The organism is Xanthomonas sp. AM6, assembly GCF_025665335.1.
Classification (GTDB): Bacteria; Pseudomonadota; Gammaproteobacteria; order Xanthomonadales; family Xanthomonadaceae; genus Xanthomonas_A.
Map to the genome: position 1 here is coordinate 2,854,044 of NZ_CP106869.1, position 57,075 is coordinate 2,911,118.

Annotated in this window: 46 protein-coding genes and 3 tRNA genes (2 of these 49 running past the window's edge); 16 read left to right on the forward strand and 33 right to left on the reverse strand. The window is 70.1% G+C overall.

Annotated elements, in window-relative coordinates:
* Both hemN and OCJ37_RS12000 read right to left on the reverse strand, forming a co-directional pair.
* Positions 1-635, reverse strand: the 5' portion of a protein-coding gene (gene hemN / locus OCJ37_RS11995; protein ID WP_263109668.1) for an oxygen-independent coproporphyrinogen III oxidase. 772 nt of this gene lie to the left of the window's left edge; the window shows 635 of its 1,407 coding nt (coding positions 1-635); its start codon is at positions 633-635; the stop codon falls past the left edge of the window.
* Positions 636-680: 45 nt separating this feature from the next.
* Positions 681-1,115, reverse strand: a complete 435-nt coding sequence (locus tag OCJ37_RS12000) for a group III truncated hemoglobin (RefSeq protein ID WP_263109669.1) — start codon at positions 1,113-1,115, stop codon at positions 681-683.
* A 226-nt stretch (positions 1,116-1,341) separates the two neighbouring features.
* Between OCJ37_RS12000 and OCJ37_RS12005 the strand changes: the two genes are divergently transcribed.
* From OCJ37_RS12005 to OCJ37_RS12025, 5 genes are all read left to right on the forward strand, one after another.
* Positions 1,342-1,665, forward strand: coding sequence for a hypothetical protein (locus tag OCJ37_RS12005; protein ID WP_263109670.1), 324 nt, complete (start codon positions 1,342-1,344; stop codon positions 1,663-1,665).
* Positions 1,662-2,801: a 4Fe-4S dicluster domain-containing protein gene (locus tag OCJ37_RS12010; RefSeq protein WP_263109671.1), complete on the forward strand. Its 1,140-nt coding sequence runs from the start codon at positions 1,662-1,664 to the stop codon at positions 2,799-2,801. The genes OCJ37_RS12005 and OCJ37_RS12010 overlap by 4 nt, the downstream gene beginning before the upstream one ends.
* A gap of 223 nt (positions 2,802-3,024) precedes the next feature.
* Positions 3,025-3,100, forward strand: a tRNA-Gly gene (locus tag OCJ37_RS12015).
* An 80-nt stretch (positions 3,101-3,180) separates the two neighbouring features.
* Positions 3,181-3,254: transfer RNA gene (locus OCJ37_RS12020), tRNA-Cys, on the forward strand.
* Between the two features lie 250 nt (positions 3,255-3,504).
* Positions 3,505-4,755 (forward strand): hypothetical protein, encoded by a 1,251-nt coding sequence (locus OCJ37_RS12025; RefSeq protein WP_263109672.1) that lies wholly within the window; start codon positions 3,505-3,507, stop codon positions 4,753-4,755.
* Positions 4,756-4,872: 117 nt separating this feature from the next.
* Here OCJ37_RS12025 and OCJ37_RS12030 read toward each other — a convergent pair whose 3' ends face one another.
* The 3 genes from OCJ37_RS12030 to OCJ37_RS12040 all read right to left on the reverse strand — a co-directional run bounded on the left by OCJ37_RS12030 (position 4,873) and on the right by OCJ37_RS12040 (position 8,206).
* Complete coding sequence (locus OCJ37_RS12030) at positions 4,873-5,706, reverse strand: glycoside hydrolase family 18 protein (RefSeq protein ID WP_263109674.1); 834 nt, start codon at positions 5,704-5,706, stop codon at positions 4,873-4,875.
* A gap of 431 nt (positions 5,707-6,137) precedes the next feature.
* The gene (locus OCJ37_RS12035) at positions 6,138-6,605 is read right to left on the reverse strand and encodes an STY0301 family protein (RefSeq protein ID WP_263109676.1); all 468 of its coding nucleotides are present in this window, start codon (positions 6,603-6,605) and stop codon (positions 6,138-6,140) included.
* Positions 6,606-6,742: 137 nt separating this feature from the next.
* Positions 6,743-8,206, reverse strand: a complete 1,464-nt coding sequence (locus OCJ37_RS12040; RefSeq protein WP_263113669.1) for an efflux transporter outer membrane subunit — start codon at positions 8,204-8,206, stop codon at positions 6,743-6,745.
* Positions 8,207-8,292: 86 nt separating this feature from the next.
* Here OCJ37_RS12040 and OCJ37_RS12045 point away from each other — a divergent pair, with 86 nt between their 5' ends.
* From OCJ37_RS12045 to OCJ37_RS12055, 3 genes are all read left to right on the forward strand, one after another.
* Entirely contained in the window at positions 8,293-8,910 is a 618-nt protein-coding gene (locus tag OCJ37_RS12045; protein WP_263109677.1) for a TetR/AcrR family transcriptional regulator, read from the forward strand.
* A 74-nt stretch (positions 8,911-8,984) separates the two neighbouring features.
* Complete coding sequence (locus OCJ37_RS12050) at positions 8,985-10,091, forward strand: efflux RND transporter periplasmic adaptor subunit (RefSeq protein ID WP_263109678.1); 1,107 nt, start codon at positions 8,985-8,987, stop codon at positions 10,089-10,091.
* Complete coding sequence (locus tag OCJ37_RS12055; RefSeq protein WP_263113670.1) at positions 10,088-13,153, forward strand: efflux RND transporter permease subunit; 3,066 nt, start codon at positions 10,088-10,090, stop codon at positions 13,151-13,153. Before OCJ37_RS12050 ends, OCJ37_RS12055 begins: the two co-directional genes overlap by 4 nt.
* 467 nt (positions 13,154-13,620) lie before the next feature.
* Here the strand turns inward: OCJ37_RS12055 and OCJ37_RS12060 are convergent.
* From OCJ37_RS12060 to kdsB, 6 genes are all read right to left on the reverse strand, one after another.
* Positions 13,621-13,696, reverse strand: a tRNA-Gly gene (locus OCJ37_RS12060).
* A 36-nt stretch (positions 13,697-13,732) separates the two neighbouring features.
* Entirely contained in the window at positions 13,733-14,368 is a 636-nt protein-coding gene (gene pgsA, locus OCJ37_RS12065; RefSeq protein ID WP_263109679.1) for a CDP-diacylglycerol--glycerol-3-phosphate 3-phosphatidyltransferase, read from the reverse strand.
* Positions 14,369-14,377: 9 nt separating this feature from the next.
* Positions 14,378-16,234 carry an excinuclease ABC subunit UvrC gene (gene uvrC / locus OCJ37_RS12070; protein WP_263109680.1) on the reverse strand — a complete coding sequence of 619 codons (1,857 nt, stop codon included), beginning with the start codon at positions 16,232-16,234 and terminating at the stop codon, positions 14,378-14,380.
* Positions 16,231-17,652, reverse strand: a complete 1,422-nt coding sequence (locus OCJ37_RS12075) for a hypothetical protein (protein ID WP_263109681.1) — start codon at positions 17,650-17,652, stop codon at positions 16,231-16,233. Before OCJ37_RS12075 ends, uvrC begins: the two co-directional genes overlap by 4 nt.
* Positions 17,649-18,137 (reverse strand): low molecular weight protein-tyrosine-phosphatase, encoded by a 489-nt coding sequence (locus OCJ37_RS12080; protein ID WP_263109682.1) that lies wholly within the window; start codon positions 18,135-18,137, stop codon positions 17,649-17,651. The genes OCJ37_RS12075 and OCJ37_RS12080 overlap by 4 nt, the downstream gene beginning before the upstream one ends.
* Entirely contained in the window at positions 18,134-18,919 is a 786-nt protein-coding gene (gene kdsB / locus OCJ37_RS12085; protein WP_263109683.1) for a 3-deoxy-manno-octulosonate cytidylyltransferase, read from the reverse strand. The genes OCJ37_RS12080 and kdsB overlap by 4 nt, the downstream gene beginning before the upstream one ends.
* 267 nt (positions 18,920-19,186) lie before the next feature.
* Between kdsB and OCJ37_RS12090 the strand changes: the two genes are divergently transcribed.
* Positions 19,187-21,301, forward strand: coding sequence for a TonB-dependent siderophore receptor (locus OCJ37_RS12090; RefSeq protein ID WP_263109685.1), 2,115 nt, complete (start codon positions 19,187-19,189; stop codon positions 21,299-21,301).
* 438 nt (positions 21,302-21,739) lie between these two features.
* Here OCJ37_RS12090 and lpxK read toward each other — a convergent pair whose 3' ends face one another.
* The 5 genes from lpxK to OCJ37_RS12115 are packed head-to-tail and all read right to left on the reverse strand — an operon-like array spanning position 21,740 to position 28,024.
* Complete coding sequence (gene lpxK, locus OCJ37_RS12095; RefSeq protein WP_263109687.1) at positions 21,740-22,774, reverse strand: tetraacyldisaccharide 4'-kinase; 1,035 nt, start codon at positions 22,772-22,774, stop codon at positions 21,740-21,742.
* Positions 22,774-24,510 (reverse strand): lipid A export permease/ATP-binding protein MsbA, encoded by a 1,737-nt coding sequence (gene msbA, locus OCJ37_RS12100; protein ID WP_263113671.1) that lies wholly within the window; start codon positions 24,508-24,510, stop codon positions 22,774-22,776. Before msbA ends, lpxK begins: the two co-directional genes overlap by 1 nt.
* Positions 24,511-24,518: 8 nt before the next feature.
* Complete coding sequence (locus tag OCJ37_RS12105; protein ID WP_263109688.1) at positions 24,519-24,941, reverse strand: ExbD/TolR family protein; 423 nt, start codon at positions 24,939-24,941, stop codon at positions 24,519-24,521.
* Between the two features lie 4 nt (positions 24,942-24,945).
* Complete coding sequence (locus OCJ37_RS12110) at positions 24,946-25,623, reverse strand: MotA/TolQ/ExbB proton channel family protein (RefSeq protein ID WP_263113672.1); 678 nt, start codon at positions 25,621-25,623, stop codon at positions 24,946-24,948.
* Complete coding sequence (locus tag OCJ37_RS12115; RefSeq protein ID WP_263109690.1) at positions 25,517-28,024, reverse strand: DNA internalization-related competence protein ComEC/Rec2; 2,508 nt, start codon at positions 28,022-28,024, stop codon at positions 25,517-25,519. Before OCJ37_RS12115 ends, OCJ37_RS12110 begins: the two co-directional genes overlap by 107 nt.
* A 470-nt stretch (positions 28,025-28,494) precedes the next feature.
* On the opposite strand from OCJ37_RS12115, the gene OCJ37_RS12120 reads away from it, so the two are divergent.
* The gene (locus OCJ37_RS12120; RefSeq protein WP_263109692.1) at positions 28,495-29,559 is read left to right on the forward strand and encodes an SDR family oxidoreductase; all 1,065 of its coding nucleotides are present in this window, start codon (positions 28,495-28,497) and stop codon (positions 29,557-29,559) included.
* Between the two features lie 673 nt (positions 29,560-30,232).
* On the opposite strand, the gene lolD is transcribed toward OCJ37_RS12120, so the two are convergent.
* The 9 genes from lolD to OCJ37_RS12165 all read right to left on the reverse strand — a co-directional run bounded on the left by lolD (position 30,233) and on the right by OCJ37_RS12165 (position 36,731).
* On the reverse strand, positions 30,233-30,967 hold the full coding sequence (lolD, locus tag OCJ37_RS12125; RefSeq protein ID WP_263109693.1) for a lipoprotein-releasing ABC transporter ATP-binding protein LolD: 735 nt from the start codon (positions 30,965-30,967) through the stop codon (positions 30,233-30,235).
* Positions 30,960-32,204 (reverse strand): lipoprotein-releasing ABC transporter permease subunit, encoded by a 1,245-nt coding sequence (locus OCJ37_RS12130; RefSeq protein ID WP_263109695.1) that lies wholly within the window; start codon positions 32,202-32,204, stop codon positions 30,960-30,962. The genes lolD and OCJ37_RS12130 overlap by 8 nt, the downstream gene beginning before the upstream one ends.
* 23 nt (positions 32,205-32,227) lie before the next feature.
* Positions 32,228-32,683: a hypothetical protein gene (locus OCJ37_RS12135; protein ID WP_263109696.1), complete on the reverse strand. Its 456-nt coding sequence runs from the start codon at positions 32,681-32,683 to the stop codon at positions 32,228-32,230.
* Positions 32,634-32,882 carry an FAD assembly factor SdhE gene (locus tag OCJ37_RS12140; RefSeq protein ID WP_263109698.1) on the reverse strand — a complete coding sequence of 83 codons (249 nt, stop codon included), beginning with the start codon at positions 32,880-32,882 and terminating at the stop codon, positions 32,634-32,636. The genes OCJ37_RS12135 and OCJ37_RS12140 overlap by 50 nt, the downstream gene beginning before the upstream one ends.
* Before the next feature lie 131 nt (positions 32,883-33,013).
* On the reverse strand, positions 33,014-33,796 hold the full coding sequence (locus OCJ37_RS12145; RefSeq protein WP_263109699.1) for a succinate dehydrogenase iron-sulfur subunit: 783 nt from the start codon (positions 33,794-33,796) through the stop codon (positions 33,014-33,016).
* Positions 33,797-33,899: 103 nt separating this feature from the next.
* Complete coding sequence (sdhA, locus tag OCJ37_RS12150) at positions 33,900-35,690, reverse strand: succinate dehydrogenase flavoprotein subunit (protein WP_263109701.1); 1,791 nt, start codon at positions 35,688-35,690, stop codon at positions 33,900-33,902.
* Between the two features lie 34 nt (positions 35,691-35,724).
* Positions 35,725-36,111: a succinate dehydrogenase, hydrophobic membrane anchor protein gene (sdhD, locus tag OCJ37_RS12155; RefSeq protein WP_184411015.1), complete on the reverse strand. Its 387-nt coding sequence runs from the start codon at positions 36,109-36,111 to the stop codon at positions 35,725-35,727.
* Positions 36,108-36,500, reverse strand: coding sequence for a succinate dehydrogenase, cytochrome b556 subunit (gene sdhC / locus OCJ37_RS12160; RefSeq protein ID WP_263109704.1), 393 nt, complete (start codon positions 36,498-36,500; stop codon positions 36,108-36,110). Before sdhC ends, sdhD begins: the two co-directional genes overlap by 4 nt.
* Positions 36,501-36,560: 60 nt before the next feature.
* The gene (locus OCJ37_RS12165) at positions 36,561-36,731 is read right to left on the reverse strand and encodes a DUF1674 domain-containing protein (RefSeq protein ID WP_263109705.1); all 171 of its coding nucleotides are present in this window, start codon (positions 36,729-36,731) and stop codon (positions 36,561-36,563) included.
* A 38-nt stretch (positions 36,732-36,769) separates the two neighbouring features.
* On the opposite strand from OCJ37_RS12165, the gene OCJ37_RS12170 reads away from it, so the two are divergent.
* The gene (locus tag OCJ37_RS12170; RefSeq protein ID WP_263109706.1) at positions 36,770-37,633 is read left to right on the forward strand and encodes a CAF17-like 4Fe-4S cluster assembly/insertion protein YgfZ; all 864 of its coding nucleotides are present in this window, start codon (positions 36,770-36,772) and stop codon (positions 37,631-37,633) included.
* Between the two features lie 29 nt (positions 37,634-37,662).
* Here the strand turns inward: OCJ37_RS12170 and ugpC are convergent, their stop codons facing one another.
* On the reverse strand, positions 37,663-38,787 hold the full coding sequence (ugpC, locus tag OCJ37_RS12175; RefSeq protein WP_263109707.1) for an ABC transporter ATP-binding protein: 1,125 nt from the start codon (positions 38,785-38,787) through the stop codon (positions 37,663-37,665).
* 437 nt (positions 38,788-39,224) lie between these two features.
* Between ugpC and zwf the strand changes: the two genes are divergently transcribed.
* The 5 genes from zwf (at position 39,225) to OCJ37_RS12200 (ending at position 45,174) form a co-directional block, all read left to right on the forward strand.
* Positions 39,225-40,661, forward strand: coding sequence for a glucose-6-phosphate dehydrogenase (zwf, locus tag OCJ37_RS12180; protein WP_317633190.1), 1,437 nt, complete (start codon positions 39,225-39,227; stop codon positions 40,659-40,661).
* A complete protein-coding gene (glk, locus tag OCJ37_RS12185; RefSeq protein ID WP_263109709.1) occupies positions 40,658-41,665 on the forward strand; it encodes a glucokinase in 1,008 nt (335 codons plus the stop codon). The genes zwf and glk overlap by 4 nt, the downstream gene beginning before the upstream one ends.
* Complete coding sequence (pgl, locus tag OCJ37_RS12190; protein ID WP_263109710.1) at positions 41,662-42,381, forward strand: 6-phosphogluconolactonase; 720 nt, start codon at positions 41,662-41,664, stop codon at positions 42,379-42,381. The genes glk and pgl overlap by 4 nt, the downstream gene beginning before the upstream one ends.
* Positions 42,382-42,505: 124 nt before the next feature.
* Positions 42,506-44,422 (forward strand): phosphogluconate dehydratase, encoded by a 1,917-nt coding sequence (edd, locus tag OCJ37_RS12195; RefSeq protein ID WP_263109711.1) that lies wholly within the window; start codon positions 42,506-42,508, stop codon positions 44,420-44,422.
* Between the two features lie 95 nt (positions 44,423-44,517).
* The gene (locus OCJ37_RS12200; RefSeq protein ID WP_263109712.1) at positions 44,518-45,174 is read left to right on the forward strand and encodes a bifunctional 4-hydroxy-2-oxoglutarate aldolase/2-dehydro-3-deoxy-phosphogluconate aldolase; all 657 of its coding nucleotides are present in this window, start codon (positions 44,518-44,520) and stop codon (positions 45,172-45,174) included.
* 212 nt (positions 45,175-45,386) lie between these two features.
* Here the strand turns inward: OCJ37_RS12200 and OCJ37_RS12205 are convergent, their stop codons facing one another.
* From OCJ37_RS12205 to OCJ37_RS12235, 7 genes are all read right to left on the reverse strand, one after another.
* Entirely contained in the window at positions 45,387-48,503 is a 3,117-nt protein-coding gene (locus tag OCJ37_RS12205) for a discoidin domain-containing protein (protein ID WP_263113673.1), read from the reverse strand.
* Positions 48,504-48,710: 207 nt separating this feature from the next.
* A complete protein-coding gene (locus tag OCJ37_RS12210; RefSeq protein WP_263109713.1) occupies positions 48,711-49,547 on the reverse strand; it encodes a carbohydrate ABC transporter permease in 837 nt (278 codons plus the stop codon).
* Positions 49,544-50,425 (reverse strand): carbohydrate ABC transporter permease, encoded by an 882-nt coding sequence (locus OCJ37_RS12215; protein ID WP_263109714.1) that lies wholly within the window; start codon positions 50,423-50,425, stop codon positions 49,544-49,546. Before OCJ37_RS12215 ends, OCJ37_RS12210 begins: the two co-directional genes overlap by 4 nt.
* On the reverse strand, positions 50,422-51,723 hold the full coding sequence (locus tag OCJ37_RS12220; protein ID WP_263113674.1) for a sugar ABC transporter substrate-binding protein: 1,302 nt from the start codon (positions 51,721-51,723) through the stop codon (positions 50,422-50,424). The genes OCJ37_RS12215 and OCJ37_RS12220 overlap by 4 nt, the downstream gene beginning before the upstream one ends.
* Before the next feature lie 11 nt (positions 51,724-51,734).
* Positions 51,735-53,363: a glucoamylase family protein gene (locus OCJ37_RS12225; protein WP_263109715.1), complete on the reverse strand. Its 1,629-nt coding sequence runs from the start codon at positions 53,361-53,363 to the stop codon at positions 51,735-51,737.
* A 101-nt stretch (positions 53,364-53,464) separates the two neighbouring features.
* Positions 53,465-56,428, reverse strand: coding sequence for a TonB-dependent receptor (locus OCJ37_RS12230; RefSeq protein WP_263109716.1), 2,964 nt, complete (start codon positions 56,426-56,428; stop codon positions 53,465-53,467).
* A 117-nt stretch (positions 56,429-56,545) separates the two neighbouring features.
* Positions 56,546-57,075 carry the 3' portion of a LacI family DNA-binding transcriptional regulator gene (locus OCJ37_RS12235; RefSeq protein WP_263109717.1) on the reverse strand. It continues 490 nt past the right edge of the window, so 530 of the gene's 1,020 nt are visible here — the last part of the coding sequence; its start codon lies off the right edge, out of view — the gene reads right to left on this strand; the stop codon is at positions 56,546-56,548.

Here is a 57,075-nt window from a genome sequence, read left to right on the forward strand (position 1 = left end):
TGCACGCGGCAGGCGCGCAGGATGTCCAGCGTCTCGGCCACGCCCTGGCGGCGATTGATCGCCTGCTGCACCAGCGGGTCGAAATCCTGGATGCCCAGGCTGGCGCGGTTGAAGCCCAGCGCGGCCAGCGCGGCGATGTCCTGCGGCGTCACCGTGCGCGGATCCAGCTCGATGGAGATGTCGCGGTCCGGCGCCTCGCTGAAGCGGAACAGCCCGCGCAGGCCCTGCAGCAGCTCGCCGAGCAGGTCCGGCGCCAGGAAATTCGGCGTGCCGCCGCCCAGGTGCAGCTGCACCACCTCGCGCTCGGCCTCGAAGCAGGCGGCCATCATCGCCGCCTCGCGCAGCACGCGCTGCACGTAGGCGCGGCCCTTGCCGACGTCGCGGGTGATGACCCGGTTGCAGCCGCAGTAGAAACACGGATTGCGGCAGAACGGCACGTGCACGTACAGCGACAGCGGCCGCGTCGGATCGCTGGCCTGCACCGCCGCGAACAGCTGCGCCGGGCCGAACCCGGCCTGGAAATGCGGCGCGGTCGGATACGAGGTGTAGCGCGGGCCGGGACGGTCGTAGCGGCGCAGCAGGTCGGCGTCGAAGGTCCAGGCGGCGGCGAGATCGGGGGCGGTGAGGATGTCCATGGGTAGGAGCATGCGCGGCGCGGCGGCGGCCCGCCTTGACCTGGATCAATCGGCGGGCGGCAACGGCAGCGCCGGCTCGAACGGCCGCCAGCTCATCTGGTGGCGGCGCCAGAAGGTATCGGCGATGCGCGCGGCGATGTCGTCGGCCAGCGCGCGCATCGGCGCATTGTCCAGTTCGGCGGTGGTGGCGCGGAACAGGCCCAGCCAGCGCTGGAACAGCGCAGCGTCGAGTTCGCGCATGGCCATGTGCTTGGGCATCGGCGCACCGCGGAAGCGCCGCGTGCCGCGCAGCATCGCCGACCAGAAGTCGCTCAGCTGCAGCAGGTGCGCGTCCCAGTCTTCGATGTGCGCGGCGAACACCGCGGCCAGCGCGGGGTCGGCGCGCACGCGGCGGTAGAACGCGTCCACCAGCGCGGTCACTTCGTCTTCGCTGCACAGCTGCGGTCCGGGCAACGGCAAGGCGGCGGTGGAGTCATGCATGACGGTGCTCCTGTTCGACGCGCCCAGTATCCGCATCGGCTCCGGCCCGGCCTTGATCAGGATCAATGCCGCGGCGTACCGCGCTGCCTACGCTGCGTTGGCGGCATGCGCCTGCGCCGCCGCCGATGGGGGATCGGCGGCGCGGCCGCGCGCGGCGGCGCCGGCCCGCGCGCGGCACCACCCCGGCGCATGCCGCACCTTCCTTCCGCGATGGAGTCCGCCCGCCATGCCGCCCAGCGACGATCCCCTGCTCGACCCGCTGCTCGATCCCGCCGCGCCGCGCCCGCTGGTGCAGCGGCTGGGCGTGGTGCTGTGGCCCAGCTTCCTGGTCGCCGGCGCGATGAGCGTGCTGTTCTTCGCCGTGGTCGATCCGCTGGCGCTGCGCGACATCAGCTTCCCCGGCCGCACGCTGAGCCGCGAACTCGGCTACACGCTGGGCTTCTTCATGTTCTGGCTGGCGACGCTGGCATCCAGCGGGCTGACCGGGTTCCTGCTGCGGCCGGCGCCGCGCGCCGGCGGCGACGACGATGCCGGCGAGCCGTCGCCATGACCGCAACGCCCCAGCCCCGCAGCATTCCGTCGCGCATGCTCGCCGCGCCTGGCCCGGCCGCCCACACCACCGTGGCGCCGCCGCGCAGCCGCTACGCACGCGTGCGCCGCGGCGTCCTGTGGCTGCTGTTCGCCGCGTTCTACCTGCTGCCATGGCTGCGCTGGGACGGCCGCCAGGCGCTGCTGGTCGACCTGACCGCGCGGCGCGTGGACCTGTTCGGCTGGACCCTGTGGCCGCACGACGCCGGCTGGCTGCTGCTGGTGCCGTGCGCCGCGATCGCCGCGCTGGCGGTGACGACCACGCTGGCGGGCCGGGTCTGGTGCGGCTTCGCCTGCCCGCAGACGGTCTGGAGCCACGCCTTTGCCTGGCTGGAACGGCGCTTCGCGGCCTGGCCGGCCGCCGCGCGCCACGTCGCCTGGGCGGCGCTGGCGCTGTGGACCGGGATCAGCTTCGTCGGCTACTTCGTGCCGGTCGCCGGCCTGGTCGCGCGGTTGCGGCCGTTCGCCTGGAGCGGCTGGGAAACGTTCTGGGTGCTGTTCTATGCCCTGGCCACCTGGGGCAATGCGGGTTTCCTGCGCAGCCAGGCGTGCCGCTACCTGTGCCCCTACGCGCGGCTGCAGCCGCTGCTGTGCGACCGCGACACGCCGCTGATCGGCTACGACGCGATGCGCGGCGAGCCGCGCGGCGCGCGCGCCTGCGGCCAGGGCGGCGTGGCCCAACGCGGACGGCGCCTGCTCGATGCCGGCACCGCGCGCGACTACGCGCTACGCGCGGGCATCGCCCGGCTCGCCGGACAGGACCACCGGCGCGGCGCGGCACTGGCCGCCTACGCCGGCACCCTGCCCAAGTTCAGCGACCAGCAACTCGGCGACTGCGTGGACTGCGGCGCCTGCATCGACGCCTGCCCGGCGCGGATCGACCTGCGCAACGGCCCGCACTACGCCTGCACCGCCTGCGGCGCCTGCGTGGACGCCTGCGACCGCAGCATGGACCGTCACGGTTTCGCCCACGGCCTGCTGCGCCGGGCCGGCGCCAACGCGATCGAGCGCCAGCCGCGGCGCCGACTGCGGCCGCGGCTGCTGGCCGGCGCCGCGCTGCTGCTGGCGGCGCTGGCGGCGCTGCTCGCGGCCGGCTGAGCCGCACTTGCGAAAACGGACCACGCAGACCACGAACGCCGGCGTTCCGTGCGCGCGGCGGGGACGTCATCGCTGCTTGCCCGAACGCACGGCGCCCACTCGCGCGCCCACGCGCACCAAGCCCTCGCCATGCGCTCGCAGTCCCACGCCCGGCGCCGTCGGAATTTTTTGGCCGGGAGGCTGGCGCAACGCACGCGAGGACTGTAGAATGCCGGGCTCCCAAGCGGGAATAGCTCAGTTGGTAGAGCGCAACCTTGCCAAGGTTGAGGTCGCGAGTTCGAGTCTCGTTTCCCGCTCCAGATTCAGACCGAGCCCCGTCAGCGGGGCTTTGTTTTGTCGGCCACCGTTCGCGGCGGTTTCGGCTAGAATTCAGTCCACCGGCCTGGTGGCAGAGTGGTTATGCAGCGGACTGCAAATCCGCGTACGCCGGTTCAATTCCGACCCAGGCCTCCATCTGCGATTCCGACGCCCGGCAGATCCACGATCTGCCGGGCGTTTGCATTTGCGCCGAGCCGTTGCCGCGCCTCCACCGCTCCGCTCCGCCGGCGCGGCGCGCGAACGGACTGGAATCCCGACCACAGCGCCGCGCCCGTCCAGGTAGACAAGTGCGCGCCGGCGCCGTTGCGGCGGCCTCTCCACGCCCGCTGCGCCACGCCGCGGAATTAGCATCGCAGCGACCTGCTCATTCGCATGAGGGATCGCCATGAACCGATGGACACGCTGGAGCGGCGCAGCGCTCTGCCTGGCGGCCGCCAGCGCTGCGCACGCGCAATCGTGCCGGCTGCAGACGCAGACCCTGCCCTTGCCGCTGGTCTCCCGGGACATGCCGAAATACGCCTACCAGGTGCGGGTGCAGGTGGGCACGGTCCCGACCTCGGCGAGCGCCGCTGCCGCCGCCAGCCATGTGCTGGAGGTGGACACCGGCTCCACCGGCGTGGTGGTGCCGCTCAGCGCGGCGATCCAGCAGGCGTGGGACGCCTCGACCACGCTCGGCTACATCTTCTATTCCAGCGACAGCCAATACCACCCCGGCAAGTACGTGCAGGTGCCGATGCGGCTCGGCGTGTCGGCCGACGGCCAGAGCGCCGCGGCGAGCATCGACACGATCGAGGTGCTGGCCGCGCAATGCACCTGCGGCGTCGCCACGATCCCGCCGGGGAAAACCGGCACGGCGAAGACGCTGAGCCAGGCGCCGGCCACCTGCGCCGGCTACGACGGCACGCTCGCGCTGGGCAGCGGCGGCACCCAGACGCTGAAGGACTGCAAGACCATCTCGCCCGCGTTCGGCATGATGGGCGTGGGCTACGACCGCGGCGTGGCGGCGGCGCGCAATCCGTTCCTCAACCTCGCGCAGATGCGCGCCGGCAGCATGAGCCCGGGCTACATCGTCAGCGCGTCGGGCATCACCCTGGGGGTCAGCGAACGGGCATTGCGCGGCTTTTCGCTGATCCCGCTGCAGCGCGCCGCGGCGAACGCCGCCGGCGGCGGCGACTGGCAGGCGCCGAACGCGTGCGCACGCTTCCCGGCCAGCGGCAGCGACTACCGGGTCTGCGGCAAGCTGCTGCCCGATACCGGCATCAGCTACATGATGCTGACCCCGACCGAACAACCGCCCGCTCCCGCACAACTGCAGCAGACGGTCGGCATCCCCGCACAGCCGGCGCCCGCAGGCTCCGGCACCGCCTCCGGCGCCAAGGCGACCACCGCGCTGGTGGTACCTGCGGACACGCAGATGGCGCTGGACATCGGCCCCGCCGACCATCCGGTCTTCCGCTATGGCTTCGCGGTCGGCGACGCCAAGCCGGCGACGCCGGATAGCGTGCAATGGCGCGGACCGCTCAAGACCCCGCCGGCGCACATCAACAGCGGCCGCCACCTGCTCGCCGCAGCGGACTATGCCTACGATGCGGCCTGCGGACGGGCCGGCTTCCGCGGCGTCACGACGACGCCCTGACGCGGCGGCCGCGGATGCCGCGGGAGGCGCCGCGCCTCCGCGGCGACGGGCCTTGCCGACGAGAGCCCGGCGCTGTCGAGGGCGCCCCGCACACGGCAGGCGCCGAAGGAAAGAGTCCTAGCGCAGCGGCGGCGGCGGCGGCGCGGCGCCGGCCTGCGCCTGGACCGTGTCGTAGATCGTCCTGGCGCCGGTGAAGGTCGGGTCCACATCCTCTTCCTGGCCGTCCTGCCCGTGGTCGTTGTCGAGCCTCCAGCTGAACATGCCGCGCAAGCCGTTCTGCAGCGCGTAGCGGGTCCAGGCGGCGGTGTCTTCGAGCGAGGTCTGCACGTTGCCGTTCTCGGTGGCCACTCCGCCCATCAGGATGTCGGCGCGCACCCCGGCCTGGACCCACACCTGCGCATCCTGCGGCGTGCCGGAGGACGAATAGTCCTGCAACTCGGCGGCGTCGACGTACTGGTTGAACGCCGCCACCGCGCCGTCGCCGTAGAGCGCGACCGGCCCGCCCGCAGGCCACGGCACCGACACCGCGATGCCGAGCCCGGCCGCCTTGAAGCTCGGGCCGAGCTGCGTCACCAGTTCCACGACCGAGGGCATGCCGTCGCCTTCGGCGTCGATGCTGATGCCGTTGAGGCCTTGCTGCTGCAGGTAGGCCACGATGTTGGCGGTGGAACGGTTGGCGTTGTCGCGATTGTCCGCCACCGTCGCCGCCAGGCCGGTGTCGCCGACCCCGGCATAGACCAGCGCGCCGGGCGCCTGCGCCTTGATCTGGGCGAGGTTCTGCGCGGCGAACTGCGCATTGAGATCCAGCGTGTAGCCGTTGCCGGTCTGGACGAATTCGCCGAAGGCCAGGTTGTAGCGGCTGGCGTAACCGAGCGGCACCTTGCCTTGCGCAAGATTGTCGGCGCCCGTGCCGTTCCACGTGTCGTACCAGGTCGCGATCTCGAAGTTCATGGCTGCTCCTGCAGTGGCGAGGTGAGAGTGCGTGGTGCGGCGGGGCGCCCGGCATCCGCGCATGCGCTCGGCGCCGCGACCACGTCGGCCGACGCATCCGCCGCTCCTGCCCGCCCGGCGGCTGCCGCTGCTGCGGCTGCCACCCGCCTGCCCTGCCGCCGGTCTGCGCGCGATGCGATCCGGCGAACCTACAGCAGCTCGCCACGCACGCGGTCGACACTGCGCGGTTTCAGAACAGGCATCCCAGTCCGCACCGGCGCCCGCGTGCGCCGCTGCCGCCGGCGCCAGTGGCCCTCGGTCACCAAGGTTCTGCAGGCCGCAGTGTTCGCCGGCACGGAGCTGCAGCGACACCGCCAAGCCACGCTCGCCGGCGCCGGCCCACAGCAGCGGCCGGGCAACGCCGCGCGGCCGACCGACCCGGCCGGCGCGCGTCATTCGCATTCGACGGCAGCCTCCACCACGACGTGGCCGACGCGGTCCTTGCGTACCGTGGCCGTGCAGGCGCTTGCCGCGTCGCTGATGCGCTTGTAGATCTGCACCTTGCCGGCGGCGCCGTACCCGCAGACCACGTAGGTTCCGTACGGGTCCGGGCGCTCGAATCTCCAGACGGACCGCACGATCCCGGACGCCGGCTCCTCGCTGTCGCTGTCCGGCACCAGCGAGGCCAGTTCGCGTGGATGTCCCGAGAACACTCCCATGGAGAAAAACGGCAGCGGCTGCCCGCCCTCGAAGGCCATCCCGGCTCCTTCCGGCAGATCCGGACTCTGCAGGACGGCGCCGGAGACGCGCAGCGTCTGCGGACACTGCAACGCCTCCTTGGCCGAGGCGGGCATGCCGAAGGACACCCAGGCCAGGAAAAACACCCACGGCGCGGCTGCTGGAACGCGCTTCGGACGCATGCGGATCCCCCTCGATGCAATGGCTCAGTGGGCAGGAAAAGAGCGTGGCGACAGGCGCCCGCGCCGATACCGCGCAAGGATACCGGCCTGGCACTCCGCCCGGCCGACGCACGCCCCGTTGCCTGGCCGCATCCGGATCAACGGGTCGCCATCGCTTCGGGCGACTTCGGCTCCCAGCCGCCGCCCAGTGCCTTGAAGGCCGCGACGGCCGCGCGCGCCGATTCGGTCTGTGCTTGCGCCCTCGCATCCGCCGCCTGCAGAAGAGAATCGTCGGCCTGCAGCACGTCGATCAGGCTGGCGGCGCCACGTTGGTAGGCTGCGAACGAAGACGCCCTGGCGCGGGACAGCGCCGCCTCCCCCTGCGTCAAGGTGGCGGCCTGCTGTCCGCGGTTGACCAACGCCGAGAAGGCGGTTTCGACCTCCTCGGTCGCACGCAGCACGGCCTGGCGGTATGCCGCCAATGCCTCGGCGTCCTGCCCCTTCGCGAGCTCGATCTGCGCATTGATGCGGCCGAAGTCGAAAAGGCGCCACCGCAATCCAAGAATGCCTGCCGACTGGCTGGCGCCCCCGGTGAACAGATTGCCACTGGAGACCGCGGTGGCGCTTCCCAGCATCCCGCTCAGCGAGAACTTGGGGTAGTACTCGGCGACCGCCTCGCCGATCCTGGCGTTGGTCGCCACCAGCCGCCGTTCCGCAACGACGAGGTCCGGGCGTCGCTGCAGCAGTTCGGCCGGGGACCCCATCGCCGCGATCCGCGGCGTCGCCGGAATCGGCGCGACGGCTTCGAGGTCGGCCCGATGCGTCCCCGGCGGGACCCCCAGCACCACGTCGAGCGCGTTCATGGCGGACTCCAGGCCCATCCGCAACACGGGCACGGTCGCCTGCACCCGTGCCAGCGCCCCTTCGGCCTGCCGCAGCTGATACTCGGCGGCCAGGCCCTTGCCGTACAGCAGCTGGACTTTCGCCAGCAGGTCCTGCTGGGTCCTGACCTGCCGCTGGGCGATGTCCAGGCGGGCCTGCAGCCCGCGGATGGCGATGTAGATGTCCGCCGTCTGCGCGGCCACGGCCAGCCGCGTGGCCGTGGCGCCGGCTTGCGAGGCCTGGTAGTCGGCCAGCGCCGCCTGCCGGCCACGCCGCAGTCCGCCGAACACATCCGCTTCCCAGCCCACCTCGAGGTCGGCCTCGTAGGCGCTCCCCCAGCGATCGTAGCCGGGCGTGCTGGCGAGCACCTGGCCCAGCGGGGTCTCCACCGACTGGCGCGCGCGGGCGGCCGAACCGCTGACCGCGCCCGACGGGAGCAGGGCCGCATTGGCCGCACCGAGCCCGGCGCGCGCCTGGGCGACGCGGGCCGCCGCCTGCGCCAGGTCCAGGTTCTGCTCCAGCGCCAGCGCCACCAGGCGCGTCAGCAGCGGGTCGTCGAAGCCTTGCCACCATGCCGCCAGTTCGGCCGCCGGCGGGCTCCCGCCCTGCCCAGGCTGCGCTTGCCCGAGATAGTGACTGGGCAGCGGCGCGTCGGGCCGGCGATAGTCGGGGCCGACGGCGCAACCGGCCATCACGCTGGCGCAAAGCAGCGAAAGCACAAGAGAGCGACGGGGCAGCATGATGATCCTGGAAGGCGGTTCGATGTGACCATAATACGAAATGGTCACTCGTTGTCAATCCACACCCTGCGCGCTAAGCTGCGTCGATGACCAAGACACCTTCTCCCGCGCCCCAGTCCAGGGGGCCTTCGGATCACGATGTCCGCGACCAGATCGTCGAGGCGGCCACCGAGTACTTCGGCCTTTACGGTTACGAGAAGACGACCGTTTCCGACCTGGCCAAGGCGATCGGTTTTTCCAAGGCGTACATCTACAAGTTCTTCGACTCCAAGCAGGCGATCGGCGAGGTCATCTGTGCCAATCGCCTCAGCGCGATCATGGCTGCGGCCGACGCGGCGGTCGCCGGCGTGTCTTCCGCGCCCGAGCGCCTGCGGCGCGTGTTCAAGGCATTGGTGGAGTCCGGCAGCGAGCTGTTTTTCGACGATCGCAAGCTCTACGACATCGCCAGGACCTCGGCTGCCGAATCCTGGCCTTCCGCGCGTGCCTACGAAGAGCACATCAAGGCGCTCGTCCTGCAGATCTTGCGCGATGGGCGCGAGGCGGGCGAGTTCGAGCGCAAGACCCCGCTGGACGAGACGGCCAACGCCATCTACCTGGTCATGCGCCCGTTCATCAATCCGCTGTTGCTGCAGCACAACCTGGACGACGCCGCCGAAGCGACGACCCAGCTGTCCAGCCTGATATTGCGCAGCCTGTCGCCGTAAATTTTGCATGTGACTATTGACTAAATTGGTCACAAGAATAGAATGGGCACCCTATCCCGTCAGGAAGGGTTCCCATGCTTCGGCGCCAGCTTGTCCCGTACGCCCTGTGCCTATTGCCGCTTTCCCTGGCGGCATGCGGTGACAAACACGCCTCCGACCCACGCACGGAGACCCCACTGGTCAGGATCGCCGCCGTCCAGGGCGGCGGCGCCGCGCCGCGCTCGTTCACCGGGGTCGTCGCCGCCCGGGTCCAGAGCGATCTGGCCTTTCGCGTGCCGGGCAAGGTGCTGGAGCGCCTGGTCGATACCGGGCAGAGCGTCAGGCGCGGCCAACCGCTCATGCGCATGGACCCGGTCGACCTGGGCCTGCAGGCGCGGGCGCAGCAGGAAACGGTAGCCGCCGCCCGGGCGCGCGCCGCACAGACCGCCGACGATGAAGCGCGTTACCGCGACCTGGTCGCCGAGGGGGCCGTCTCTGCGTCCGCCTACGATCAGATCAAGGCCTCGGCCGACGCGGCGCGGGCGCAACTCAGGGCGGCCGAGGCGCAAGCCGACGTCGCCAGGAACGCGTCGAGCTATGCCGTCCTGCTCGCCGACGCCGATGGCGTGGTCGTGGAGACGCTGGCCGAGCCGGGGCAAGTGGTCGGCGCCGGGCAGCCGGTGGTGCGGCTGGCGCGGGCCGGCCAGCGCGAAGCCATCGTGCAACTGCCCGAGACGCTGCGGCCGGCCGCGGGCTCGCTGGCCCAGGCCAGGCTGTACGGCGACCGCCAGGCCGCGATGCCGGCGACGTTGCGGCAGCTGTCCGATGCGGCCGACCGGGCGACCCGCACCTACGAGGCCAGGTACGTGCTCGAAGGCGCATTGGCCCGGGCACCGCTGGGCGCCACCGTCACCGTCGAGATCCCGCCCGAGACGGGCTCCACCGCTTCGCTGCAAGTCCCGATCGGTGCCGTGTTCGATCCGGGCAAGGGTCCAGGCGTGTGGGCCGTCGAGGGCAAGCCGGCAAAAGCCGTCTGGCGCTCCGTCCAGGTGCTCGGCCTGAGCGACGACGTGGCGCAGGTGCAGGGCGATCTCAAGGTCGGCGACCAGGTGGTCGCGCTGGGCGCGCACCTGCTTCGCGACGGCCAGCTCGTCAGGCCGATCGGCCAGGGCCAGGCGCTGGCCGGCGGAGCGCGGCCATGAGCGAGGGGCGTTTCAATCTGTCGGCGCTCGCGGTGCGCGAGCGTTCGGTCACGCTGTTCCTGATCTTCCTGATCTCCGTCGCCGGCGTTCTCGCGTTCTTCCAGCTCGGGCGCGCGGAAGATCCTCCGTTCACGATCAAGCAGATGACGGTCGTCACCGCGTGGCCGGGCGCAACCGCGCAGGAGATGCAGGACCAGGTCGCCGAACCGCTGGAAAAGCGCATGCAGGAACTGCGCTGGTACGACCGCACGGAAACCTACACGCGCCCCGGCCTGGCGTTCACGATGATCTCGCTGCGCGACAGCACCCCGCCCGCGCAGGTCCAGGAAGAGTTCTATCAGGCCCGCAAGAAGCTCGGCGACGAGGCCATGAAATTGCCGGCCGGGGTCATCGGCCCCATGGTCAACGACGAGTATGCGGACGTGACCTTCGCGCTGTTCGCGCTCAAGGCCAAGGGCGAACCGCAGCGGCTGCTGGTGCGCGATGCCGAGGCGCTGCGCCAGCAACTGCTGCACGTTCCGGGCGTGAAGAAGGTCAACATCATCGGCGAGCAACCCGAGCGCATCTTCGTCGCGTTCTCCCACGACCGCCTGGCCACGCTGGGCGTCGCGCCGCAGGACATCTTCGCCGCGCTCAACGGCCAGAACCTGCTGACCCCCGCCGGCTCCATCCAGACCAAGGGGCCGCAGGTGTTCCTGCGCGTCGACGGCGCGTTCGACAGCCTGGAGAAGATCCGGCGGACCCCGATCGTCGCGCAGGGCCGCACGCTGACGCTGTCGGACGTGGCGACCGTGGAGCGCGGCTACGAGGATCCCGCCACCTTCCTGGTGCGCAACAACGGCGAACCGGCGCTGCTGCTGGGCGTGGTGATGCGCGAGGACTGGAACGGCCTGGACCTGGGCAAGGCGCTGGAGGCGGAGGTCGCCAAAGTCAACGCGGGGCTGCCCTTGGGCATGACGCTGAGCAAGGTGACCGACCAGGCGGTCAACATCAGCTCGGCGGTCGACGAGTTCATGGTCAAGTTCTTCGTCGCCCTGCTCGTGGTGATGGTGGTGTGCTTCCTCAGCATGGGCTGGCGTGTCGGCATCGTGGTCGCGGCGGCGGTGCCGCTGACGCTGGCGGCGGTGTTCGTGGTCATGGCCGCGAGCGGCAGGAACTTCGACCGCATCACCCTCGGCTCGCTGATCCTGGCGCTGGGCCTGCTGGTGGACGACGCCATCATCGCCATCGAGATGATGGTGGTGAAGATGGAGGAAGGCTACAGCCGCGTGGCCGCCTCGGCCTATGCCTGGAGCCACACGGCGGCGCCCATGCTTTCCGGCACGCTGGTCACGGCCATCGGCTTCATGCCCAACGGATTCGCGCGCTCCACGGCCGGCGAATACACCAGCAACATGTTCTGGATCGTCGGCATCGCCCTGATCGCGTCCTGGGTCGTCGCGGTGGCGTTCACTCCCTACCTTGGCGTGAAACTGCTTCCGGACATCAAGCGGGTCGAAGGCGGCCACGCGGCCATCTACGACACCCGCCACTACAACCGCTTCCGGCGGGTGCTGGGCCGCGTCATCGCGCGCAAATGGCTGGTCGCCGGCGCGGTGGTCGGGCTGTTCGCGCTGTCCATCGTCGGCATGGGGGTGGTCAACAAGCAGTTCTTCCCGACCTCCGACCGGCCGGAAGTGCTGGTCGAGGTGCAGATGCCCTACGGCACCTCGATCGCGCAGACCAGTGCGGCGACGGCGAAGGTCGAAGCCTGGCTGGCGAAGCAGAAGGAAGCGCGGATCGTGACCGCGTACATCGGCCAGGGCGCGCCACGGTTCTTCCTGGCGATGGCGCCCGAACTGCCCGATCCGTCGTTCGCCAAGATCGTGGTGCTCGCGGGCGACGACAAGGAACGCGAAGCGCTCAAGTTCAGGCTGCGCCGGGCCGTGGCCGACGGCCTGGTGCCGGAGGCGCAGGTGCGCGCCACCCAGATCGTGTTCGGCCCGCCTTCGCCGTTTCCGGTGGCCTACCGCGTCATGGGACCCGACCCGGACACGCTGCGCAGGATCGCCGACGACGTCGCCGGCGTCATGCATGCCAGCCCGATGATGCGCACGGTCAACACGGACTGGGGGCCGCGCGTCCCGACCCTGCGCTTCACCCTCGACCAGGACCGGCTCCAGGCCGTGGGCCTGACCTCCAGCTCCGTGGCGTCGCAGTTGCAGTTCCTGCTGAGCGGCGTGCCGCTGACCGAGGTGCGCGAGGACATCCGTTCGGTGCAGGTCCTGGGCCGCGCCGCCGACGAGATCCGTTCCGATCCCGCGAAGATCGCCGGCTTCACCCTGGTCGGCGCGGCGGGACAGCGCATTCCGCTGTCCCAGGTCGGCAGCGTCGACGTGCGCATGGAGGATCCCATCCTGCGGCGCCGCGATCGCACGCCGACCATCACGGTCCGCGGCGACATCGCCGAAGGACTGCAGCCGCCGGACGTTTCCACCGCCGTCATGGACCGGCTGCAGCCGGTCATCGACGCGCTTCCTTCCGGCTACCGGATCGAACAGGCGGGCTCGATCGAAGAGTCCGGCAAGGCCACCAAGGCGATGCTGCCGCTGTTCCCGATCATGATCGCGCTGACCCTGCTCATCATCATCCTGCAGGTGCGTTCGATCGCGGCCATGGTCATGGTGTTCGCCACCAGTCCGCTCGGCCTGATCGGTGTCGCGCCGACGCTGCTGGTTTTCCAGCAGCCCTTCGGCATCAACGCCCTGGTCGGCCTGATCGCGCTGTCGGGCATCCTGATGCGCAACACGCTGATCCTGATCGGGCAGATCCATCACAACGAACAGGAAGGACTGGGCCCGTTCGATGCGGTCGTCGAAGCCACCGTGCAGCGCGCGCGGCCGGTGATCCTGACGGCCCTGGCCGCGATCCTGGCGTTCATCCCGCTGACCCATTCGGTGTTCTGGGGCACCCTCGCCTACACGCTGATCGGCGGCACCTTCGCCGGGACGGTCCTGACCCTGGTGTTCCTGCCGGCCATGTATTCCATCTGGTTCCGGATCAGGCCGGAGCCGTCCCGCTGAGCGGCGGCCTGCCGATTTCTCGACAAGCAACCGCCGCGTCCACTTGCAACGTGGTCCCGGTGACCGGCGTGTCGTGCGGCACCGGCCGCGCCGCCGCGGCGATCTTCGCCGCGCGCGGCTGCCGCGTCTTCGGCAACCCACGCCCGTGTCAGCGCGCAACCGAGGCCGGGTGTCCGTGCACATCGCCGAGAGGCGGCCCTTGCCAGCGGACCTGGCCCGCCGTGCGGAGGCGTCCGTCAACGCCGTCGAACTCTCCTTCGGGACAAGGAAGGAAATAACGACGTCGATGGGAGCCGCACAGTCGGAAAACCGGCCGACCCGGCACCCGGATCTTCGGGACGAACCGATGTACCGGAACTGCGTGCGTGGGCATGGGTTTCAGCGGACTTCGCTGGGATGCTCCGCAGGCGTGAACCACTGCGGGACCAGGAAGCAGGGACTTCATGGGAAGTCGGAAAATCAAGCGTTGGAGCGGGAAACGAGACTCGAACTCGCGACCTCAACCTTGGCAAGGTTGCGCTCTACCAACTGAGCTATTCCCGCTTGAGGCCGCGAATTCTACCGGGAACCGGCAGGCTGTCAACCGTTGCCTTCGATTTTCTTCGCGTTCTTGTCCGCCACCGCGGCGCGCTCGTCGGCGCGCAGGCTCGGCCAGGCCGCATGTAGGTACTGGATGCCGGACAGCAGGGTCAGGATCGAGGCGATCGCCAGCGTCCAGTCGCCGATGTGGAAGATGAACCGGCCCATCCACACGCTCTCCGGCGGCGAGCCGTCGGGCATCACCGAATACAGCAGGCACAGCAGCGCCACCATCTGCGCGGTGGTCTTGACCTTGCCGATCATCGCCACCCGCACCTTGGCGCGCTGGCCGATCTCGGCCATCCACTCGCGCAGCGCCGACACCGCGATCTCGCGGCCCACGATCACCGCCGCCCAGAACGCCATCCACGGCGTCGGATGGCCCTGCACGATCAGGAACAGCGCCACCGCGACCATCAGCTTGTCGGCCACCGGGTCCAGGAACGCGCCGAACGCCGAATACTGGTGATAGCGCCGCGCCACCCAGCCGTCCAGCCAATCGGTGAACGCGGCCAGGCCGAAGATCGCCGCCGAGGCGAAGTTCGTCCACTTGTACGGCAGGTAGAACACCAGCACCAGCACCGGAATCATCACGATCCGCAGCAGCGTGAGCCAGGTGGGGATGGTCAACTTCATTGCGCTGCTCTACTCGCCTGCCGGATCGGGCACCGGCAGTCCGTGCAGGTTAGCGTAGATTCGCGCAGCCAGTGCGTCGTTGATGCCTTCCACGCGCGCGATCTCCGCTTCGCCGGCGGCCTTGAGCCCGGCCAGTCCGCCGAAATGCTTCAACAGGCTGGCGCGGCGGCGCGGGCCGATGCCGGGGATGTCTTCCAGCTTGCTGGTCATGCGCGCCTTCTGGCGGCGCCCGCGGTGGCCGGTGATCGCGAAACGGTGCGCCTCGTCACGTACCTGCTGAATGAACTGCAGCGCCGGCGACGCCGCGCCGGGGCGCAGTTCGCGCCCGTCCGGCATCACCAGGGTCTCGTGGCCGGCGCGGCGTTCGGCGCCCTTGGCCACGCCGATCACCAGGATGCCCTCCACGCCCAGGTCGGCGAGCGCGGCGTTGGCCTGGGCCAATTGGCCGGCGCCGCCGTCGATCAGCAGCACGTCGGGCAGCACCACGTCGGCCTTGTCGCCCTCCGCCGCGCGCCGGAACCGGCGCTCGATCGCCTGGCGCATCGCCGCGTAGTCGTCGCCCGGCTCGATGCCGCTGATGTTGTAGCGCCGGTACTGGCTGCGCACCGGGCCGCTGGCGTCGAACACCACGCACGAGGCCACGGTGGCCTCGCCCATGGTGTGGCTGATGTCGAAGCATTCGGCGCGCCTGACCGGTTCGGCCAGCCCCAGCATCTCGCGCAGCGCCTCGCTGCGCGCATGCTGCGCGTTGCGGCTGCTCAGTTCGGTGGCCAGCGTGGCCTGCGCGTTGCGGCTGGCCAGTTCCAGGTAGCCGGCGCGCTCGCCGCGCACGCTCCATTTCAGCTGCACCTTGCGCTCGGCGGCCGAGCCCAGCGCCGCCTCGATCAGCTCGGCGTCGGGGATCTCGCGGTCCAGCAGCACCTCGCGCGGCGGCGGCTGCTCGGCGTAGTACTGCGACACGAACGCGCCGAGCACTTCGGCGGCGCTGTCCTCGCCGTTGGTCTTGGGGAAGAACGCGCGGGTGCCGAGGTTGCGGCCGTCGCGGAACGCCAGCAGCAGCACGCAGGCGTTGGCGCCCTGCATCGCGCAGGCGAGCACGTCCAGGTCGGCGGCGCGGCCGTCCACGTACTGCCGGCTCTGCATGCTGCGCAGCGAGCCGAGCAGGTCGCGCAGGCGCGCGGCGCGCTCGAACTCCAGCTGTTCGCTGGCCGCCTGCATCGCCTGCACCAGTTCCTCGCCGAGCTGGTCGCTGCGCCCGTCCAGGAACATCGTCGCGCGGCGCACCGACTCGGCGTAGTCGTCGGCCGGCACCAGCGCCACGCACGGCGCGCTGCAGCGGCCGATCTGGTATTGCAGGCACGGCCGCGAGCGGTTGCGGAACACGCTGTCCTCGCAGCTGCGCAGCTTGAACAGCTTGTGCATCAGGTTCAGCGTCTCGCGCACCGCGGTCACGCCGGGATACGGGCCGAAGTAGCGCCCGGGCACCGCGCGCGGGCCGCGGTGCAGCGCGATCCGCGGCCACTCCTCGCGGGTCAGCAGCACGAACGGATAGCTCTTGTCGTCGCGCAGCGACACGTTGTAGCGCGGCGCCAGCGACTTGATCAGCTGGTTCTCCAGCAGCAGCGCCTCGCCTTCGCTGCGGGTCACGGTCACGTCCATGCGCGCGACCTGGGCCAGCATCGCCATGGTCCGCGCGTTCTTCGGCGAGGCGCTGAAATAGCTGGACACGCGCTTACGCAGCGCGCCGGCCTTGCCGACGTAGAGCAAGGTGTCGTCGGCCGCGTACATGCGGTAGACGCCCGGCGCGGTGCTGAGGTTGGCGGCGAAGGCCTTGCCGTCGAACGGGGGTTGCGCAGACACGGTCATTCGCTGATCGGCACGTCGCTCAGTTCGCCGCTGGCAAGGTCGTAGCGCAGCACGGCGTGGGCGTCGGTCTCGGCGATCCACACCGTGCCCGCGGTCACCGCCAGCCCGGCCGGGCCGTGCAGGCGCCGCGGCAAGGCCGCGGTTGACAGTTCGCCGCCGCCCAGGCGCAGGCTGCGCAGGCTGCCGTTGCCGCTGTCGGCGATCCACAGCAGCGGCGCGTCCGGGCTCAGCGCGATCGCCTGCGGGAACTGCAACCGGGCGCGGCTGCGCGGGCCGTCCTCGTTGCCGAAGTCCCACGGGCCCTGGCCGCCGAGCAGGGTCTGCACCAGGTCGCCGCGCAGCTGCAGCGAGCGCACCGCCGAGCCCAGCGCGTCGCACACGTACAGCGCCTGTTGCACCGCGGCCAGGCTGCACGGCTGCGCGAACGCGGCCAGGTGGCCGCTGCCGTCGCGCAGTTCCAGCGCGCCTGCGCCGGCGCGCCAGCGCAGGCTGCGGTTGCCCAGTTCGTAGCTCCAGATGCGGTTGTCGCCGGCCATCGCGATGTGCACCTGGTTGTCGGCCACCACCACGTCCTGCGGGTGGTTCAGCGGCGCCTGCTGCGCGTGCTGCACCGGCCCTTCGACCGGTTCGCCGGCGCGGCCGTTGCCGCACAGGGTGTCGACGTGGCCGCTGAGCAGGTTGATCCGGCGCAGCGCATGGTTGCCGGTGTCGGCGACGTACAGCACGCCGCGCTCCAGCGCCAGCCCGCGCGGCCGGTGGAACGCCGCCTCGCCCGGGCCGCCGTCGATGAAGTCGGCGGTGCCCAGGCCGAACTGGCGCAGCACGCGGCCGCCGGTGGTGCATTCGAGGATGCGGTGGTGGCCGCTGTCGGCGATGTACAGGCGATCGTCGGCGGCCGCCAGGCCGACCGGGAAGCGCAGCGGCAGGCGCGGCTCCGGCTGGGTCTCGCGCGGCTGCCGCAGTTCCTCGTCCAGCGGCAGCGACTGCCCGGCGCACAGCGCGTTGAGCGCCTTCTCCAGGTCGGCGCCGCCGATCCCGACCAGGCGCTCGCGCTCGTAGCCGCCGGCGTCGAGCAGCACCAGCGTCGGCCACGCCTGCACGTCGAAGCGCTGCCAGGCGGCCCAGTCGGCATCGAGCAGGATCGGCGCCGACACGCCCTGGCTGCGCAACAGCTTCAGCGCCCGCTGCGGTTCGCGCTCGCTGTCGAAGCGCGGCACCTGCACCACGATCACCTGCAGCCGGCCCGGGTTGCGCGCCTGCCACTGGCCGAGTTCGGCCAGGCGCTGCGCGCACCACACCGAGGCGGCGTTGACGAAGGCCAGCACCAGCGCCCGGCCCTGCTGCTCGCGCAGCGTGGACGGCGCGGCGTTGAGCCAGATGGCGGGCTGCGGCAGTTCCAGGGCGGCGATCGAGTTCATCGGCCGATTATGCCGGAGCCGCCGTCGACGGACAGTCGCGCGACGCTGCGCGCCGCCGCGTCGTCCACCAGGCGCCAGACGTCCTCGAAGTGGTCGCTGCCGCCGGTGTACGGATCGGGGATCTCGCTGCGGCCGTCCATCCCGGCCCACGGCAGCCACAGCGCCACCCGCTCCAGCGCGGCGGCCGGCGCGCGCTGGCGCACGTCGCGCAGGTTGGCCGCGTCGGCGCACAGGATCCAGTCGAACGCGGCGAAGTCGGCCGCCTGCAGCTGCCGCGCGCGCAGCCCGGCGATGTCCACGCCATGGCCGCGCGCGCAGGCGATCGCGCGCCGGTCCGGCGGCTCGCCGCGGTGCCAGCCGCCGGTGCCGGCCGAATCCACCTGCACCTGCCCGGCCAGCGGCGAGCGCTCCAGGTGATGGCGCAGCGCGCCTTCGGCCATCGGCGAGCGGCAGATGTTGCCCAGGCACACCAGCAGCAGCTTCATGCCTGGGCCTGCAGGTAGGCCTCGGCGCGGGCCAGGTCTTCGGGCGTGTCGACCCCGGGCGGAAACGGCGCCGGCGACAGCCCCACCGCGATACGGAAACCGGCTTCCAGCACCCGCAACTGCTCCAGCGCCTCGACCTGTTCCAGCCCGCCCGGCGGCATCGCCGCGAACCGGCGCAGGAACCCCGCACGGTAGGCGTAGATGCCGATGTGGCGCAGCCACGGGCCCGGCGGCAGCCGTTCGCGCGAGGCGGCGAAGGCGTCGCGGTGCCACGGGATCGGCGCGCGGCTGAAGTACAGCGCATCGCCCTGCGCACTGCGCACCAGCTTGACCACGTTCGGGTCGAACAGGCTCTCGGCCGACTCGACCGGCGCGCCCAGCGTGGCCATTTCCGCGCCGCTGGCGGCCAGCGCCTGCGCCACCGCGACGATGCCCGCGGCCGGCGCGAACGGCTCGTCGCCCTGCAGGTTGACCACCACGGTGGCGTCGTCCCAGCCGGCGATGTCGGCGCATTCGGCCAGGCGGTCGGTGCCGGAGGCATGCGCCGCCGAGGTCAGCGCCACGTGCACACCGTCCAGGTCGGCCACCGCCGCGGCGATGCGCGGATCGTCCGCGGCCACCCACACCTGCTGCGCGCCGGCGCCGAGCGCGCGCCGCGCCACGTGCCGCACCAGCGGCTCGCCGCCGAGCGCGCGCAGCGGCTTGCCGGGCAGGCGCGAGGCGGCGTAGCGCGCCGGGATGGCGACCACGAAGGGCGGCGGCGCGGCGTGTGGGGCGCTCATGTCCCCTCCGCTACGGCAGTTGCAACTGAACGCAGGAATTCACGGAATCCAAACATGAATTGATCTTTCTCCGCCATTTATTGAGAATAGTTCGTATTCGCCATACGACGGACGAACATCGTCCGCCTGCTGCCGCGTGCCGTGTGGCCGCCGTTTTCGCCTGTGGCGTTCGCCTCTCCCTCCATTCTATAGACCCCGCCGATGAACCTCCCCGCTCGCTCCGCCGCCCGGCCGCCCCGCATCCCCGTTCGCCGCCAGGCCCTGTGCTTGGCACTGGCCGCGCTGCTCGCGCCATTGGCGGCCAGCGCCACCGCGGCGGACGCGGCGACGGACGCGACGACCGACGGCGCCAGCGCGCCGAAGCTGCTGGACAAGCTCGACGTGGTCGCCCAGCGCGCCGACGGCTACACCGCGCCGGCCAGCGCGGCCGGGACCGGCCTGCTGCTGAGCCCGCTGGAAACGCCGCAGTCGGTGAGTACGATCGGCCGTGCGCAGATGGACGATTTCGGCCTGGACAGCGCCAACGCGGTGCTGGCGCTGGCCACCGGCGTCAACGTCGAGAAGATCGAGACCGACCGCACCTACTACACCGCGCGCGGCTTCGACATCCTCAATTTCCAGGTGGACGGACTGGGCCTGCCGTTCACCAACGGCGGCGCGGAAGGCGATCTGGACACGGCGATGTACGAGCGCGTGGACGTGCTGCGCGGCGCCAACGGCCTGCTGTCCTCGACCGGCAACCCGTCGGCGACGATCGACTTCGTGCGCAAGCGCCCCACCGAGGACCTGCAGGGCAGCGCCGGGGTGACCGTGGGCAGCTGGGACATGCGCCGCGTCGACGCCGACCTGGCCGGCCGGCTCAACGCCAGCGGCAGCGTGCGCGGGCGCTTCGTCGCCGTCGGCCAGGACGGCGACAGCTACCTGGACCGCTATGCGCTGAACAAGCAGAGCTTCTACGGCATCGTCGAGGCCGACCTCGGCGACAGCACCCGCCTCAGCGTCGGCGCCAGCTACCAGAAGAACGAATCCACCGGCGGCATGTGGGGCGCGCTGCCGTTGTTCTACAGCGACGGCAGCGCCACCGACTACGCCCGCTCCACCAGCACCTCGGCCGACTGGTCGTACTGGACGACCAAGGACAAGCGCGCGTTCGTGGAACTGCAGCAGGCGCTGGGCGCGGACTGGCAGCTCAAGGCCGCACTGAACTACCGCAGGCTCGACAACGACAGCCAGCTGTTCTACGTCTACGGCACCCCGGACCGCGACACCGGCCTGGGCCTGTACTCCTATCCTTCGCAGTACGGCAGCGAGGAGACGCAGAAGTACGCCGACCTCTACGCGAGCGGCCCGTTCGCGCTCGGCGGCCGCGCGCACGAGCTGGTGGTCGGGGTCAAATGGGGCCGCGTGCAGGCCGATCAGCTCTCGTGGTACAGCAACGACATCGGCACCGCCCTGCCGCCGCTGCAGGACTGGAGCGGCGACTACCCCAGGCCGGCCTTCGACGCCTATTCCGACACGGCCGACTTCGACATCACCCGCCGCAGCGCCTACGCCACCGCGCGCTGGAACCTGAGCGACGCGCTGAAGCTGATCACCGGCGTCAACCACACCCGGATCGAGAGCCGCGGCCAGAGCTACGGCGTGCAGCACGTGTACGACGCCAGCAAGACCACCCCGTTCGTCGGCGCGGTGTACACCTTCGATCCGGACTACGCGCTGTACGCCAGCTACGCGGAGATCTTCAATCCGCAGACCGAGCTGGACCGCAACCTGCAGGTGCTGGACCCGATCACCGGCAGCAATGCCGAACTGGGCATCAAGGGCCAATGGCTGCAGCAGCGGGTCAGCGCCTCGTTCGCCCTGTTCCGCGCCAAGCAGGACAACACTGCCGAGGCCGATGCCTTCGTCGGCACGCTGCAGACCTACCACCCCGTGGACGCGACCTCCACCGGCTACGAGTTCGACCTCGCCGGCCGGCTCGGCGACCACTGGCAACTCAACGCCGGCTACACCCAGCTGAGCATCGAGGACGACGCCGGCCGCAACGTGCGCACCTACGTGCCGCGCCGCACCTTCAAGCTCGCCACCACCTACAGCGTGCCGCAGTGGGAAGCGCTGAAACTGGGCGCGACGCTGACCTGGCAGGGCGACATCTACCGCGACCAGCAGGCGCTGGACACCAGCGGCAACGCGATCTTCACCCGGCAGGACAGCTATGCGCTGCTCGGATTGATGGCGCACTACGACTTCACCCCGCAGCTCAGCGCCACGCTCAACGTGTACAACGTCACCGACCGCAAGTACATCAACAGCCTGTATTGGGCGCAGGGCTACTACGGCGCGCCGCGCAACACCGCGCTGTCGCTGGACTACCGGTTCTGACCGCAGCGCCGTGGACGGGCATCGCCGCATGGTGATGCCCGCCCAAGGCGAGCGCGGCATGCCGTTCTCGCCACGCGGCGCATTCCGTCCTCGCTCAGTGCATGCCTGGGTCGGGGATGATCGGATCGATGCGCACGGAAACGGCGATCCCGGAGCACCCCCTGTAGGAGCGACTTCAGTCGCGACCCGACTTGCCGACAAAGCCCGCCGAATCCGAAGCCGGCAGGCACGCGATACGATCTGCGCATAGGCAACCGCGTTTCTCGGCCTGCGCGTGCAGCGATCGCGACGATGCCGAGCATCCGCCCGGCACGCGTCGAGGCGTTCCGGCGCTGCGCGCGGGCAGCGCGGCGGGTATCGCGCCTGGCGACGCTGCGGACCAGTTCCTCCCTGCCCCGGTCTTCGCCGGCTGCGCATGCGCGCAGCGCACGCCGCCACTTACTCGGCGGCGTCGCCGGCCCGCCCGCGCAGCTTGTCCAGGCGGTCGAGCAGGCCGATCCAGAACGCGGCCGGCAGCTCCGCCACCAGCGGCACGCTGAAGCACCAGTCGTTGACCAGCGACGCGCACTTGACCGCGTCCTTCTCGGTCATCAGCACCGGCAGCTCGCTGCCGAACGACAGGTCGGCGGCGCGATAGCGGTGGTGGTCGGGAAACGCGTGCGGCACCACGCCGATGCCGTGCGCGCGCAGCATGTCGAAGAAGCGCTGCGGATGGGCGATGCCGGCGACGGCGTGCACGCGCTGCCCGGCTAAACTGCGCAGCGGCCGCGCGCGGCCGCCCTGCAGCGGCTGCGCGCTGTCGATGCGCAGGCGCATCGCCCATTCGCCGAAGCCGGCCTGGACCTCGCCGGCATCGCTGGCCTGGCCCAGGTTGATGACCCGGAAATCGCATTCGCGGCCGCGCGTGGCCGGCTCGCGCAACGGACCGGCCGGCAGCAGGCGGCCGTTGCCGTAGCGGCGATGGCCGTCGACCACTTCGATCTCGATGTCGCGCTGCAGCCGGTAGTGCTGCAGGCCGTCGTCGCAGACCACGATGTCGCAGCCGGCCTGCAGCAGCGCGCGCGCGGCGGCCACGCGGTCGCGGTCCACCCGCACCGGCGCGCCGGTCTTGTGCGCGATCAGCACCGGCTCGTCGCCGCCCAGTTCCGGCGTGGTGCCCGGCTCGATCCAGCGCGCGACCTGGTCCTGGCTGCGGCCGTAGCCGCGGGTGGCGACGCCGGGCTTCCAGCCGGCCTCCTGCAGCTTGCGCACCAGCGCGATGGTCAGCGGGGTCTTGCCGGTGCCGCCGGCGGTGAGGTTGCCGACCACCACCACCGGCACCGCGACGCTGTAGCGCCTGCGCCAGCCGCGCCGGTACAGCGCGCGGCGCAGGCCGATCGCCGCCGCGTACACCGGGGTCAGCAGGCGCGCGTACAGCGGCGGCGTGCCCTGGCCGTACCAGTAGCCGGGCGTGTGCGGACCACGACCGCTCATCAGGCCTGCCTTTCGCGGAACTGCATGCTGTGCAGGTGCGCGTACAGGCCGCCCTGCGCCAGCAGCGCGTGGTGGGTGCCGCGCTCGACGATGCGGCCGTGGTCCATCACCAGCACCTGGTCGGCGTGTTCGATGGTGGACAGGCGGTGCGCGATGACCAGCGTGGTGCGCTCGGGCATCAGCCGGTGCAGCGCGTCCTGCACCAGCCGCTCGGATTCGTTGTCCAGCGCGGCGGTGGCCTCGTCCAGGATCAGGATCGGCGCGTCGCGCAGGATCGCGCGCGCGATCGCCAGGCGCTGGCGCTGGCCGCCGGACAGCAGCGCGCCGTTCTCGCCGACCGGCGTTTGCAGCTGCAGCGGCAGCCGCTCGATGAACTCCCAGGCGTTGGCCGCCTCGGCCGCGGCGCGGATCTGCGCCTCGCTGGCCTCGGTGCCGTAGGCGATGTTGGCGGCGATGGTGTCGTCGAACAGCATCACCCGCTGTCCGACCAGCGCGATCTGCCGGCGCAGGTCGTGCAGGCGGTAGTCGTGCAGCGGCACCCCGTCCAGGGTGATGCGGCCGCCGCTGGGTTCGTAGAAGCGCGGCACCAGCCGCACCAGGCTGGTCTTGCCGCTGCCGGACCGGCCGACGATGGCGGTGACCGTGCCCGGCCTGGCGCTGAAGCTGATGTCGTCCAGCGCCAGCCCGCCGTCGTCGCGGTAGCGCAGCATCACCCGGTCGAACTCCAGTTCGCCGCGCACGCGCTGCACCGACACGCTGCCGCTGTCGCGCTCTTCCGGCGTGTCCAGGATCGAGAACAGCCGCTCGGCCGCGGCCACGCCGCGCGAGATCGAGGTCTGCACGCTGGTCAGCCGGCGCAGCGAGGGAATGATCGCCATCATCGAGGTCATCAGCGCGATGAACTGGCCCGGGTTCAGGCGCCCGGCCAGCGCCTCGCGGGTGGCGACCCAGACGATCGCCGCCAGCGCCACCGCGGCCAGGAACTGGACCATGCTCGAGGCCAGCGCGCGGGTGGTCTCGACCTTCATGTTCAGGCCCAGCATGCGGTTGGCCAGCGCCGCGTAGCGCGAGATCTCCAGCGACTGGGTGCCGTGCACCTTCACTTCCTGCTGCGCGCTCAGCGACTGCTCGGCGCTCTGCGCCATCGAGCCCATGCCGTCCTGGATGCCGCGGCTGATCTTGCGGTAGCGCTTGCCGACGTAGGACACGATGACCCCGATCAGCGGCGCCACCACCAGCAGCGCCAGGGTCACCTTGACGCTCATCTGCAGCATCACCACCAGCATGTAGAAGATGGTCAGGGTGTCGGCGACGATGGTCTTCAACGCATCGGCGGCGGCCTGGGTGACCTGCTCGGTATCGAAGTTCAGCCGGCTGACCATCACCGGCGTGGCCTCGCCGTCGAAGTGCGAGGACGGCAGGTGCAGGTACTTGGCCAGCACCTGCTCGCGCAGGTCGCGCACCACGCTGCGCCCGGTGCGCGCCATGCAGTAGTCGCCGACGAAGGTGGCGAAGCTGCGCATCACGAACAGGCCCAGGATCGCCAGCGGCAGCAGCACCGCCATGCGCGCCTCGGGATTGACGAAGCCGCGGTTGACCAGCGGGTCCATCAGCCGGGTGAAGAAGTAGCCGGCGGTGGCTTCCACCACCATCGCCACCAGCGCGGCGGCCAGCATCACCCAATAGGCGCGGGTATATCCGAGCAGCCGACGGTAGATCGGCCAGACCGGTGCCATCTTGCCGCTCACTGCCTGACTTCCGGCGCGGTGGCGATGGCGATGCGGCGGAAGCCGAGCTGGCCCAGCGCGTCCTGCGCGGTGACCACGGCCTGGTATGGGGTGCGCGCATCGGCGCGCAGCAGCACCGGCTGCTCGCGGTCGTCGCCGGCGACCTGGGCGATGCTGCGCTTGACCGACTCCACGTCGGTGCGCAGCACTTCCTGGTCGTTGACGAAATAGTGCCCGTCGGCATTGACCAGCACGCTCAGCGCGCGCGGCGGCGCCGGATTGTGCTGGTCGCTGGCGTTGGGCAGCTGCAGTTGCAAGGTGGAACGGGCGTCGAAGGTGGTGGTCACAACGAAGAAGATGATCAGGACAAGGATGACGTCGATCAGGGGCACCAGGTCGATGTGCGGCTCGTCCTGGCCGCGGTCGTCGCGGATCCGCACCGGCTCAGCCCTTGGCCGGCGCGGCGGCGCCAGGACGCGATGCCGGGCGCGCCGCGGTCGGCCCCGGCGCGCCGGGGCGGCCGTGGCCGTCGAGGACGTCGCTGAGCGCGGTGGCTTCCTGCTCCATCTCGATGATGTAGCCGGCGATGCGGCCCTTGAAGTAGCGATGGAAGACCAGCGCCGGCACCGCGATGATCATGCCGGTGGCGGTGCACACCAGCGCCTTGCCGATGCCGCCGGCGAGCTGGTTCACGTCGCCGACGCCGTGGTCGAGGATGCCCAGGAACATCTGGATCATGCCGACCACGGTGCCGAGCAGGCCGAGCAGCGGCCCGGCCGAGGCGACCGTGCCCAACGCGTTCAGGAACCGCTCCATGCGGTGCACGACGTGGCGGCCGGTGTCCTCGATCCGCTCGCGGACGATCTCGCGCGGCCGGTTGCGCACGTCCAGCCCGGCGGCGAGCAGCGCGCCCAGCGGCGAGTTGTGCCGCAACGACTCGATGTGGGTCGGGTCGAGCTTGCCGCGCGTGGCCCAGTTGCGCACTTCCTGGCCCAGCCCCGGCGGCAGCACTTCGCTACGGCGCAGGCTCCAGAACCGCTCCAGGACGATCGCCAGCGCGACCACGCCCAACAGCAGCAACGGCACCATCGGCCAGCCACCGGCCTTGACCAGTTCCCACACGTCGCAACCCTCCGGCACGTTCGGCCGTTCGTTCACTGGCCGATAGGATAGCAGCCGCCCGCGCCCGCTCCGCGGCATCCCACAGCCGCCCCCGCCAGGGCCGCCGCTCGCGCAGCTGCAGGCCCGCGCGTCCCAGCCACACGCGCAGCGCGCCGCCCTGCGGGGTGGCCGCGACCTCGGTCCCGGCCGCCTGCCAGCGCGCCACCACCGCCGGCCGCGGATGGCCGAAGCGATTGCCGTAGCCAGCCGAGACCAGCGCCAGCCGCGCGCCGGTGGCGGCGACGAAGGCCGGCTGCGAGGAATGCGCGCTGCCGTGATGCGGCGCCAGCACCACCTCGGCGCGCAGGTCCTGCGGCGCCTGGCGCAGCAGGCGGCTCTCCACGACCTCGCCGATGTCGCCGGTCAGCAGCATCGCGCCATGCGCGCTTTCCACCCGCAACACGCAGCTCGACTCGTTGGCCAGGTAGGGAAACCCGGGCGTGGGATGCAGGAACCGGAAGCGCACCCCGTCCCATTCCCAGGCCGTCCCGGCCAGGCATGGCCGGTCCACCCGCACCGGCGCGCCGGCCGGCGCCTCGGCCAGGCCGACCGGCAACGCCGCGCGGACCGCGTCGAAGCCGCCGGCATGGTCGTTGTCGCCATGGCTGATCACCGCCCGGTCCAGCCGCGCCACGCCCAGCGCGTGCAGCGCCGGCACCACCGCGCGCTCGCCGGCGTCGTAGCCGTCCTGGATCGCCGGGCCGGCGTCGTACAGCAACTGGTGCCGCGCGGTGCGCACCAGCACCGACAGGCCCTGGCCGACGTCGATCATCACCAGTTCCACCTCGCCCGCCGCCGGCCGCTCCAGCGGCGGCCAGAACAGCGGCAGCCACAGCAGGGCCGCCAGCGGCTTGCCCGGGACCGCGCGCGGCAGCAACAGCCAGAACGCGCCCAGCAGCGCCAGCGGCAACGCCCAGTCGCGCGCCTCCGGCAGCCACCACAGCGCGAAGCGGCTTTCGCCCAGCGCGCTGAACCACGGCCAGGACAGGTCGAAGCACCACGCCGCCGCGCGCCAGGCCCAACGCCCGGCACCGGCGTGCAGCGCTTCCAGCGCGGTGCCGAGCAGCGCCAGCGGCACCACCACCAGGCTCCACCACGGGATCGCCAGCAGGTTGGCGAACGGCCCGGCCGCCGAGGCCTGGCCGAACAGCATGGTGCTCAGCGGCAGCAGCCCCAGCGTGGCCACGCCCTGCGCCGACAGGAATTCGCGCAGCTTCCCGCGCCAGCCGCCGCCCGCGACCGGCATGCACCAGGCCAGCCAGGCCACGCCGAGGAAGCTCAGCCAGAAGCCGGCCGACAACACCGCCAGCGAATCGAAGGCGAGCATGACGATCGCCGCCAGCGCCAGCGCATCGGCCACTCGCACCGGGCGCCGCCACAGCCGCGCGGCCACCACCACCGCGATCATCAGTGCGGTGCGCACGGTCGGCAGTGCCATGCCCGACAGCAAGGTGTAGCCGCCGGCACCGAGCACCGCCAGCAATGCCGCGGCCTGGCGCCGCGGCCAGTGCCGGCCCAGGGGCGGCCACAGCCGCCACAGGCCGCCGCCGAGCAGCGCGAACGCGCCGGCGACCAGGCCGACATGGAAACCGGAAATGGCGATCAGGTGGGTCAGCCCGGCGGCGCGCAGGATGCGCCAGTCGCGGTCGTCCAGCATGCGCGTGTCGCCGAGCGCCAGCGCCTGCACGTAGCGCGCCGACGCGCGCGGCACCGCGGCCGCGATCCGTGCCGACATGCGTTCGCGCCAGGCATCGATGCCGCGCCCGGGCGCCAGTTCGGTCGCGGCGCGCGGCGCGACGACGTAGCCGCTGGCGCCGATCCGCTGCGCCAGTGCATACGCTTCGGCATCGAAACCGCCGGGATTGCTGAGCCCGCGCGGCGCGCGCAGGCGCACGCTCAGCCGCCAGCGCGCGCCGGCATGCAGCGCGGTGCGCGGGCCGGGGACATGCGCGCCGAAGTCGTCGTACCAGGCCAGTTGCAGCAGGCGCCCGCGCAGCGGCGCCGGTTGGGCGGCATCGGCGTCCACCCGGAACAGGAACCACGTGCGCCGGACCTCGGCCTGCGGCAGTTCCACCACCTGCCCGCTCAGCGTGGCCACGCGCTTCTCCCAGGCGGCGGGCAGTTGCCGCGCCAACACCATGCCGGCGACCAGCCCCAGCCAGCCGCAGCCCAAGGCGAACGCGCCCAGCCAGCGCCAGCGCGGCAGGCCGCCCCACACTGCGCCGCCGCCGAGCAGCAGCGCCAGCGACAGCGGCCAGGGTGCCAGCCGCGGCAGCCACAATGCCGCCAGCACGCCGGCGGCCAGGCTGGCGGCGACGGCGATGCCGAACGGCGCGACCGCGATGCCGCGCGAAGCCGGCATGGGGACCTGGCCGCTGGCAGATGTGGGACAGTGCATGCGATCGCCGCTCCTTGGCATGGGACGGTGCAGTGCACGGATGACGGCAGCCGCGACAGACGGCGACGACCACAGCGGGACTGCATCGACAGGCTCGCGCACCGCCCTGACGCGCGCCATCGGCCAAGCCCTGGACGCCGCGTAGGAATTCGCCTCGAACGTGGCCGGGTACGCATCCAGCGCGGCATCGTCGCGATGCGGCAGCCCTGCCACATCGCGCCGGGCGCGGCCGGATCGCGCGAACCCGTGCAGCAGCGGCCACGGCGCCGGCCGCGTCAAGAAACCCAGGCGCTGGTGGAGAAAGAGGCGGTAGCCGGGCTCGAGCCGCGTATCGAGATCGCGGCCCTGGGCATTGCAACGTCGCTCCAGCCGCTTTCTCCGCATGTTCATCGGCATACCGCTAGCGTGGCGGTTTGCTTGAGAGGAATCCGCACATGCGCAAGGGCATCGCACTGGTGGTCGGGGTCACCGGCATCTCCGGCTACAACCTGGCCAGGGTGCTGGTCGCGGACGGCTGGACCGTCTATGGACTGGCGCGCCGTCCGGTCGCGCAGGAAGGCGTGATTCCGGTGGCGGCCGACCTGCTGGACCGCGAGGCGACCGTCGCCGCATTGCGCGGGCTTCCGATCACCCACGTGTTCTTCTGCACCTGGACCCGGCGCGACACCGAGCGGGAGAACGTCGCCGCCAACGGCGCGATGCTGCGCCACCTGTGCGAAGGCCTGGACGGCGCCACGCTGCAGCACATGGCGCTGGTCACCGGCACCAAGCACTACCTGGGCTCGTTCGAGCACTACGGCAGCGGCAAGGCGGAGACGCCGTTCCGCGAGAGCGAGCCGCGCCAGCCGGGCGAGAATTTCTACTACACGCTGGAAGACCTGCTGTTCGACGCCGCCGCGCGCCATGGTTTCGGCTGGAGCGTGCACCGCTCGCACACCATGATCGGCCAGGCCAACGGCAGCAACGCGATGAACATGGGCGTGACCCTGGCGGTGTACGCGACGCTGTGCAAGCACAGCGGGCAGCCGTTCATGTTCCCCGGCTCGCGCGCGCAATGGGACAGCCTCACCGACCTCACCGACGCCGGCCTGCTCGGCCGCCAGCTGGCCTGGGCCGCGACCAGCCCGGCCGCGCGCGACCAGGCGTTCAACACGGTCAACGGCGACGTGTTCCGCTGGCGCTGGATGTGGGGCGAGATCGCCGCGTTCTTCGGCCTGGAGGCGGCGCCGTATCCCGAGGCGCCGATGCCGCTGGAGCCGCGCCTGAAGCACACCGCGCCGGCGCAATGGCGCGACATCGCCGCCCGCCACGCGCTGGTGCAGGCGGACGTGGACCAGCTGGCGTCGTGGTGGCATACCGATGCCGACCTCGGCCGCGAGATCGAGTGCGTCAACGACATGACCAAGAGCCGCGATCTCGGCTTCCTCGACCACTACGACAGCCGCGCCTCGTTCCTGGAACTGTTCACGCGGCTGCGCGCGCAGCGGCTGATTCCCTGAGGAGCGCGGCCTCGGCGGACCGAATCGGCACAGCCGGGAAACTGTCGGTACGGGATTGTCGAATGGGCAGGCTTTGAGCGGCCTTCATCCGATGTCGCTCTCCCCATTGCGGAACAGCCTCGGCCCATCGCCCCGACCAGTTCCGCCGCCGGAAGAACCCCGGCTTCGCTCGTCGCGGCTGAAGCCGCTCCCACAAGGGCACGCGGCCCGTGAGGAGCACGCGGCCGACACGCGGGGGCACTGTAGGAGCGGCTTCAGCCGCGACCGATCGCCGAAACGAGCGTGGTGCCGGACTGCACTCGTTGCAGCTCGAGCCGCTCCACAAGGAGCTCGCGGCCCACGTGTCGCGTGCGCTGCGGCCAGGTGTTCAGCGCTGACCGATTGCCGGAGCCGGTGCATCCCCCGGCTTCGCTCGTCGCGGCTGAAGCCGCTCCTACAAGGGCTTGCGGCCGACGGCTGGGTGCACCGTGGGAGGAACGTCAATCCCGACTGTGTCCGAAGCCGGATGGCTGGATAGCTCCCTTCGTCGCGACTGAAGTCGCTCCCACGGTGGCTTGCGGCCTGCGCGCTGGGCGCACTGCAGGAGCCGAACCGCCATGCTCCCGGGATGCATTGATCGTGACCGACCGGTCGCGGCCATAGCGACGCGCGTTCCGAGTCGGCACACGCCCTGCTACACGTCGGCAGGCGCCAGTTCGCGCAGCTTGCCCTGGTGCAGTTCCAGCACGCGGTCGAGCTTGCGCGCCAGGCTGCGGTCGTGGGTGACCAACGCCAGGCTGGTGCCGTGCGCGCGGTTGAGCTCGAGCATCAGCGCGAACACGTTGGCCGCGGTCTTGTCGTCGAGGTTGCCGGTCGGCTCGTCGCCGAGCACGCAGGCCGGGCGGTTGACCAGCGCGCGCGCCACCGCCGCGCGCTGGCGCTCGCCGCCGGACAGCTCGCCCGGCTTGTGCTCCAGGCGATGGCCCAGGCCCACCGATTCGAGCAAGGCGCGCGCGCGCGCGGCCGCGTCCTTGACCTCGGCGCCGCCGAGCAGCACCGGCATCATCACGTTCTCCAGCGCGGTGAATTCCGGCAGCAGGTGATGGAACTGGTAGACGAAGCCGAGCGAGCGGTTGCGCAGCTGGCCGCGCGCCGCGTCCGACAGCGCCGACATGCGCTGCCCGGCCACGTACACCTCGCCTTCGGTGGGCACGTCGAGGCCGCCGAGCAGGTGCAGCAGCGTGCTCTTGCCGGCGCCGGACGCGCCGACGATGGCCACGGTCTCGCCCGGCGCCACGCTCAGGTCCAGCCCGTCGAACACCGGCGTGCGCATCTTGCCCTCGGCATAGGTCTTGCCCAGCCCCTCGGCGCGGATCGCCGCCTCCGCCTGCTGTGGCTTTTGCATTCCCGACTCCCGGCCCTCATTCATAGCGCAGCGCCTCCGCCGGCTGCGTGCGCGCCGCGCGCCAGGCCGGATACAGCGTGGCCAGGAAGCTCATCAGCAGCGCGACGATGGTGATCACCACCACGTCGTGCGGCTGCATGTCGGTCGGCAGGCCGGTGATGTAGTACACATCCTCCGGCAGCAGCTTGATGTTGAACAGCGCCTCGATGCCGGCCAGGATCCGCTCCAGGTTCAGGGTCAGCACGATGCCGCCGATCACCCCGGCCACGGTGCCGATCACGCCGATCAGCGTGCCCTGCACCATGAACACCTGCATCACCCCGCCCGGGCTCAGCCCCAGCGTGCGCAGGATGGCGATGTCGGCCTGCTTGTCGGTGACCAGCATCACCTGCGAGGACACCAGGTTGAACGCGCCCATCGCGATGATCAGCGACAGCAGGATGCCCATCACCGTCTTTTCCATCTTCAGCGACTGGTACAGGTTGGCGTTCTCGCGGGTCCAGTCGCTGACCATGTACGGGCCGTGCAGGTTCAGCGCCAGGTCGCGGGCCACGTCCCAGGCCAGGTCCATGTTGTGCAGTTTCAGGCGCACGCCGGTGACGCCGTCGCCGAGGCGCAGCACGCGCTGCAGGTCCGGCATGCTGGTCACCGCCAGGCCGCGGTCGATCTCGTTGTAGCCGGCCTCGAAGATGCCGCTGACGGTGAAGCGCTTGTAGCGCGGCACCATGCCCATCGGGCTGGCCTGCGGTTCGCCGAGCATCACCACCACCTTGTCGCCCACGCCCACGCCCAGCCACAGCGCCAGTTCCTGGCCGAGCAGGATGTTGTAGGAGCCGGGCGTGAGGCTGTCGATCGAGCCCTGCTTCATCTTCTGCGCCAGCACCGAGACCTTGGCCTCTTCGCTGGGCAGGATGCCGCGCACGATCGCCGGCTGGTTGCGCTGCCCGGTGAGCAGCGCTTCTTCTTCCACGTACGGCGCGGCGCCGGCCACGCGCGGGTCGCGCGTGGCCACGTCCACCGCGTGTTGCCAGTCCTGCATCGGCGCGCCCTGCGCGCTGACCGTGGCGTGCGCGGCCATCTGCAGCAGGCGGTCGCGGATCTCCTTCTGGAAACCGCTCATCACCGCCAGCGTGGTGATCAGCACGGTCACGCCCAGGGCGATGCCGAGGATCGAGGCCATCGAGATGAAGGAGATGAAGTTGTTGCGGCGCTTGGCGCGCAGATAGCGCAGGCCGATGGCCACGGATAAGGGTTTGAACATGCGCAGCCACCGTCCAGGGAGCGCTATGGTGCCATCTGCGGCGGCGCAGACGAAGCGGCACGGGCCTGCGCGGCCAGACGCAGTTCACGTCGCGCCGCCGCCGGCAGCGTATCCGGCCACCAGGCCAGGCGCCCCACCCTGCCGCGCGCGTCGCGCCAGCGCACGAAGGCCAGCGGCCCGCGCCAGTCCACCTGCAGCGCCGCCACCGGCTGGCCATCGACGCTCGCCGCGGCGCTGCCCTGCGGCGGGATCAGCAGCGCGCGCGGCGGCCGGCGGGCTTCGCGGCGCAACAACAGCACCGCGTACAGCGCGGCCAGCGCCGCGGCCGGCCAGGCCCAGGGCCGCGGCATGTCCGAGCCCAGGATCGACAGCGGCGCCAGCACGCTCAGCAGCGCAAGCGCCGCCAGCAGCCAGCGCGAGGGGCGCCACTCAAGCCGGCATGGCGCGGATGGCGGCGATGAGGTCGGCGGCGTGTGCATCGGGACAAGCCTCGTAGCCCATGAACCAGCGCCACAACTTATCGTCCTCGCAATCGAGCAGGTATAGGAAAACCCCGCGCTCGGCCTCGGGGGCCTGCGCCCAGCGCCGGTCCAGGTAGCGCCCGAACAGCTGGTCCAGCTCGCGCATGCCGCGCCGGCAACGCCAGCGCAGCTTCTTCAGTTCGGTGGCTTCGTCCATCGGCATCGCACCTCGGTCTGGTGGACGGAACGCCGCGTTCGGCGACCGTCGAAAACGCGCGCGGCACCGAACCCGAAAGCCGGTGCCGCGCAGTCGGACGGGCCTGCCGTCCGTGGTGGAACGCTAGCCGGTCAGGCGCGGCGCGCCATCATCAGCTTCTTGATCTCGGCGATCGCCAGCGCCGGGTTCAGCCCCTTCGGGCAGGTCCGCGCGCAGTTCATGATGGTGTGGCAGCGGTACAGCTTGAACGGGTCTTCCAGGTCGTCCAGGCGCGCACCGGTGTCTTCGTCGCGCGAGTCGATGATCCAGCGGTAGGCCTGCAGCAGGATCGCCGGGCCCAGGTAGCGTTCGCCGTTCCACCAGTAGCTCGGGCAGCTGGTCGAGCAGCACGCGCACAGGATGCACTCGTACAGGCCGTCGAGCTTCTTGCGGTCCTCCGGCGACTGCAGCCGCTCGCGGTCCGGCGGCGGCGGGGTCTGGGTGCGGATCCACGGCTTGATCGAGGCGTACTGCGCGTAGAAGTGGGTCAGGTCCGGCACCAGATCCTTGATCACGCTCATGTGCGGCAGCGGATAGATCGGCACCTCGGCCTTGCCGCAGTCGGCGATCGCCTTGGTGCAGGCCAGCGTGTTGGTGCCGTCGATGTTCATCGCGCACGAACCGCAGATGCCTTCGCGGCAGGACCGGCGGAAGGTCAGGGTCGGATCGATCTCGTTCTTGATCTTGATCAGCGCGTCCAGGACCATCGGGCCGCACGCATCCAGGTCGATCTCGTAGGTATCGGTCCGCGGATTGCTGTCGTCGTCCGGATTCCAGCGGTAGACCTTGAAGGTGCGTGCATTCTTCGCGCCTTTGGCGGGAAAGTGCTTGCCCTTGCCGATCTTGGAATTCTTGGGGAGGGTGAACTCTGCCATGGCTTTTAAAATCCGGGATTGGGGATTAGGGATTGGGAGGCGTTGAGAGCAGGAAACGAAGTGCTTCGAATCCCGAATCACCAATCCCCAATCCCGGCTTTGGTCAGTAGACGCGAGGCTTCGGCGGCACCACGTCAACGTCCTTGCTGAGCGTGTACATGTGCACCGGGCGGTAATCGAAGCTGCACTGGCCCTTGTCGTCGACGGTGACCAGGGTGTGCTTCTGCCAGTTGACGTCGTCGCGGTCCGGGAAATCCTCGTGCGCATGCGCGCCGCGGCTTTCCTTGCGCTGCTCGGCCGAGTTGATCGTCGCCACCGCGTTGAGCAGCAGGTTGTTCAGCTCGTAGGTCTCGATCAGGTCCGAATTCCACACCAGCGAGCGGTCGGAGACCTTGACGTCCTCGAAGGTGGCGAAGATCTCGGCCATCTTGTCCACGCCTTCCTTCAGCGTCTTGCTGGTGCGGAACACCGCTGCGTCGGACTGCATGGTGCGCTGCATCTTGTCGCGGATCACCGAGGTCGGGGTGCCGCCGTTGGAATTGCGCAGCTTGTCGAGCAGGCCCAGCGCCTTGTCGCAGGCATCGCCCGGCAGGGTCTTGTGCGGCGCGCCGGTCTTGATCGTCTCGGCGCAGCGGTTGGCCACCGCGCGGCCGAACACCACCAGGTCCAGCAGCGAGTTGGAGCCCAGGCGGTTGGCGCCGTGCACCGACACGCAGGCGGCTTCGCCGATCGCGTACAGGCCCGGCACCACCGAATCGGGGTTGTCGCCGTCCTTGCGCACTACCTCGCCGTGGTAGTTGGTGGGGATGCCGCCCATGTTGTAGTGCACGGTCGGGATCACCGGGATCGGCTGCTTGGCCACGTCCACGCCGGCGAAGATGTGCGCGCTCTCGGCGATGCCGGGCAGCTTCTCGTTGATCACTTCCGGGCCGAGGTGGGTCAGGTCGAGCAGGATGTGGTCCTTGTGCTCGCCGACGCCGCGGCCTTCGCGGATCTCGATGGTCATCGAACGCGACACCACGTCGCGCGAGGCCAGGTCCTTGTAGTGCGGCGCGTAGCGCTCCATGAAGCGCTCGCCGTTGCTGTTGCGCAGGATGCCGCCTTCGCCGCGCACGCCCTCGGTGATCAGGCAGCCGGCGCCGTAGATGCCGGTGGGATGGAACTGCACGAACTCCATGTCCTGCATCGGCAGGCCGGCGCGCATCACCAGGCCGCCGCCGTCGCCGGTGCAGGTGTGCGCGGAGGTGGCGCTGAAGTACGCGCGGCCGTAGCCGCCGGTGGCCAGCACCACGCCGTGGGCGCGGAACAGGTGCAGCGAGCCTTCGGCCATGTCCAGCGCGAGCACGCCGCGGCACACGCCCTCTTCGTCGAAGATCAGGTCCAGCGCGAAGTACTCGATCATGAAGCGCGCGTTGTGCGCCAGCGACTGCTGGTACAGCGTGTGCAGCATGGCGTGGCCGGTGCGGTCGGCGGCGGCGCAGGTGCGCTGCGCGGACGGGCCTTCGCCGTACTTGGTGGTCATGCCGCCAAACGGGCGCTGGTAGATCTTGCCGTCCTCGGTGCGGCTGAACGGCACGCCGTAGTGCTCCAGCTCGATGATCGCCGGGATCGCCTCGCGGCACATGTACTCGATCGCGTCCTGGTCGCCCAGCCAGTCCGAGCCCTTGATGGTGTCGTAGAAGTGGTAGCGCCAGTCGTCCTCGCCCATGTTGCCGAGCGCGGCGGAGATGCCGCCCTGCGCGGCCACGGTGTGCGAACGGGTCGGGAAGACCTTGGTCAGGCAGACCGTCTGCAGGCCCTTCTGGGCCAGGCCGAAGGTGGCGCGCAGGCCGGCGCCGCCGGCGCCGACCACGACCATGTCGTACTTGTGTTCGGTGATCTTGTAAGCGGACATCGAAATGGGGGTTCCTAGAAGGGTCGCCGGCGGATCAGGCAATGCCCAGCGCGATGCGCGCCACGGCGAAGATGCTGACGATGGCGCCGAGCACGGCGACGAAACGCACGATGGTCTGCGCGGCCAGGGCCAGCAGCGAGGTGTGCACGTAGTCTTCCAGCACCACCTGCATGCCCAGCTGCGCATGCCAGAACGCGGCGATGAGGAAGCCGACCAGCAGGATCGCGTTCCACGGCTTGGCCACCGCCTCGGTGGCGGCGACGTAGTCCGAGCCCATCAGGCCCAGCACGAAGATCAGGAACCAGATCGACAGCGGCACCAGCGCGGTGGCGGTCAGCCGCTGCACCACGAAGTGCTCGGTGCCGGTCTTGGCCGCGCCCAGGCCGCGCACGTTCTTCAGCGGGGTACGGTAACGGTTCATGCGGTGGCTCCCAGCAACACGTAGGCCCAGACGGCGGCGGTCAGCACCAGGCTGAGGATCACCGACAGCCAGCCCATGGTGACGAAGGCACGCACCGCGTAGCCCTGGCCGAAGTCCTGCAGGATGTGGCGCAGGCCGCCGAACAGGTGGAAGGCGAAGCACCAGGTCCAGCCGAACAGGAACACCTGTCCGTACCAGGCGCCGGCGATGTCGCGGAAGCAGTTCCAGGAGGCCGGGCCGAGCATCAGCGCCAGCAAGGCTGCGGCGATGATCAGCGCGCCGATCGACAGCACGATGCCGGTGGCTCGATTCAGGATCGAGGTCACCATCTGGATCTGCCAGCGATAGACCTGCAGGTGGGGGGAAAGAGGACGTTCGCGGGTCGCCATTCGCTGGGCTCGTTGTCTCGGCTGGGCGGCGTGCTTAAGGCCGCGTTGGCTCAAAGCTGATCAGAAATCGATGCAGCGTCCGTTTTTCTCCCAGTCGCCGTAGCGCGTCGGCTCGAGGCCGCCGCGACCGCCGATTTCCCGCGGCGCAGGCGCCGCGTCGGGAGTGTTCTCCTCGGCGGGTCGCTGCGTTTCGGGATCGGGCTCGGGTGTGGGGGTTGGTTGGCCTATCATGCGGGTCTCACAACAGCGTAATTTTAGTCCTCCCCCTCGTGCCTGACAACCTGAATCTCACTTCCAGCGGTTTTTCCGCGCTGCCGGACCTGCAATGCGTGGCGCTGAGCGGCACGGATGCGGTCGCTTTCGCCCAGGCGCAGTTCGCCAACGACGTGCAGGCGCTGCGCAACGGCCACTGGCAATGGAACGCATGGCTGACCGCAAAGGGCCGGGTGATCGCGCTGTTCGCGCTGCTGCGGCGCGCCGACGACGAACTGCTGGTACTGCTGCCCGACGGCGGCGCCGCGGAACTGGCCGCCGCGCTGAACCGTTTCGTGTTCCGGCGCAAGGTGCGCATCGCCGCGCGCGAGGACCTGCACGCCTGCGCGCGCCTGGACGCCCCCGCGCAGGCGCGAGGCGCGGCGCTGGCGCAGCGCGACGACGGCGCGATCGAACTGGACATGGGCGGCACCGGCCTGCCGCGCACGCTGCTGCTGGCGTCGGCGGCCCAGGCCGCGGCCGACCCGGCCCTCGCCGCGGCCTGGCGGCAGGCCGACTTGCGCCTGGGCCTGGCCCGGCTCGACCCCAGCCAGCGCGAGCAATGGACCCCGCAGCAGCTGGCGCTGGACCGGCTGCATGCGTTCAGCGTGAAGAAGGGCTGCTATCCGGGCCAGGAAATCGTCGCCCGCACCCATTTCCTGGGCAAGGCCAAGCGCGCGCTGCAGCTGCTGGCGGTGGACGGCACGACCGAGGTCGGCGCGCAGGTGCTGCGCGACGGGCAGGCGCTGGGCAGCGTGGTCAGCGTCGCCGGCGCGCTGGCGCTGGCGGTACTGCCGCTGGAAGAGGCCCCGCCGACCGGCCTGCACATCGGCGCGCAGGCCGCGCAGTGGCAGCCGCTGGAAGACGGCCTCGCCCGCTGAAGCAAGCGCCCCAGGGCGCTTGGCGTCGCTTACTGCCGTTCCGAGTCCCGCGTCCCGAGCCCCGCGTCCCGCGCCTCCAGGCGCTCGCCGCTCTCCGCATCGAAGAAATGCAGCGCTTCGCCGCGCACCGCCACGCGCAGGCGCTCGCCCAGGCCCGGCAGCGTGCGCGGCGCGACCCGCATCACCAGCGGCTGGCTGCCGTGGCTGAGGTTGACGAAGATCTCGTTGCCGACCGGCTCGATCACCTCGATGGTCGCCTCGAATCCGCCCTGCCCGTCCGCGCTGGGCTGCAGGTGCTCCGGGCGCACGCCGACCGCGAGCTGGCGGCCCAGCCACTGCGGCGCGACGTGGGCGCCGTGCAGCGGCACGCGGCCGCCGTCGGCCAGCTGCAGTTGCAGGCCGTCGTCCTCGACCAGCTGGCCCTGCAGCACGTTCATCGCCGGGCTGCCGAGGAAGCCGGCCACGAACAGGTTGGCCGGGCGCTCGTACAGCGCCATCGGGGTGTCGATCTGCTGGATCAGCCCGTCCTTGAGCACCACGATGCGCTGGCCCAGGGTCATCGCCTCGACCTGGTCGTGGGTCACGTAGATCATCGTGGTGCCGAGCTTGCGGTGCAGCTGCGCGATCTCGGTGCGCACCGAATGGCGCAGCTTGGCGTCCAGGTTGGACAGCGGCTCGTCGAGCAGGAACACCGCCGGCTCGCGCACCAGCGCGCGGCCCAGCGCCACGCGCTGGCGCTGGCCGCCGGACATCGCCCGCGGCAGCTTGCCCAGCATCGGGGTCAGGCCCAGCGTCTCGGCCGCGGCGGCGACGCGGCGCTCGATGACCTCCTTGCTCTCGCCGCGCAGCTTCAGCCCGAACGCCAGGTTCTCGGCCACGGTCATGTGCGGATACAGCGCGTAGCTCTGGAACACCATCGCGATGTCGCGGTCCTTCGGCGCCACGTCGTTGACCACGTTCTCGCCGATGCGCAGCTCGCCGCCGCTGATCTCCTCCAGCCCGGCGATCATCCGCAGCAGGGTGGACTTGCCGCAGCCGGACGGCCCGACCAGCACCATCAGCTCGCCGTCGGCCACTTCGAAGCTGGCCCCGTGCACGGCGACCTGGCCGTTGTCGTAGACCTTGCGGATGTTGTCCAGTTGTACTTTCGCCATGGTGCGGTATCCGGTTTCCGGCTGAGAGACGGGCTGCCGCCGGTCCCTCCCGATGGCAGTGCATACGAATGCGGTTCGCATCGTGCCAGCGACACAGGCAACAATGGGAGCGCAATGCGGTATTCTGCCATGTAACCGTTTTCACGGGGCAACATCGATGCCTGCGAGGGCCAGCGATGCGATCCGCCAGCCGCCGCCCTCCCGGTGCGCGCACGAGCAGCGACCTGATGCTTGAGGCATTAGACAGGTATGCTCAGAGGTCTGGCAGTCGTATTCATCTCCAGGAGCGTGCGGTCCCGCTGGCGGTCGTCATCCGCTGTGCCCGCGCGCGCTGCTGGACGGATACAGGCCGGTCCCGCCGCTCGTTTACCAACGCCACGTCACTATCTAGCCCCCAGGTGATCGACGAAATGTCACCCGAAACCGAAAACCGGTCGATGCACGATACCTTCCTGCTGTTTGGCGCCACCGGCGACCTGGCCCAGCGCTACCTGTTCCCGTCGCTGCTGCGCATGCTCGACGACGGTTTCCTGCCGGAGGATTTCCGCATCCGCGCGCTGGCGCTGTCGCCGCACGACACCGCCAAGTTCCACGAGATCCTCAAGCCGCGCCTGCAGGCGGCGATGCCGCAGGTCAGCGAGGCGGTGATCCAATCGCTGCTGGACCGTACCGACTACCGCTCGGTGGACCTGCGCAACGCCGAGTCGGTGGCCGACGCGGTGCGCGAGCTGGCCTCGCGCAAGTGCGTCAGCTACCTGGCGATCCCGCCGGGGCTGTACATCAGCACCTGCCAGGGCCTGGCCCTGGGCGGCGCGCTGGCCGCGCCGAACCGGCTGATGCTGGAGAAGCCGATCGGCCACGACTCGGCCAGCGCGCGCGAGATCCTGCAGGCGATCGGCGCGCTGATCGACGAGGATCGCGTGTTCCGCCTGGACCACTACCTGGGCAAGGCCGCGGTGCAGAACCTGATCGCGCTGCGCTTCGGCAACACGCTGCTGGAAGCGGTGTGGAACCGCAACTACATCGAATCGGTGGAGATCCTGGTCGCCGAGAGCGAGGGCGTGGACGGCCGCGACGCCTACTACGCGCGTTCCGGCGCGCTGCGCGACATGGTCCAGAGCCACATCCTGCAGCTGCTGTGCCTGGTGGCGATGGAGCCGCCGGCCTCGCTGGAAGCGGACCGCATCCGCGACGAGAAGGTCAAGGTGCTGCGCGCGCTGCGTCCGCTGCAGGCCGCGCACGCCGCGCGCGACAGCGTGCGCGGGCGCTACACCGCCGGCACCATCAACGGCCAGCCGGCGCAGGCCTACCAGCCGCCGGAAGGCAGCGACGTGGAGACCTTCGTCGGCGTCACCGCCTACATCGACAACTGGCGCTGGGCCGGCGTGCCGTTCCGGCTGTGCACCGGCAAGCGCCTGGCCGAGCGCACCACGCGCATCGTGGTCACGCTCAAGCCGGTCACCCACTGGCTGTTCGAGCGCCCCGACGCGACCCACGTGGCGCCGAACCGGCTGACCTTCCAGCTGCAGCCGCAGGAGAACATCGAACTGGGCCTGATGAGCAGCCTGGCCGGCCCGGAATGGGGCGCGCTGGAACTGCAGCCGCTGGAGCTGGAACTGTCGGTGCCGACCGGCCTGCACCGCCGCATCGCCTACGAGCGGCTGATGCTCGACGCGCTCAACGGCAACCACGCGCTGTTCGTGCGCGACGACGAAGTGCGCGCGGCCTGGGCCTGGATCGACAGCGTCAGCGACGCCTGGGCGCAGGCGCAGCTGCCGCTGCTGCCCTACCCGGCCGGCAGCTGGGGCCCGCAGGAGGCCGAACGCTACGTGTCCGCCGACGACGCCAGCGCCGTGCAGCGGGACACGCCGTGAGCGCGCCGCTGCGGCCGGTGCTGGTCGCCGACATCGGCGGCACCAACGCGCGCTTCGCGCTCGCCGACCTCGGCGCCTCCGCGCCGCTGCTCGACGACAGCACCCAGACCTATGCGGTGGTGGATTTCCCGTCGCTGGGCGACGCGGCGCGCCACTACCTGCAGCAGACCGGCGTGGACGCGCGCAGCGGCGTGTTCGCGGTGGCCGGGCGCGTGGACGGCGACGAGGCGCGGATCACCAACCATCCGTGGGTGATCTCGCGCGCGCGCACCCGCGCCATGCTCGGCTTCGACGAACTGCACCTGATCAACGACTTCGCCGCGCAGGCGATGGCGATCAGCCTGCTGCAGCCGCAGGACGTGGTCCAGGTCGGCGGCGCGGTCTGGCAGCCGGCGCCGATCGCGCAGCCGCGCAACTACGCGGTGATCGGCCCGGGCACCGGCCTGGGCGTGGGCGGCCTGCTGATCCGCGGCGGCCGCTGCTTCCCGCTGGAGACCGAGGGCGGCCACGTCAGCTTCCCGCCGGGCACGCCGGAGGAGATCCGCATCCTGGAACTGCTGTCGCAGCAGTTCGGCCGCGTCTCCAACGAGCGCCTGATCTGCGGCCCCGGCCTGGTCAACATCCATCGCGCGCTCAGCGAGATCGCCGGCGACGATCCGGGCCCGCTGCAGCCGGCCGACATCACCGCGCGCGCCGCGCAGAACGATTACCGCGCGATGCGCACGATCGACGTGTTCTGCGCGGTGTTCGGCGCCATCGCCGGCGACCTGGTGCTGATGCACGGCGCCTGGGACGGCGTGTTCCTGACCGGCGGGCTGGTGCCGAAGATGCTCGACGCGCTCCAGCATTCCGGCTTCCGCCAGCGCTTCGAGCACAAGGGCCGGTTTTCGTCGATCATGGCGCGGGTGCCGTCGCTGGCGGTGACCCACCCACGCCCCGGCCTGCTCGGTGCCGCGGCCTACGCGGTCGATGCCGAGCGCGAATCCCCAGGAGTCGTCGCATGAACCCCACGCTGTCCGATCGCATCACCCTGGTCCGCTACGACGATCCCGACGAATGGATCGACGCGGCGGCGGCCGAGATCGGCGACGCGCTGCGCAGGGAAATCGGACGGCGCGGCGCCGCGCGCCTGCTGCTGTCCGGCGGCACCACCCCGGCGCCGGTGTACCAGGCGCTGGCCGAACTGCCGCTGGACTGGTCGAAGCTGGAAGTGGGCCTGGTCGACGAGCGCTGGCTGTCGCCGCAGGACAGCGACAGCAACGCCTACCTGGTCCGGCAGAGTTTCCTGGAGCGTGCCGAAGGCGCGCGCTTCGAGCCGCTGGTGCGGGTCGGCAAGCCGCTGCAGGACTGCGTGCACGCCGCCAACCTGCACGCGCAGCACGCGCCGGCCGCGTGCCTGGCGGTGCTGGGCATGGGCGGCGACGGCCACACCGCCTCGCTGTTCCCCGGCGCCACCGACCTGAGCAAGGCGCTGGCCAACCCGCTGCCCTATGCCGCGCTCGACGCCACCGGCTGCCCCGGCGCCAACACCTGGCCGCTGCGCATCACCCTGACCCCGGCCGGGCTGGCGCCGATCGGCCAGCGCCTGCTGCTGTTGCGCGGCAAGCAGAAGCTGCAGGTGCTCGAGCGCGCGCTGGCCGGCAGCGATCCGCACGAATTCCCGATCCGCGTCGCGTTCGACACGCCTGGTGCGCGCTTGCGCGTGCATTGGTGCGAGTGAGGCCGGGACTGGGGATTCGGGAATGGGGATTGGGAACAGCCGCGTGCTGCCACCTCCCCAGTTCGTCCGGGTTCCACGTTCCGTTATGCGACCACATCCCCACACTTCATAGCCATTTCAGCCAATGAGCCTGCATCCGAAAATCCATGCTATCACCGAGCGCATCCGCGAGCGCAGTGCGCCGTCGCGGCGCGCCTACCTGGCCGGCATCGACGCCGCGCTGCGCGACGGTCCGTTCCGCGCGCGCCTGAGCTGCGGCAACCTGGCGCACGGCTTCGCCGCCTGCGGCCCGACCGACAAGAGCCGGCTGGAAGGCGGGATCACGCCGAACCTGGGCATCGTCACCGCCTACAACGACATGCTGTCGGCGCACCAGCCGTTCGAGCACTATCCGGAGATGATCCGCAGCACCGCGCGCGCGCTCGGCGCCACCGCGCAGGTCGCCGGCGGCGTGCCGGCGATGTGCGACGGCGTGACCCAGGGCCGCCCGGGCATGGAGCTGTCGCTGTTCTCGCGCGACGTGATCGCCCAGGCCACCGCGATCGGCCTGAGCCACGACATGTTCGACACCACCCTCTACCTGGGCGTGTGCGACAAGATCGTGCCCGGCCTGCTGATCGGCGCGCTGGCCTTCGGCCACCTGCCGGCGGTGTTCGTGCCGGCCGGGCCGATGACCCCGGGCATCCCCAACAAGCAGAAGGCCGAGGTGCGCGAGCGCTACGCCGCCGGCCAGGCCACCCGCGAGGAACTGCTGGCCGCCGAATCGGCGTCCTACCACGCGCCGGGCACCTGCACCTTCTACGGCACCGCCAATTCCAACCAGGTGCTGCTGGAAGCGATGGGCGTGCAGTTGCCGGGCGCCTCGTTCGTCAACCCGGGCACGCCGCTGCGCGACGCGCTGACCCAGCAGGCCACCGAACGCGCGCTGCGCATCACCGCGCTGGGCAGCGATTTCCGCCCGCTCGGCCGGCTGATCGACGAGCGCGCGATCGTCAACGCCGCGGTCGCGCTGATGGCCACCGGCGGTTCCACCAACCACACCATCCACTGGGTGGCGGTGGCGCGCGCGGCCGGCATCGTGCTGACCTGGGACGACCTGGACGAACTGTCGCAGATCGTGCCGCTGCTGACCCGCGTGTATCCCAACGGCGAAGCCGACGTGAACCATTTCGCCGCGGCCGGCGGGGTCGGCTTCGTGTTCCGCGAACTGATGGACGCGGGCCTGATGCACGACGACCTGCCCACCATCGTGCCCGGCGGCATGCGCGCCTACGGCGACGAGCCGTGCGTGCAGAACGGCGCGCTGGCCTACGTGCCGAGCCCGGCCACGAGCGCCGACGAGACGGTGGTGCGCCCGGCGTCGAACCCGTTCGAGGCGCAGGGCGGGCTGCGCCTGCTGCGCGGCAATCTCGGCCGCTCGCTGATCAAGCTGTCGGCGGTGAAGCCGGAATTCCGCACCATCGAGGCGCCGGCGGTGGTGATCGACGCGCCGCAGGTGTTGAACAAGCTGCACGCCGCCGGCGTGCTGCCGCACGACTTCGTGGTGGTGCTGCGCTACCAGGGGCCGCGGGCCAACGGCATGCCGGAACTGCATTCGCTGGCGCCGCTGCTGGGCCTGCTGCAGAACCAGGGCCGGCGCGTGGCGCTGGTCACCGACGGGCGCCTGTCCGGCGCCTCGGGCAAGTTCCCGGCGGCGATCCACGTGACCCCGGAAGCGGCGCGCGGCGGTCCGATCGCGCGCGTGCGCGAGGGCGACATCGTGCGCCTGGACGGCGAGGCCGGCACCCTGGAGGTGCTGGTGGACGCCGCCGAATGGGCGACGCGCGCGCTGGCGCCGAACACCGCGCCGGCCGCGCACGACATCGGCCGCAACCTGTTCGCGATCAATCGCCGCGTGGTCGGCCCGGCCGACCAGGGCGCGATGTCGATCTCCTGCGGCCCGCCGGCCGCCGACGGCGACGTGTGGGACTACGACGCCGAATACGACCTGGGCCGCACCAGCGAGGCCGCCGCCGCGCCGCACGAGGAAAAGGACGCCTAGCCTGCGGCCGGCAGGCGCCGCGCGCGCCTCGCCTCCCCTGCGCCGGCCGCCTGCGCCGGCGCGCTTGCCACCATCATCGCCAACACGAGACTGTCATGACGATTGCCGAACACCAGAACACCGCCGAAGCGCTGCTGCGCGCCGCCGGCATCCTGCCGGTTGTCACCGTCCACACCCTGGACGAGGCGCGCCGCGTCTCCGCCGCGCTGCTCGAAGGCGGCCTGCCCGCGATCGAGCTGACCCTGCGCACGCCGGTGGCGATGGACGCGCTGGCGATGCTCAAGCGCGAGCTGCCGGACATCAAGATCGGCGCCGGCACCGTGCTCAGCGAGACCCAGCTGCAGCAGTCGATCGACGCCGGCGCCGACTTCATCGTCACCCCGGGCACGCCGCCGGCGCTGGCCGACGCATTGGCGCGGGCGCCGCTGCCGGTGGTGCCGGGCGCGGCCACCCCGACCGAGCTGCTGGCGCTGATGGCGCGCGGCTTCCGCGTATGCAAGCTGTTCCCGGCCTCGGCGGTCGGCGGCCTGGCCATGCTCAAGGGCCTGGCCGGCCCGCTGGCGGAGCTGAAGCTGTGCCCCACCGGCGGCATCGGCGAAAGCACCGCCGCCGAGTACCTGGCGCAGCCGAACGTGGTCTGCATCGGCGGCTCGTGGATGGTGCCCAAGGACTGGCTGGCCAACGGCGAGTGGGACAAAGTGCGGGAGAGCGCGGCGAAGGCGGCGGAGATCGTGCGCGGGATTAGGGATTAGGGATTCGCAACAGCAAAAGCAAAGCAAAAAAAGCGCCGGCATGCCGGCGCTTTTTTTGCGAATCCCGAATCCCGAATCCCGAATCCCGAATCCCGAATCCCGAATCCCGAATCCCGAATCCCGAATCCCGAATCCCGAATCCCGAATCCCGAATCCCGAATCCCGAATCCCGAATCCCGAATCCCGAATCCCGGCTTTCCCGAATCCCGGCCTCACCGCACCTCGACCTGCACATCCGCCGGCAGCGACCGGATCCGCAGTTCGCCGTGTTCCCACTGCGCCGCTTCGCCGTTGATCTGGGTGCGGCCGGGTTCGTCCGGGTACGGCCACGGCAGCACCAGGCCGCCGCTGGGCACGCGCAGGCCGCCGTCGATGCTCAGGGTGAGGCGGTTCTTCTGCCGCCGCAGCTGGTAGCTCAGTTCGCCCTGCGGGGTGCGCAGGTCCTGGATCGCGATGCCCTTGCCGTCGAACCACGCCGCCGGCACGCCGGCCGCCAGCACCAGGCTGTCGTCGACGTCGCGCGCGTAGGCGAACATGTCCAGCACCGAGCGCACGAAGTCCGAGCCCACCCAGGCATGCGGCAGGTCGCCGACGAAGAACGGCTTGCGCGGCGTGCGCGAGACCACCTCGGCCCACTGGTTCCAGGGCTGCGGGGCGCGGTCCTTGAAGAAGAACTGGGTCGCGTCCCAGGCGCGCTCGCGCCAGCCCAGGCGCACGAACGCGGCGACGTTGCGCCATTCGTACGGGGTGTAGTCCTTCCACTCGCGCTTGCCGTCGCGGCGGCTCACGAATTCGCCCCAGTAGCGCTCGAAGGTGTTGCCCAGCAGCTGCGGCGGCAGCCGTCCCTGCTCGCCGCCCGGCGCCAGCGCGATGGTGCTGGAGGTGGGGTCGAAATCGCCCAGTTCCGCCGAGCCCGGCAGGAAGTCGATGTGGTGCTGCTGGGTGGCGCTGTCCAGCGAGGCGTACAGGTCCTGGCGGAACTGGTCGCGAGAAGCGGCGAAGCGCGCCGCATCGTCGATCCGGCCCAGCTCGGCGGCGATCGCCACCGCGTCCTTGTAGCCGCGCAGCGCCCAGAAGTTGTCCCAGTACGAGTGCATCGGCTTGGCCGAATAGCCTTCGTGGCTGATCGACACCGGCATCATCCCGTAGAACGCCGGGTTGCGCGCGCGGTTGTCCTCGGTGCGCTCGCTCAGGCGCAACTGCTCCATGTACTCGTAGGCGGCCAGCACGTTCGGCCACATCTTTTCCAGGAACGCGCGGTCGCCGCTGTAGCGGTAGTAGTCGGCGATGCCGAAGATCAGCTCGCCGTGGCTGTCGTTCTCCGGCACCGGGTCGCTGCCGCGGTCGTCCACGCAGCACGGCACCATGCCGTTGGCGAACTGGTACGGCGCGTACCACTCCAGGTACTCGCGCGCCACGTCGGCGCGGCCCAGGCGCAGCAGGCCTTCGGAGATCATCGCGCCGTCGCGGATCCAGCTGCGCGAATACGAGCGCGTGCCCGGCTGCAGGCGCGGCCCGATGCGCGAGATCAGCATGTGCGCCAGCGCAGTGCGCAGCGTGTCGGCCAGCGCCTTGCCCTCGGCCGGCACGCGCAGCTGCACCCGGTCCAGTTTCTCGCGCCATTGCGCGGCCACCAGTTGCTGCGCCTTGGCCGGGTCGAAACCGGCCGGCAGCGCCTGCGCGCCGGTCTGCGGGATCAGCAACGCCACCTCGCGCGTTTCGCCCGGGGCCAGGCGCCCGCGGTACAGCAGTGCGCCGGAGGCCAGGCCGTCCGCGTCCTGCGCCTGCTGCGGCAGCGCCGCGGTGTCGGCGGCCAGCCGCTCCACGTCGATGCCGGCGTCGAACGCGGTGGCGTAGGCGGCGTCGGGTTTCTGCACCGCGAACACGCGCGGCTCGCCGTTGACCTCCACCTGCGCGCCGTTGACCGTCAGCAAATGGATCGGGCTGGCCCCGCCGACGGTATTGAGGAACTGGCTGGGCGGGTTCACCTGGAACGGCCGCACCGCCAGCGCCAGGGTGTAGTCGTGCGGCTTCTTGCTGGGGTTGCTGAGCCGGTAGCGCGCGACCAGCTGCGCCTGCTCGGGCGTGCCCTGGACGAAGGCGGTGATGCGCAGGCCGGCATCGTCGTGGCTCCAGTCCACGCTCGGGATCGGCAGGTAGTCGTCCTGCAGGCTCTGCGCGGTCTTCACGTCGGCCCAGCTCAGGCGCTTGCCGTCCAGCAGCAGGAACGGCTCGATGCTGAAACCGCCCTTGCCGACCTCGATCGCGCCGTCCTCGCCGACCAGGCCCTGCTCGCGGCCGCCGTCCAGGCCGACGATGGTCCAGTACGGCTGCTCGCCGCTGAAGCCGCGCGGGAACCAGCCGCGGGTGGAGTCGGCCGCCACCGACTTGACGAAATCGTTCGGGGTGGCGGCGAAGGCCAGCGGCTGCAGCGCGATGTCGGCGATGCCGTAGCGGAAGCTGGGGCCGTCCTCCAGGTCGATGCGCACGTAGCGCGCCTCGGTCTCCGGCATCGGCAGCCAGTCGGTGCCGCCGTTGCCGGCGGTGACGCTGCGCAGGTCGCGCCAGCTGCGGCCGTCGGCCGAGCCCTGCAGCCTGTAGCGCGATGCGTACACGCCCGGCGCCCACTGCAGCTTGGCGCCGCCGAACTCGCGCACCTTGCCCAGGTCCAGCATGATGGTCTGGGTCTTGGCGTTGCCGCTGTACCACACCGTGTCCGCCTTGCCGTCGGCGATGCGCTGCTCCAGCGCCGGCGCGGTGTCGGCGCTGACCTTCACCGCCAGCGGCGAGGTGTCCTGCGGCGGCAGCGGGGTCAGCGCCAGCTGGTCGAAGCACACCGTGCCCTTGCCGCCGACCTGGTTGTAGATGGTGAACTCGATCTGCGCGCTGCGCTTGAGCTCCTTCTCCGGGCTCGGTCCCCAGGCCTTCTCGATCTGCCGTTTCTTGAAAGCGACCGCGGTCCATTGCTTGGGGAACTCGTAGCGCGGCCGGTTGACCCACCACACGTTGTCGCCGCTGGCGTCGACCAGCTTGAACTGCAGGTCGTTGCTCGGCGAATCGCCGCGCAGCTGGAACGAGAGCTGGTAGTTGTCCGGATACTCGACCGGCAGCGCGCGGCGGATGCCGGCGTAGCCGGAGACGCCGTTGAAGTCGTAGTCCAGGCAGATCGCCTTGGCGCGGCCGCCGCTGGCGGCCTGCACCAGCCGGGTCGAGGCGGTGACCTGGTTGGAGACGACGATCTGCCAGTTGTCCAGGTTGTTGAAGCCGTCCAGCGCCAGCGGCGCGGTCGGCGCCGCGGCGAAGGCGTGCGCCGCCGCCAGTCCCAGCATCGCCACCAGCAACCGCCCGCCCGTCATCGCCGCACCGTCCGTCATAGACCTCGCCCTGCTCGTCGTTGGTTTTTGCAGGAGGCTCTCGTCCCCGTTCCGGGATCGGCTCCGACGCGCGACCGGCAAGGCGTCGGGGCCCGGGCCCCTCCTACACGTACGTCCCATCATGGCCTGCGCGCTGGCGCGCAGCGACCCAGGCGCGTTCCCTCACCCCTTCACGCTGCCCAGCAACAGGCCCTGGATGTAGTAGCGCTGCAGCGCCAGGAACAGCGCCAGCACCGGGATCACCGTCACCACCGCGCCGGCCATCATCATCTCCACGTCCATGATGTGCTCGCGCGACAGCGCCGCCAGCGCCACCGGCAAGGTGTAGTGCTCCTGGTCGGTCAGCACGATCAGCGGCCACATGAAGTCGTTCCACGCGGCCATGAAGGTGAAGATGGTCAGCGTCACCAGCACCGGCTTGAGCATCGGCAGCACGATCTGGAAGAAGATGCGCAGTTCGCCGGCGCCGTCGATGCGCGCCGCCTCCAGCAGTTCGTCCGGGATCGAGCGCGCGTACTGGCGCACCAGGAAGATGCCGAACACCGTGGCCAGCGCCGGCACCACCACCCCGCCGAAGTTGTTGACCAGGTGCAGCTGCTTCATCAGCAGGAACAGCGGCAGCATCGCTACCTGCGCCGGGATCACCAGCGCCGCCAGCAGGATCTGGAAGATCCGCTCCTTGCCGACGAAGCGCAGCTTGGCGAAGGCGTAGCCGGCCATGGTGTTGATCAGCAGCGAGCCGAAGGTGATCGCGCACGACACCAGCAGGCTGTTGGCGAAGTTGCGCGCCATGCCGGTGCGCGAGAACAGCTCGCCGTAGTTGGCCAGGGTCGGGCCGGTCGGCAGCAGCGGCGGCGGGAAGCGGCTGGCCTGCCCGGCCGGCATGAACGACACCGACACCATCCACAGCAACGGCGCCAGGCTGACCAGCGCCAGCAGCAGCAGCCCGCCGTTGACCAGCAGCGTGTTCCAGCGCGAGGCGCCGATCTCGCGGCTCATACCAGGTCCTTCTTGCGGCCGAAGCGCAACATCACGGAGGTCACTCCCAGGATGATCAGGAACAGCAGGAACGCCACCGCCGACGCGCGGCCGAGGTTCCACCACTTGAAGCCTTCCTCGAACATGAAGTACAGCACGCTGACCGTGCTCTGCAGCGGGTCGCCGCGGGTCATCACGTAGGGTTCGGCGAACAGCTGGAAGTAGCCGGATACGGTGATCACCCCGACCACCAGCAGCACCGGCCCCAGCATCGGCAGGGTGATGTGCAGGAACTGCCGCCACTTCGAGGCGCCGTCGATGCGCGCGGCCTCGTACAGGTCCTGCGGGATGCCCTGCAGGCCGGCCAGGAAGATCACCATGTTGTAGCCGAAGTTCTTCCATACCGCGAACAGCATGATCGTCGGCATCGCCCAGTGCGGATCGCCCAGCCAGTCGACCGGGCCGATGCCCAGGTGGCTCAGGCCGTAGTTGACCAGGCCGTAGCTGGTGTGGAACAGGTAGCGCCAGATCACCGCCACCGCCACCAGCGTGGTCACCACCGGCGCGAACAGCGCGGTGCGGAACAGCGGCTTGAACCGCGCCACCGGCGCGTTGAGCAGCAATGCCGCGCCCAGCGAGGCGCCGATCGACAGCGGCACGCCGACGATGACGAAGTAGGTGGTGTTCCACAGCGACTTCCAGAACATCTGCGTCTGCAGCAACTCGATGTAGTTGCCGAAGCCGACGAAGCGCAGGTGGTTGCTGTCGGCCAGCGCGTACAGGTCGAAGTCGGTGACGCTCAGCGCCAGCGCCGACAGCACCGGCAGGCCGAAGAACACGCCGATCACGATCAGCGCCGGCCCGGCGAACAGCCAGCCGGCCAGGGAACCGCGCTTCATGGCGCCGCTCCCGCGGCCGGGGCCGTCGCCGCCGCCTGCGGATGCTGCTGCTGGTAGATCCAGCGCCGCTTCTCCAGGATCTCGTCCACGCGCTTGTCCAGGTCCTGCACCGCCTTCTCCTGGCTTTCGCCGCCGCGCACCACGCGCTCGGTGACCAGCCGCATTTCCTGCACGATGCGCTCCCATTCCAGCACCTTCGGCGCCGGCTTGACCCGCTCCAGCTGGTCGCGGAACGCATGCGCCAGCGGATCGTTGGCCAGCGACGGATACGCCCAGGTGCTGCGCCGCGGCGGCATGTCGCCGATCAGCGCATGGAAGCGCGCCTGCGTCTGCGGCCGCGACAGGAACTCGATCAGCTTCCAGGCCGCGTCCTTCTGCTGCGACTTGCGGAAGATCACCAGGCTGGTGCCGCCGGCGATGCCGGCGCCCGGACCGTCCGGGCCCGGCAGCGGCATCGTGCCCCACTGCCCTTTCAGCGCGGCCGGCTCCAGCTTGCGGAACTCGCGGATGTTCCACGGCCCGGAGATGTAGAACGCGTAGAAGCCGTTGAAGAACTCGTCCCAGACGTTGGAGATCTGGGTCTCGGACATCTTCGGCGCCCAGTCCTGCTCGAACATGTTGGCGTAGAAGCCCAGCGCCTTGCGGAAGCCCGGGCTGCGGAAGTTGCCGTAGTTGTTGTGGTCGCGCAGCAGCGGATCGTCCAGCTGCAGGCCCAGCGACAGCTGCTGCTCGAACTCGTTGATCGGCATCAGGATCGCGTAGCGCTTGGGCCCCACGTGCCGCTTCACCGCGGCCATGGCCTGTTCCCACTCGGCCCAGGTCTGCGGCAACTTCTCCACGCCGGCGTCCCTGAGCATGTCCTTGCGGTAGAACAGCAGGCGCGTGTCCACGTACCACGGCACCCCGTACAGCTGGCCGTCGATGACGCTGGTGTCCCAGATGCCGGCGAAGTAGTCCTTCGGATCGACCACCTTGGACTGGTCGACGTAGGGCTGCAGCGGCTGCAGCGTGTCCAACGCGGCGAATTCGGGGATCCAGGTGTTGCCGAGCTGGCACACGTCCGGCAGGCCGTCGGCGGCGAAGGCGGTCAGCAGCTTCTCGTGCGCGGCGGTCCACGGGATGTTCTGGATGTCCACGCGGATGCCGGGGTTCTCCTTCTCGAACTCGGGGATCAGCTCGGCCACCACCTCGGCCTCGCGGCCCATCGCCCAGAACCGCACCACCTCGCCCTGCGGCGCGCGCGCGCAGCCGCACAGGGCCAGCATCAGCATGCCCAGCAGCAGCCAGCGACGGGTCATCGGCGATGCGCTCATTCGGGCTGCTGCTGCGGTTGGCGCTGCGCGGGATTGGGCTGCGCCTCGGCGGACGCGGCGCGCGACTCGGCGATGCCCAGCGCGCGCGCGACGGCGGCCTGCTCGTCCTTCTTCGGCAGCGACTGGGTCTCCCCTTCCGGGGTCAGCCAGCCGCCGCTGAAGCCGGCGCGTTCCAGGCCGGTACGCAGGTACTTGTTCTTCTTCATCACGTTCCAGACGAACTCGTTGCGGTAGTTGGCGATCATGGTGACGATCGCGCCCTGGTCGATGCCGATGTAGTCGCCGGCCACCCAGCCGCGGTTGGGCAGCATGCGCCCGGTCTTGAGCGGGATATCGTAGTTGAAGCTGGGGTTGAACGAATCCAGGAAGCCGTAGCTGGAATAGATGTAGTCGCCGAAGCGCTTGTGCATCTCCTGGGTCGCCGGGATCACCACTTCCGGCGCGAACACGATCGAGGACACCGCCGCGGTCGGCGCGATCGTGCCGTCGTCGAAGGCCTCGAACAGCCCGGCGCCGCGGGTGCGGTAGTGGAAGAACTGGCGCTGCTCGCCGCGGTAGTCCTGGGTGGTGTTCTGCGGGCCGTCGCTGGCGGTCAGGCCCCACACGTTCTCGCCGTACTCCTTCCACTTCATCGGGTTGTCGATGGCGTACTCGCGCTGCGCCAGCGTGGCGCGGCGGCTGTTGAGGAAGTAGTCGATGCCGTGCTCGCGCATGTACTGGTCCTGGATGTCGCGGAAGTCGATCCAGACGTGGTTGTACTGGTGCGCGAACAGCGGCCCGAACGCCAGGTATTCCTGGCCGTAGTACACGCCCCAGTCCTTGTTGTAGGTGCGGGTCCACTCCAGCCACGCGTCGGGTTCCACCGGATGGGTCGGCGAGCCCAGCGCCAGCAGGTAGACCATCATGCCTTCGTTGTAGCCCATCCAGTCGTGCTGGATGAACCCGCGCTCGGGATACCAGCCCATCGTGATCAGCGGCGTGCGCTGCTGCATCCACTTCCAGTCCACGCGGCGGTACAGCGTGTCGGCGATCTGGCGGATCTCCTTCTCATCGGCGCTGTCGCCCTCGTAATAGGACTGCGCGAACAGCACGCCCATCATCAGCAGCGCGGTGTCCACGCTGGACAGTTCCACCCACTGGTCGTAGCGCAGGCCTTTCTGCATGTCCAGGAAGTGGTAGTAGAAGCCCTTGTAGCCGGCGCGGCCGGTGCGCTGCGGGCCGACCGGCACGTCGCGCAGGAAGCGCAGCGTGGTCAGGGTGCGTTGCACCGCCTGCTCGCGGCTGATCCAGCCGTTCTCGTAGCCGAGCGGATACACGGTGAGCGCAAAGCCGATGGAGGCGATGGAGGCGAACGGGCGCGACGGGTAGCGGTCCACCGCCATGCCGTTCTGCTCGTTGGTGGTGTCCCAGAAGAACTGGAAGGTGCGCCGTTCGATATCGTCGAACAGCGGCGGCAATTCGGGTTTGACCAGCTTGGGGGGCAGTTCGGCTTCGATCAGGATCACTTTCACCGGTTTCTTGTCCGCAACGGCCGGTTCCTCGGTTTTCTTGCACGACGTCAACAACACGCCGACCGCGATCGTCAGCATCAGCGAAAAGCGTACGAAAACGCGCTGCTTCATCATCGTGCGAAACCCCTGTGTAATCGTTTACATCCACATCCGAAAATATACCCCACTCCGCGACCGCCGCGGCCCCTGACCATTCGGGAGCCGCGGCAGCAGGCTTACCAGTTCAAGCCGAAGGACAGCTTGAACGTGCGCATCGGCGAGGCCAGCACCCCGTTCGGCGTGCCGTACGACGTGTTGAGGTCGTCGAGGGTGCCGGTGGCGGTGTTGTAGTCCGCATAGTTGGTCCAGTTGAACAGGTTGATGACGTCGGCGCGCACGTTGAACTTGATGCCCGCGCCGGTATCCCATTCCTTGTTCGCCGCCAGGCTGAATTCCTTGTAGCCCAGCGTGGAATCCGGCTTGTACTGGATGATATAGCACTGGTCGTTGCCTGCCAGGCAATTGGTGCCGTAGCGCGGGGTCTGGCTGGCCAGCGACAGCTTGCCCGACAGGGTGATGGCGTACGGCAGGTCGTAGATGCCGGTCACCACCAGGCGGTTCTTCGGGATGCCGCCGGCCTCGCGCCAGCCGTAGCCGGCCATCGACTCCTGGTCCAACGCGTAGTGCTCGCCGTACTGGCGGTTCTCCTTGGCGTCGGAGAAGGTGTAGGCCACGGTCAGGCCCCAGCCCGACTCCTTGTCGTACGGCTTGTCCAGCTTCAGCGCCAGCTGGTTGTTGCGCGTCTCCAGGCCGTTGGTGCCCAGCACGATCGCGTTGTAGCCGTCCGGCGAATCGGTCGGCACGCCGGAGGTGGTGCCCGGCAGGAAGAACGAGCCGTCGGCACGGCGGTTGCCGCGCAGGAACACGAAACCGTCCTTGCTCACGATCCGGCTCAGGGTCACGTCGGTGTACCAGTCGTTGCCCCAGAAGTGCAGCATGTTGCGCATGCCGATGCTGAACTGGTCGGAGTACGGCACCTTGATGTTGTTGTCGATCAGGTAGATCTCGCGGCCGCCGCCGCCGGTGCTGGCAGCGGTCAGCGCGTCCAGGCCGGCCTGGGTGGCGTAGCTGTCGTTCCAGGCCACGCACGGGTCGCCCAGGCAGGGGTTGTTGGCGCTGTTGAAGTAGTAGCTGTAGGACCTGAAGCTGTTGTTGAGCTGCTCCAGCGCCAGGTAGTCGAAGATGTTGCGGTCGTAGGCGCGGCCGGCGCCGCCGTAGATCACGTGCGCCTGGTCGCCGGCCAGGTCGTAGGAGAAGCCCAGGCGCGGCTGCCAGGCGTCCTTGAACGCCTTGCGGTTGTTGCCGGTGCTGATGTAGTTGGCGATGTCGTAGTTGGCGTTGTTGAGGTTGCTCCAGTTCAACAGCGCGCCGGCGACGTCGGCCGGGGTGACGAAGTCGAGGAACGAGGGGGTCTTCTCGTAGTCGTAGCGCACGCCGATGTTGAGCGTCAGGTGCTCGTTGACCTCCCAGTCGTCCTGCAGGTAGATGCCGTACTGCTTGTTCTTGGACACCACCGAGCCGCCGCTGCCGGTGTCGCCCCAGCGCACCCGGTACGGCGTGTCGGTATCGGTCAGGATGTTGTAGTAGTACTGCGGATTGGCCGGATTGATCTGGGTCGAGTCAAGTTCGATGTCCTTGTACTTGAAGCCCATCTTGACGGTGTGGCTGCCGTGCCAGTCCATGCTGTTCAAGGTCAGGTCGTCCTGCAGCGTCCAGCCTTCCTGGCCCTTGTTCTGGTAGCTGCTGCCGGCGCCGGCGGTGAGGATGGTGGTCTCGTTGCCCGCCTGCGGCACGTACGACAGCACGTAGCCGCTGCCGTTGGTGAGCGGGTCCTGGGTCCAGTACGCGCTCTCGTAGCTCAGGTTCAGGTCGTTGAGGAACGCCGCGCCGGTGTACTGCCAGCGCAGGTTGGCGCGCTTCTCTTCCTGGCCGTTGGTGCTGCCGTGCTGGTAGGTGGTGGTGTCGCCGATGTCCGACAGCTCGTCTTCCTTGCGGTACTTGGCGGACAGCTCGAACAGGTGGTTGTCGCCGATCGTCCAGTCGATCTTGCCGAAGTACAGGTCTTCCTTGAACGGGGTGCTGTAGGTGGCGACCAGCGGCTGCAGGTCGGCCGGCAGCTGGTCGACGCGGTCGGCATAGATGCCGCCCGGGATCACCGTGTTGGGCGTGGTGTATTCCTTGGCCTCGTAGGCGACGAAGAAGTGCGCGCGGTCCTGCAGGATCGGGCCGCTGAAGGTCGCCCCGTACTGGGTCTCGGAGAAATCGTCGCGCTCGCCGGCCTTGCGTTCCAGCGGGCTCTCGGCGCGCCAGTCGTCGTTGGTGGTATCCCAGAAGAAGCTGCCGTGGAAATCGTTGCCGCCGGACTTGGTCGAGGCGACGATCGCCGCGCTGCTGACCTGGTCGAACTCGGCCTTGTAGTTGGAAGTGATGACCTTGTACTCGCCGATCGCCGACTGCGGGAACGGGTTGCCGCGGCTGGAGTCCTGGCCGCTGACGCCGCCGGTCAGCACGTAGTTCTTCTGGCTGATGCCGTCGATGTAGACGTTGGTGCCGTTGGCCGAGGTCGCGCCGGAGCGCACCGAGGTGTTGCCCTTGGCGTCGCGCTGGAACTGCACGCTGGGCACGCTGTCGGCCAGCTCGAGGAAGTTGCGCGTGGCCTGCGGCAGCTTCTCGATCTGCACGTTGGAGATGTAGGTGGCGTTCTCGGAGGTGCGGGTTTCCACCAGCACCGGCGGCGCGGTGACCTGCACCGCGTCGAGCGTGGTGGCGCCCTCGCCGTTGGCGGTGGCGGCCGGCGCGGCGCCGCCGAGGTTCAGCGTCGCGGTCTGGCCGACCTGCACGGTGACGTTCTGGGTGGTGGTCTGGCCGTTGGCGGTCAGATCGATGCGGTACGCGCCCGGCGGCAGGCCGCCGACCGAATAGCTGCCGTTGCTGACCTGCACGGTGCGCGACAGGCCGGTCGCCAGGTTGGTGGCGGTGACCTGGGCCTGCGCGGCGGCGTCGGCCGAAACCTGGCCGCGGATGGTGGCGGCGGTGCTCTGCGCGAACGCCGGCGCGGCGCTCAACAGCAGGCAGCTGGCCAATGCGGTGCTGAGCAGCTTGCGGACCGGCCTAGTCGCCGTGTTGGAACGATGGTGCATGAAACCCTCCAGGTTGGTTCTTGGTGTTGTAGTGATTGCGTACACAAGGGAGAAAAGTGCAACAAGTGAAGCGTTACGAACGACAGCGACGAACAGGCGGCGACGACGTTGCGCCGCCTATTCCTTCCTTACGTTGATGCTCGAATCGCGCACGACCAGCAGCGGCGTCAGCGTCTGCCGATGCCCCGCGTCGCTTCCCGGCTGATCGATCAGTTGCAGCAAACGCCGCATCGCCTGCTCGCCAAGGCCGGCGATACTCACCTGCATCGTGGTGAGAGAGGGGTGAACGAAACGCGCCAGCGGAATGTCGTCGAAGCCGGCCAGGGCGACGTCGTCGGGCACGCGCACGCCGGCCTGGGCGAAGGCGTACAGGCAGCCGAGCGCGGTCATGTCGTTGGCGGCGAACACCGCGTCCGGCAGCGCGCCGGCCTGCAGCATCGCCTGCCCCGCCCGGTGGCCCGAGGCCTCGTCGAACTCGCCCGGGAACTCCACGCCCTCGGCCACGTCCGGATGCGCGGCGATGACGTCGCGGAACCCGCGAAGGCGCTCGCGCGCATCGAAGTTCAGTTCCGGGCCGCCGACGAAGGCGATGCGGCGATGGCCCATCGCCAGCAGGTGCTCGGTCATCGCCACCGCGCCGGCATGGT

Bases quoted from the DNA above. Each gene is read 5' to 3' on its own strand.
- OCJ37_RS12000 (WP_263109669.1), bottom strand. From the start codon at position 1,115: ATGCATGACTCCACCGCCGCCTTGCCGTTGCCCGGACCGCAGCTGTGC.
- OCJ37_RS12005 (WP_263109670.1), top strand. From the start codon at position 1,342: ATGCCGCCCAGCGACGATCCCCTGCTCGACCCGCTGCTCGATCCCGCC.
- OCJ37_RS12010 (WP_263109671.1), top strand. From the start codon at position 1,662: ATGACCGCAACGCCCCAGCCCCGCAGCATTCCGTCGCGCATGCTCGCC.
- OCJ37_RS12025 (WP_263109672.1), top strand. From the start codon at position 3,505: ATGAACCGATGGACACGCTGGAGCGGCGCAGCGCTCTGCCTGGCGGCC.
- OCJ37_RS12030 (WP_263109674.1), bottom strand. From the start codon at position 5,706: ATGAACTTCGAGATCGCGACCTGGTACGACACGTGGAACGGCACGGGC.
- OCJ37_RS12035 (WP_263109676.1), bottom strand. From the start codon at position 6,605: ATGCGTCCGAAGCGCGTTCCAGCAGCCGCGCCGTGGGTGTTTTTCCTG.
- OCJ37_RS12040 (WP_263113669.1), bottom strand. From the start codon at position 8,206: ATGCTGCCCCGTCGCTCTCTTGTGCTTTCGCTGCTTTGCGCCAGCGTG.
- OCJ37_RS12045 (WP_263109677.1), top strand. From the start codon at position 8,293: ATGACCAAGACACCTTCTCCCGCGCCCCAGTCCAGGGGGCCTTCGGAT.
- OCJ37_RS12050 (WP_263109678.1), top strand. From the start codon at position 8,985: ATGCTTCGGCGCCAGCTTGTCCCGTACGCCCTGTGCCTATTGCCGCTT.
- OCJ37_RS12055 (WP_263113670.1), top strand. From the start codon at position 10,088: ATGAGCGAGGGGCGTTTCAATCTGTCGGCGCTCGCGGTGCGCGAGCGT.
- pgsA (WP_263109679.1), bottom strand. From the start codon at position 14,368: ATGAAGTTGACCATCCCCACCTGGCTCACGCTGCTGCGGATCGTGATG.
- uvrC (WP_263109680.1), bottom strand. From the start codon at position 16,234: ATGACCGTGTCTGCGCAACCCCCGTTCGACGGCAAGGCCTTCGCCGCC.
- OCJ37_RS12075 (WP_263109681.1), bottom strand. From the start codon at position 17,652: ATGAACTCGATCGCCGCCCTGGAACTGCCGCAGCCCGCCATCTGGCTC.
- OCJ37_RS12080 (WP_263109682.1), bottom strand. From the start codon at position 18,137: ATGAAGCTGCTGCTGGTGTGCCTGGGCAACATCTGCCGCTCGCCGATG.
- kdsB (WP_263109683.1), bottom strand. From the start codon at position 18,919: ATGAGCGCCCCACACGCCGCGCCGCCGCCCTTCGTGGTCGCCATCCCG.
- lpxK (WP_263109687.1), bottom strand. From the start codon at position 22,774: ATGAGCGGTCGTGGTCCGCACACGCCCGGCTACTGGTACGGCCAGGGC.
- msbA (WP_263113671.1), bottom strand. From the start codon at position 24,510: ATGGCACCGGTCTGGCCGATCTACCGTCGGCTGCTCGGATATACCCGC.
- OCJ37_RS12115 (WP_263109690.1), bottom strand. From the start codon at position 28,024: ATGCCGGCTTCGCGCGGCATCGCGGTCGCGCCGTTCGGCATCGCCGTC.
- OCJ37_RS12120 (WP_263109692.1), top strand. From the start codon at position 28,495: ATGCGCAAGGGCATCGCACTGGTGGTCGGGGTCACCGGCATCTCCGGC.
- lolD (WP_263109693.1), bottom strand. From the start codon at position 30,967: ATGAATGAGGGCCGGGAGTCGGGAATGCAAAAGCCACAGCAGGCGGAG.
- OCJ37_RS12130 (WP_263109695.1), bottom strand. From the start codon at position 32,204: ATGTTCAAACCCTTATCCGTGGCCATCGGCCTGCGCTATCTGCGCGCC.
- OCJ37_RS12135 (WP_263109696.1), bottom strand. From the start codon at position 32,683: ATGCACACGCCGCCGACCTCATCGCCGCCATCCGCGCCATGCCGGCTT.
- OCJ37_RS12140 (WP_263109698.1), bottom strand. From the start codon at position 32,882: ATGGACGAAGCCACCGAACTGAAGAAGCTGCGCTGGCGTTGCCGGCGC.
- OCJ37_RS12145 (WP_263109699.1), bottom strand. From the start codon at position 33,796: ATGGCAGAGTTCACCCTCCCCAAGAATTCCAAGATCGGCAAGGGCAAG.
- sdhA (WP_263109701.1), bottom strand. From the start codon at position 35,690: ATGTCCGCTTACAAGATCACCGAACACAAGTACGACATGGTCGTGGTC.
- sdhD (WP_184411015.1), bottom strand. From the start codon at position 36,111: ATGAACCGTTACCGTACCCCGCTGAAGAACGTGCGCGGCCTGGGCGCG.
- sdhC (WP_263109704.1), bottom strand. From the start codon at position 36,500: ATGGCGACCCGCGAACGTCCTCTTTCCCCCCACCTGCAGGTCTATCGC.
- OCJ37_RS12165 (WP_263109705.1), bottom strand. From the start codon at position 36,731: ATGATAGGCCAACCAACCCCCACACCCGAGCCCGATCCCGAAACGCAG.
- ugpC (WP_263109707.1), bottom strand. From the start codon at position 38,787: ATGGCGAAAGTACAACTGGACAACATCCGCAAGGTCTACGACAACGGC.
- zwf (WP_317633190.1), top strand. From the start codon at position 39,225: ATGCACGATACCTTCCTGCTGTTTGGCGCCACCGGCGACCTGGCCCAG.
- pgl (WP_263109710.1), top strand. From the start codon at position 41,662: ATGAACCCCACGCTGTCCGATCGCATCACCCTGGTCCGCTACGACGAT.
- edd (WP_263109711.1), top strand. From the start codon at position 42,506: ATGAGCCTGCATCCGAAAATCCATGCTATCACCGAGCGCATCCGCGAG.
- OCJ37_RS12200 (WP_263109712.1), top strand. From the start codon at position 44,518: ATGACGATTGCCGAACACCAGAACACCGCCGAAGCGCTGCTGCGCGCC.
- OCJ37_RS12205 (WP_263113673.1), bottom strand. From the start codon at position 48,503: ATGCTGGGACTGGCGGCGGCGCACGCCTTCGCCGCGGCGCCGACCGCG.
- OCJ37_RS12210 (WP_263109713.1), bottom strand. From the start codon at position 49,547: ATGAGCCGCGAGATCGGCGCCTCGCGCTGGAACACGCTGCTGGTCAAC.
- OCJ37_RS12215 (WP_263109714.1), bottom strand. From the start codon at position 50,425: ATGAAGCGCGGTTCCCTGGCCGGCTGGCTGTTCGCCGGGCCGGCGCTG.
- OCJ37_RS12220 (WP_263113674.1), bottom strand. From the start codon at position 51,723: ATGACCCGTCGCTGGCTGCTGCTGGGCATGCTGATGCTGGCCCTGTGC.
- OCJ37_RS12225 (WP_263109715.1), bottom strand. From the start codon at position 53,363: ATGATGAAGCAGCGCGTTTTCGTACGCTTTTCGCTGATGCTGACGATC.
- OCJ37_RS12230 (WP_263109716.1), bottom strand. From the start codon at position 56,428: ATGCACCATCGTTCCAACACGGCGACTAGGCCGGTCCGCAAGCTGCTC.